Origin of the sequence: Ornithinibacillus sp. 4-3, from assembly GCF_040958695.1 — a bacterium.
Lineage (GTDB): Bacteria > Bacillota > Bacilli > Bacillales > Amphibacillaceae > CALAMD01.
Window position 1 is genome coordinate 1,499,455 of the sequence record NZ_CP162599.1, and the last position, 57,671, is coordinate 1,557,125.

The 57,671-nt window shown below is 34.6% G+C and carries 57 protein-coding genes (1 of these 57 running past the window's edge); all 57 read left to right on the forward strand.

Features of this window, described 5'->3' with window-relative positions; all coding sequences use genetic code 11:
- Positions 1 to 1,230, forward strand: the 3' portion of a protein-coding gene (gene fliF / locus AB4Y30_RS07250) for a flagellar basal-body MS-ring/collar protein FliF (RefSeq protein ID WP_368654813.1). Its footprint begins 393 nt before the window's first position; only the last 1,230 of its 1,623 coding nucleotides appear in the window; the start codon falls outside the window, past its left edge; it ends in the stop codon at positions 1,228 to 1,230.
- Positions 1,231 to 1,242: 12 nt separating this feature from the next.
- Positions 1,243 to 2,256, forward strand: coding sequence for a flagellar motor switch protein FliG (fliG, locus tag AB4Y30_RS07255; RefSeq protein WP_368654814.1), 1,014 nt, complete (start codon positions 1,243 to 1,245; stop codon positions 2,254 to 2,256).
- Entirely contained in the window at positions 2,228 to 2,992 is a 765-nt protein-coding gene (gene fliH, locus AB4Y30_RS07260; RefSeq protein WP_368655191.1) for a flagellar assembly protein FliH, read from the forward strand. Before fliG ends, fliH begins: the two co-directional genes overlap by 29 nt.
- Positions 2,992 to 4,302 carry a flagellar protein export ATPase FliI gene (fliI, locus tag AB4Y30_RS07265; RefSeq protein ID WP_368654815.1) on the forward strand — a complete coding sequence of 437 codons (1,311 nt, stop codon included), beginning with the start codon at positions 2,992 to 2,994 and terminating at the stop codon, positions 4,300 to 4,302. Before fliH ends, fliI begins: the two co-directional genes overlap by 1 nt.
- 2 nt (positions 4,303 to 4,304) lie before the next feature.
- Positions 4,305 to 4,742, forward strand: coding sequence for a flagellar export protein FliJ (gene fliJ / locus AB4Y30_RS07270; RefSeq protein WP_368654816.1), 438 nt, complete (start codon positions 4,305 to 4,307; stop codon positions 4,740 to 4,742).
- Between the two features lie 9 nt (positions 4,743 to 4,751).
- Positions 4,752 to 5,348 (forward strand): MotE family protein, encoded by a 597-nt coding sequence (locus AB4Y30_RS07275; RefSeq protein ID WP_368654817.1) that lies wholly within the window; start codon positions 4,752 to 4,754, stop codon positions 5,346 to 5,348.
- A gap of 42 nt (positions 5,349 to 5,390) precedes the next feature.
- Positions 5,391 to 6,866: a flagellar hook-length control protein FliK gene (locus AB4Y30_RS07280; protein ID WP_368654818.1), complete on the forward strand. Its 1,476-nt coding sequence runs from the start codon at positions 5,391 to 5,393 to the stop codon at positions 6,864 to 6,866.
- Between the two features lie 9 nt (positions 6,867 to 6,875).
- Positions 6,876 to 7,367, forward strand: coding sequence for a flagellar hook assembly protein FlgD (gene flgD / locus AB4Y30_RS07285; RefSeq protein ID WP_368654819.1), 492 nt, complete (start codon positions 6,876 to 6,878; stop codon positions 7,365 to 7,367).
- Positions 7,357 to 7,728 (forward strand): TIGR02530 family flagellar biosynthesis protein, encoded by a 372-nt coding sequence (locus AB4Y30_RS07290; protein ID WP_368654820.1) that lies wholly within the window; start codon positions 7,357 to 7,359, stop codon positions 7,726 to 7,728. Before flgD ends, AB4Y30_RS07290 begins: the two co-directional genes overlap by 11 nt.
- A gap of 89 nt (positions 7,729 to 7,817) precedes the next feature.
- Positions 7,818 to 8,720, forward strand: a complete 903-nt coding sequence (flgG, locus tag AB4Y30_RS07295) for a flagellar basal body rod protein FlgG (RefSeq protein WP_368654821.1) — start codon at positions 7,818 to 7,820, stop codon at positions 8,718 to 8,720.
- Positions 8,721 to 8,764: 44 nt separating this feature from the next.
- On the forward strand, positions 8,765 to 8,983 hold the full coding sequence (locus AB4Y30_RS07300) for a flagellar FlbD family protein (RefSeq protein WP_368655192.1): 219 nt from the start codon (positions 8,765 to 8,767) through the stop codon (positions 8,981 to 8,983).
- Positions 8,976 to 9,395, forward strand: coding sequence for a flagellar basal body-associated protein FliL (gene fliL, locus AB4Y30_RS07305; RefSeq protein ID WP_368654822.1), 420 nt, complete (start codon positions 8,976 to 8,978; stop codon positions 9,393 to 9,395). Before AB4Y30_RS07300 ends, fliL begins: the two co-directional genes overlap by 8 nt.
- A 260-nt stretch (positions 9,396 to 9,655) precedes the next feature.
- Entirely contained in the window at positions 9,656 to 10,639 is a 984-nt protein-coding gene (fliM, locus tag AB4Y30_RS07310) for a flagellar motor switch protein FliM (RefSeq protein ID WP_368654823.1), read from the forward strand.
- A gap of 1 nt (position 10,640) precedes the next feature.
- A complete protein-coding gene (gene fliY, locus AB4Y30_RS07315; protein WP_368654824.1) occupies positions 10,641 to 11,807 on the forward strand; it encodes a flagellar motor switch phosphatase FliY in 1,167 nt (388 codons plus the stop codon).
- An 11-nt stretch (positions 11,808 to 11,818) separates the two neighbouring features.
- Positions 11,819 to 12,181: a response regulator gene (locus tag AB4Y30_RS07320; RefSeq protein WP_368654825.1), complete on the forward strand. Its 363-nt coding sequence runs from the start codon at positions 11,819 to 11,821 to the stop codon at positions 12,179 to 12,181.
- A gap of 16 nt (positions 12,182 to 12,197) precedes the next feature.
- On the forward strand, positions 12,198 to 12,845 hold the full coding sequence (locus AB4Y30_RS07325; protein WP_368654826.1) for a flagellar biosynthetic protein FliO: 648 nt from the start codon (positions 12,198 to 12,200) through the stop codon (positions 12,843 to 12,845).
- Complete coding sequence (gene fliP / locus AB4Y30_RS07330; protein ID WP_368654827.1) at positions 12,838 to 13,506, forward strand: flagellar type III secretion system pore protein FliP; 669 nt, start codon at positions 12,838 to 12,840, stop codon at positions 13,504 to 13,506. The genes AB4Y30_RS07325 and fliP overlap by 8 nt, the downstream gene beginning before the upstream one ends.
- A gap of 64 nt (positions 13,507 to 13,570) precedes the next feature.
- Positions 13,571 to 13,840: a flagellar biosynthesis protein FliQ gene (fliQ, locus tag AB4Y30_RS07335; protein ID WP_368654828.1), complete on the forward strand. Its 270-nt coding sequence runs from the start codon at positions 13,571 to 13,573 to the stop codon at positions 13,838 to 13,840.
- Between the two features lie 4 nt (positions 13,841 to 13,844).
- A complete protein-coding gene (fliR, locus tag AB4Y30_RS07340) occupies positions 13,845 to 14,624 on the forward strand; it encodes a flagellar biosynthetic protein FliR (RefSeq protein WP_368654829.1) in 780 nt (259 codons plus the stop codon).
- Between the two features lies 1 nt (position 14,625).
- Positions 14,626 to 15,705: a flagellar biosynthesis protein FlhB gene (flhB, locus tag AB4Y30_RS07345; protein ID WP_368654830.1), complete on the forward strand. Its 1,080-nt coding sequence runs from the start codon at positions 14,626 to 14,628 to the stop codon at positions 15,703 to 15,705.
- Positions 15,706 to 15,724: 19 nt separating this feature from the next.
- Positions 15,725 to 17,758, forward strand: coding sequence for a flagellar biosynthesis protein FlhA (flhA, locus tag AB4Y30_RS07350; RefSeq protein WP_368654831.1), 2,034 nt, complete (start codon positions 15,725 to 15,727; stop codon positions 17,756 to 17,758).
- Complete coding sequence (gene flhF, locus AB4Y30_RS07355; protein WP_368654832.1) at positions 17,755 to 18,867, forward strand: flagellar biosynthesis protein FlhF; 1,113 nt, start codon at positions 17,755 to 17,757, stop codon at positions 18,865 to 18,867. Before flhA ends, flhF begins: the two co-directional genes overlap by 4 nt.
- Positions 18,848 to 19,723 carry a MinD/ParA family protein gene (locus AB4Y30_RS07360; RefSeq protein ID WP_368654833.1) on the forward strand — a complete coding sequence of 292 codons (876 nt, stop codon included), beginning with the start codon at positions 18,848 to 18,850 and terminating at the stop codon, positions 19,721 to 19,723. The genes flhF and AB4Y30_RS07360 overlap by 20 nt, the downstream gene beginning before the upstream one ends.
- 7 nt (positions 19,724 to 19,730) lie before the next feature.
- Entirely contained in the window at positions 19,731 to 20,783 is a 1,053-nt protein-coding gene (locus AB4Y30_RS07365; RefSeq protein WP_368654834.1) for a chemotaxis response regulator protein-glutamate methylesterase, read from the forward strand.
- Between the two features lies 1 nt (position 20,784).
- Positions 20,785 to 22,827: a chemotaxis protein CheA gene (locus AB4Y30_RS07370; protein WP_368654835.1), complete on the forward strand. Its 2,043-nt coding sequence runs from the start codon at positions 20,785 to 20,787 to the stop codon at positions 22,825 to 22,827.
- A 45-nt stretch (positions 22,828 to 22,872) separates the two neighbouring features.
- On the forward strand, positions 22,873 to 23,343 hold the full coding sequence (locus AB4Y30_RS07375; protein ID WP_368654836.1) for a chemotaxis protein CheW: 471 nt from the start codon (positions 22,873 to 22,875) through the stop codon (positions 23,341 to 23,343).
- A gap of 5 nt (positions 23,344 to 23,348) precedes the next feature.
- Entirely contained in the window at positions 23,349 to 23,981 is a 633-nt protein-coding gene (locus AB4Y30_RS07380; RefSeq protein ID WP_368654837.1) for a chemotaxis protein CheC, read from the forward strand.
- The gene (locus tag AB4Y30_RS07385) at positions 23,974 to 24,471 is read left to right on the forward strand and encodes a chemotaxis protein CheD (RefSeq protein ID WP_368654838.1); all 498 of its coding nucleotides are present in this window, start codon (positions 23,974 to 23,976) and stop codon (positions 24,469 to 24,471) included. Before AB4Y30_RS07380 ends, AB4Y30_RS07385 begins: the two co-directional genes overlap by 8 nt.
- Before the next feature lie 86 nt (positions 24,472 to 24,557).
- Positions 24,558 to 25,343, forward strand: coding sequence for a FliA/WhiG family RNA polymerase sigma factor (locus AB4Y30_RS07390; RefSeq protein WP_368654839.1), 786 nt, complete (start codon positions 24,558 to 24,560; stop codon positions 25,341 to 25,343).
- Between the two features lie 67 nt (positions 25,344 to 25,410).
- Positions 25,411 to 26,772, forward strand: a complete 1,362-nt coding sequence (locus AB4Y30_RS07395) for a DUF342 domain-containing protein (protein WP_368654840.1) — start codon at positions 25,411 to 25,413, stop codon at positions 26,770 to 26,772.
- Between the two features lie 5 nt (positions 26,773 to 26,777).
- Entirely contained in the window at positions 26,778 to 27,077 is a 300-nt protein-coding gene (locus tag AB4Y30_RS07400) for a hypothetical protein (RefSeq protein ID WP_368654841.1), read from the forward strand.
- Positions 27,078 to 27,089: 12 nt separating this feature from the next.
- Complete coding sequence (locus tag AB4Y30_RS07405; RefSeq protein WP_368654842.1) at positions 27,090 to 27,548, forward strand: hypothetical protein; 459 nt, start codon at positions 27,090 to 27,092, stop codon at positions 27,546 to 27,548.
- A gap of 708 nt (positions 27,549 to 28,256) precedes the next feature.
- Positions 28,257 to 29,030, forward strand: a complete 774-nt coding sequence (gene rpsB, locus AB4Y30_RS07410) for a 30S ribosomal protein S2 (protein ID WP_368654843.1) — start codon at positions 28,257 to 28,259, stop codon at positions 29,028 to 29,030.
- Between the two features lie 179 nt (positions 29,031 to 29,209).
- Positions 29,210 to 30,094: a translation elongation factor Ts gene (gene tsf / locus AB4Y30_RS07415; protein WP_368654844.1), complete on the forward strand. Its 885-nt coding sequence runs from the start codon at positions 29,210 to 29,212 to the stop codon at positions 30,092 to 30,094.
- Positions 30,095 to 30,208: 114 nt separating this feature from the next.
- Positions 30,209 to 30,931: a UMP kinase gene (gene pyrH / locus AB4Y30_RS07420; RefSeq protein ID WP_368654845.1), complete on the forward strand. Its 723-nt coding sequence runs from the start codon at positions 30,209 to 30,211 to the stop codon at positions 30,929 to 30,931.
- A 2-nt stretch (positions 30,932 to 30,933) separates the two neighbouring features.
- Positions 30,934 to 31,491: a ribosome recycling factor gene (frr, locus tag AB4Y30_RS07425; RefSeq protein WP_368654846.1), complete on the forward strand. Its 558-nt coding sequence runs from the start codon at positions 30,934 to 30,936 to the stop codon at positions 31,489 to 31,491.
- 544 nt (positions 31,492 to 32,035) lie between these two features.
- A complete protein-coding gene (locus tag AB4Y30_RS07430; RefSeq protein ID WP_368654847.1) occupies positions 32,036 to 32,794 on the forward strand; it encodes an isoprenyl transferase in 759 nt (252 codons plus the stop codon).
- Between the two features lie 12 nt (positions 32,795 to 32,806).
- The gene (locus tag AB4Y30_RS07435) at positions 32,807 to 33,601 is read left to right on the forward strand and encodes a phosphatidate cytidylyltransferase (RefSeq protein WP_368654848.1); all 795 of its coding nucleotides are present in this window, start codon (positions 32,807 to 32,809) and stop codon (positions 33,599 to 33,601) included.
- A gap of 129 nt (positions 33,602 to 33,730) precedes the next feature.
- A complete protein-coding gene (gene rseP, locus AB4Y30_RS07440) occupies positions 33,731 to 34,990 on the forward strand; it encodes an RIP metalloprotease RseP (protein WP_368654849.1) in 1,260 nt (419 codons plus the stop codon).
- Positions 34,991 to 35,085: 95 nt separating this feature from the next.
- Positions 35,086 to 39,369, forward strand: coding sequence for a PolC-type DNA polymerase III (locus tag AB4Y30_RS07445; RefSeq protein ID WP_368654850.1), 4,284 nt, complete (start codon positions 35,086 to 35,088; stop codon positions 39,367 to 39,369).
- Between the two features lie 259 nt (positions 39,370 to 39,628).
- Positions 39,629 to 40,099, forward strand: coding sequence for a ribosome maturation factor RimP (gene rimP, locus AB4Y30_RS07450; protein ID WP_368654851.1), 471 nt, complete (start codon positions 39,629 to 39,631; stop codon positions 40,097 to 40,099).
- A 14-nt stretch (positions 40,100 to 40,113) separates the two neighbouring features.
- Positions 40,114 to 41,211 carry a transcription termination factor NusA gene (gene nusA / locus AB4Y30_RS07455; RefSeq protein WP_368654852.1) on the forward strand — a complete coding sequence of 366 codons (1,098 nt, stop codon included), beginning with the start codon at positions 40,114 to 40,116 and terminating at the stop codon, positions 41,209 to 41,211.
- A 14-nt stretch (positions 41,212 to 41,225) separates the two neighbouring features.
- Positions 41,226 to 41,507, forward strand: a complete 282-nt coding sequence (rnpM, locus tag AB4Y30_RS07460) for an RNase P modulator RnpM (RefSeq protein WP_368654853.1) — start codon at positions 41,226 to 41,228, stop codon at positions 41,505 to 41,507.
- Positions 41,497 to 41,793, forward strand: coding sequence for a YlxQ family RNA-binding protein (locus AB4Y30_RS07465; RefSeq protein WP_368654854.1), 297 nt, complete (start codon positions 41,497 to 41,499; stop codon positions 41,791 to 41,793). Before rnpM ends, AB4Y30_RS07465 begins: the two co-directional genes overlap by 11 nt.
- Positions 41,794 to 41,813: 20 nt before the next feature.
- Positions 41,814 to 43,922, forward strand: a complete 2,109-nt coding sequence (gene infB / locus AB4Y30_RS07470) for a translation initiation factor IF-2 (RefSeq protein ID WP_368654855.1) — start codon at positions 41,814 to 41,816, stop codon at positions 43,920 to 43,922.
- Positions 43,922 to 44,200: a DUF503 domain-containing protein gene (locus AB4Y30_RS07475; RefSeq protein ID WP_368654856.1), complete on the forward strand. Its 279-nt coding sequence runs from the start codon at positions 43,922 to 43,924 to the stop codon at positions 44,198 to 44,200. The genes infB and AB4Y30_RS07475 overlap by 1 nt, the downstream gene beginning before the upstream one ends.
- A gap of 48 nt (positions 44,201 to 44,248) precedes the next feature.
- Entirely contained in the window at positions 44,249 to 44,593 is a 345-nt protein-coding gene (rbfA, locus tag AB4Y30_RS07480; protein ID WP_368654857.1) for a 30S ribosome-binding factor RbfA, read from the forward strand.
- A gap of 137 nt (positions 44,594 to 44,730) precedes the next feature.
- Entirely contained in the window at positions 44,731 to 45,627 is an 897-nt protein-coding gene (gene truB / locus AB4Y30_RS07485; protein WP_368654858.1) for a tRNA pseudouridine(55) synthase TruB, read from the forward strand.
- Between the two features lie 18 nt (positions 45,628 to 45,645).
- Positions 45,646 to 46,578, forward strand: a complete 933-nt coding sequence (gene ribF, locus AB4Y30_RS07490) for a riboflavin biosynthesis protein RibF (protein ID WP_368654859.1) — start codon at positions 45,646 to 45,648, stop codon at positions 46,576 to 46,578.
- A gap of 401 nt (positions 46,579 to 46,979) precedes the next feature.
- Positions 46,980 to 48,257, forward strand: a complete 1,278-nt coding sequence (gene hisD / locus AB4Y30_RS07495; protein ID WP_368654860.1) for a histidinol dehydrogenase — start codon at positions 46,980 to 46,982, stop codon at positions 48,255 to 48,257.
- Between the two features lie 151 nt (positions 48,258 to 48,408).
- Positions 48,409 to 49,968 carry an ABC transporter substrate-binding protein gene (locus tag AB4Y30_RS07500; RefSeq protein WP_368654861.1) on the forward strand — a complete coding sequence of 520 codons (1,560 nt, stop codon included), beginning with the start codon at positions 48,409 to 48,411 and terminating at the stop codon, positions 49,966 to 49,968.
- Between the two features lie 88 nt (positions 49,969 to 50,056).
- Complete coding sequence (locus tag AB4Y30_RS07505) at positions 50,057 to 51,565, forward strand: M81 family metallopeptidase (RefSeq protein ID WP_368654862.1); 1,509 nt, start codon at positions 50,057 to 50,059, stop codon at positions 51,563 to 51,565.
- 455 nt (positions 51,566 to 52,020) lie between these two features.
- Entirely contained in the window at positions 52,021 to 53,052 is a 1,032-nt protein-coding gene (locus AB4Y30_RS07510; RefSeq protein WP_368654863.1) for a LacI family DNA-binding transcriptional regulator, read from the forward strand.
- Positions 53,053 to 53,302: 250 nt separating this feature from the next.
- The gene (locus AB4Y30_RS07515; RefSeq protein ID WP_368654864.1) at positions 53,303 to 53,980 is read left to right on the forward strand and encodes an RraA family protein; all 678 of its coding nucleotides are present in this window, start codon (positions 53,303 to 53,305) and stop codon (positions 53,978 to 53,980) included.
- A 21-nt stretch (positions 53,981 to 54,001) separates the two neighbouring features.
- Entirely contained in the window at positions 54,002 to 54,877 is an 876-nt protein-coding gene (locus AB4Y30_RS07520) for an NAD(P)-binding domain-containing protein (RefSeq protein WP_368654865.1), read from the forward strand.
- A gap of 145 nt (positions 54,878 to 55,022) precedes the next feature.
- Positions 55,023 to 55,730 (forward strand): FadR/GntR family transcriptional regulator, encoded by a 708-nt coding sequence (locus tag AB4Y30_RS07525; RefSeq protein ID WP_368654866.1) that lies wholly within the window; start codon positions 55,023 to 55,025, stop codon positions 55,728 to 55,730.
- 256 nt (positions 55,731 to 55,986) lie between these two features.
- The gene (locus AB4Y30_RS07530) at positions 55,987 to 57,579 is read left to right on the forward strand and encodes an ABC transporter substrate-binding protein (protein ID WP_368654867.1); all 1,593 of its coding nucleotides are present in this window, start codon (positions 55,987 to 55,989) and stop codon (positions 57,577 to 57,579) included.
- Positions 57,580 to 57,671: the final 92 nt, after the last annotated feature.

The window sequence follows — 57,671 nt, forward strand, 5'->3', positions numbered from 1 at the left end:
AAACTGGATGCGATGCGTACAGAGCTGGCGAAATTAATAAAAAGTGTAGATGGAATATCTGATGCAAATGTGATGATTACATTACCGCAGGAATCTGTGTTTTTAAATGATGCAAATGAAACAGCGACAGCTTCTATTGTGATTCATACAGAACTTGGACACCAGTTTCAAGAAAATCAAATTGAATCATTATATCATTTAGTCTCCAAAGCGATACCTAATTTACCGAAAGAAAATATTATTATTAGAAACCAATATTTAGAGTATTTTGACCAAGCATCTTCTATGGCTTCTAGTGATCAGGGAATTTATACATATCAGCAAGGTGTGAAGCAAGATATAGAGAAAGATATCCAGCGCAGACTCCAACAAATGATCGGGACAATGGTTGGAATGGAAAAAGTAATTGTCTCTGTAACAGCCGATATTGACTTTACAAATGAAAATAGAGTAGAAGAACTTGTAACACCGGTAGACTTAGAGAATATGGAAGGATTACCAGTGAGTATAGAGACAATATCTGAAACCTATTCTGGAAATCAAGATATTGGTGGCGTTCCAGGAGCTGGTGATGAGGATATCACTGGTTACCAAGGGGTAGATGGAAACTCAGATGGGGATTATGAGCTTTTAAAGGAAACGATTAATAATGAATTTAATCGTATTCGTAAAGAAATTGTCGAAAGTCCTTATAAGGTACGTGATTTAGGAGTACAAGTGGCAATTGACAATGTATCAAGCATAGAGGGAGAGACTGTTCAATATTTAACACAGCAAGAACAAAATTCAGTTGAAACAGGTATTTCTTCTATTATTAATTCAATTATTACAACTTCTATTGATAAAGATTATGGAGATATAGATCCAACTGAAAAAGTTTCGATAGTATTCCAAGAGTTTTCAGGAGTAAATACAATAGGACAGGAAGGAATGACTACAGGAACCTCTATTTTCTCTTCGGGATCAACATGGTTATATATTGTTGGTGCGATTTTATTGATTGGAATAATTATAGTAGGAATTGTTCTTATGAAGAATCGTCGTAAACAAGAAGAAGAGGTTTTTGAATCAATAAGTAGTAATGTAGCTACAGCTTCACCTGAGATTCCTGATTTACAAACAGAAGGAAATACAGAAACAGATATACGCAAGCATCAACTAGAGAAATTAGCAAAAGACAAACCAGAAGAATTTGCTAAGCTGCTAAGAAGCTGGATGGCAGAAGATTAGGAGGAATTCAAAGTGGCTAGACATAAACAAGGATGGACAGGGATTCAAAAAGCAGCAGTACTCTTAATATCCTTGGGCCCAGATGTAGCATCTCAAGTGTTCAAGCATTTAACAAATGAAGAAATTGAGCGATTAAGCTTAGAAATATCATCTGTTAAAAAGGTTGAAAATGAATTAAAAGAAGATATTTTAGATCAGTTTCATCAGATTGCTCTTGCACAGGACTATATCTCACAAGGCGGGGTAGGCTATGCCAAAATGGTTCTTGAAAAAGCATTTGGTAAACAAGAAGCAGAGAATATTATTACCAAATTAACATCTTCTTTACAAGTTAGACCATTTGATTTTGCGAGAAAAGCAGATCCTCAACAGGTTTTGAATTTTATTCAAACAGAGCATCCGCAAACGATTGCACTTATTTTATCTTATTTAGATCCAGAACAAGCTGGACAAATTTTATCTTCGTTACAAGAAGATATGCAAGCAGAGATTGCTAAGAGAATTGCTACGATGGATTCGACATCTCCTGAAATAATTAGTCAAATTGAGCAAGTTTTAGAAAGAAATATTTCAACATCCATTACAGAGGACTATACGCAAACTGGTGGAATTGAATCTGTAGTAGAAGTATTAAATAGCGTGGATCGCAGTACAGAACGGGTTATCTTGGATACATTAGAAATTCAGGATCCTGATTTAGCAGATGAAATTAAAAAACGTATGTTTGTATTCGAAGATATTGTTATTCTTGACAGTCGGGCAATTCAACGCGTTATCCGTGAGGTGGATAATGAGGATCTACGCTTAGCGCTTAAAGTATCTAGTGAAGAAGTTCAGAAGGTTATTTTCAAAAACATGTCTACACGTATGGCAGATACATTCAAGGAAGAAATGGAATTTATGGGACCTGTCCGTCTGCGTGATGTAGAAGAAGCACAAACGAGAATAGTTTCTATTATTCGCAGGTTAGAGGATGTAGGAGAAATCGTAATTGCTCGTGGTGGAGGTGACGACATTATTGTCTAGTACACCACCTTACATAGATGAAAAGAAGAAAATTAAGATTAAACCAATCCATCAACTTCAAAAAGTGCAAAATAGTGAGACAGAAGTAAAATCTGGATCACTGAAGGATACTTATGAAGAACAATTAAAGCGATTAGAACAAATCAAGCAGGAACAAGCAGATTTGCTTGAGAAGACAAATTTAGATATTGAAAAACAACGGAGTAAATGGGAAGCAGAAAGAAGCTCACTAGTTGAACAGGCAAAGCAAGAAGGGTATTCACAAGGGTTTGATGCTGGAGAGAAAAAAGGTTTAGCTCAATATGAAGCATTGTTAGATCAAGCAAATCAAATTATTGCCCAAACAAAAGCAGACTATGACAAAATGCTAGATGCTAATGATGAGGTGCTTGTCAAGCTTGCTATGGTGAGTGCTGAAAAAATATTAAAAATAAAGCTAGAAGAAGATCCATCATTATTTTTATCCATTGTTAAAGCCGTTATTAAGGATTCAAAGGATCAAGTAGAAATATCTATTTTTCTTCATCCAGAAAACTATAAAGTGGTTATTGAAATGCGGGAAGAATTGTCTCAAACACTTGATGGTGATGTGAAGCTATCTATTTATATTGATCATCATTTGAACAAGCATGAATGTTTGATTAAACATCCCTTTGGACAAGTTAAAGCTGGAATTGATCCAGAGCTAAAAGAGTTACAGAAAATATTGTTAGAGGTAGTGACGGAGGATAAGTAATGAATATTACCCGTTTATGTGACGCTATCGAACAAGCCAATACATATAAGTATTTTGGGAAGGTATTAAGAGTAGTAGGGCTGATGATTGAATCTCGTGGCCCTGCTGCAAAAATAGGAGAGGTTTGTTATATCCATACGTCAGCTTCTCAATCGATTCTATCAGAAGTAGTTGGTTTTAATGATGAAAGAATTATTTTAATGCCTTATGCTGAGGTGACCGAAATCGCACCAGGTTGTCTAGTAGAAGCAACAGGTAAAGCCTTAACTATTAAAATAGGAAAAGGTTTAATTGGTCAAGTAGTTGATTCCTTAGGGCTTTGTCTAGACAAATCTAGGTTGCCAAATAGTTTAGAGGATTATTTAACGGAACGACAACCACCAAATCCAATGCAACGAGCACCGATTTCAGAACCGATTGAAATAGGTGTAAAAGCAATTGATTCTTTATTAACGGTAGGTCAAGGTCAAAGGATTGGTATTTTTGCAGGTAGCGGAGTTGGAAAAAGTACGCTGTTAGGAATGATTGCTCGTAATAGTAATGCTGATTTAAATGTGATTGCTCTTATTGGAGAACGTGGCCGGGAAGTGCGTAACTTTATTGAAAAGGATTTAGGTCCAGAAGGGTTGAAACGATCAATTATAGTCGCAGCTACATCTGATCAACCTGCTTTAATGCGAATAAAAGGAGCATATACGGCAACCGCAATCAGTGAATATTTTAGAGACTTAGGATATAACGTAAATTTAATGATGGATTCTGTTACAAGGGTAGCGATGGCACAGCGAGAAATTGGTTTGGCAACTGGAGAACCACCAACAACCAAAGGATATACTCCGTCCGTTTTTTCCATTTTACCGAAATTGCTTGAGCGAACTGGGATGAGTGATAAAGGCTCAGTCACCGCATTTTATACTGTATTAGTAGATGGGGATGATATGAATGAGCCAATTGCTGACACTGTCCGTGGTATTTTAGATGGCCACTTTGTATTAGATAGAAAATTAGCAGAGCAAGGTCAATATCCAGCTATTAATATTCTAAAATCTATTAGTCGTTTAATGAGTCAGATTATTGATTCGGAACATAAAAATATGGCACAAGAATTCAGAAGATTAATGGCAAATTATGAAGAGAATAGTGAATTAATTCAAATTGGTGCCTATAAAAGAGGAACAGATCAAGCGATAGATCGAGCTATTCATTATTATCCAAAAATCCAAGAATTTCTAAGGCAGCAAACGATGGAAGATGTACCATTCATTAAAACTGTTGAAATGATGAATGAATTGCTCAATGGAGGGGTCTAGTTTTGGGACATTTAACATTGTCTAAAGTACTACAGGTTAGAGAAAACGAAAAAAAGGATGCAGTGCTTGTATATAATCAAGCGATTGAAAAATTTGAGAATGTCGCAACAAAGCTATATCAGATATTGCGAAAAAAGGAAATGGCAGAACAAACAGTAGAAACATATAAAGAAACTATTACACCAATTGATTCAATCATAGAACAAATGACTTATATTGAATCACTAAATCAGCAAATTATATCCTTGCAAACAGCAGTTAATGAAGCTAGAGAAGAAATGGAATTAAAGCAATTATTATTAACGGAATCACATAAAGAGGTTAAAAAGTTCGAAAAATTAATTGAAAATAGGTTGTTGGCAGAGAAAAATGCACAGATGAAGCTGGATATGGCAGCAATGGATGAAATTTCGATTCAACAATTTATTAGTAAAAACTAGGTGAATGTAATGAAAAAAGATGGAATAAAAAAGACAAATCCATTCTTAGCGTTTTTATTAGTTGTTGTTGTTCCCGTTATTGTAACAACGATATTGGTTATTATTATTTTATCAGTTGCTGGTGTTAATGTCATTGATTGGACGAAGGACAAGGCAAGTAATATTCCTGGTATATCAAAACTTGTTACAACAGAGGAACAAAAGCAAGATAAAGTAGCATTAGAAAGAGCTAATAGTCGGATTGAAGAACAAAATGGAAAGATTACTGAATTAGAAGCTGAGATTAGTAGTCTAGAAGATACAATTGAGCAATTAAATGATGAGTTACTCCGAAATGAAAATGAAAGAGAATCCATGGAGAACATAAATGAAACTTCAACAAATACAGAACAAGAAGATGAAGCTACCGATTATATAAAAGAAATGTCTGCATCCTTTAAAAAAATGAAGAAAAAACAAGCAGCTTTAATATTTGCGGAATTAGAGGAAGAAATAGCATTGGCTATCATGTATGAATTACCGAATGATGTACGTGGTGGAATTATTGAGTCGATGGAACCAAATAAAGCAGCTGATTTAACCGCTAAATTCATTAATAGGGAATAAAAATTTGGACGTTATTTCATATTTGAAAGGGGGTGAATAGAAATGAATGCGATACGTTTATTTTTTCCTGAGACATCATTTAATATGAAGGAAGCTATGAAAGGAATCAAAAGAGATGCTTCTGATTTAACATCCTTTCAACACATGTTATTTTCTCAAACGGAAGAAAATGCTGCATTGATGGAAGAACTTCTTATTCTAAATAAAGAAGCGAGTTATGCTGATTTACCATTTGAAGAAATGATATTAGATGGGGAACATGTAGAAACAGAAGAGCAAGAAGTAGAAATTGATGATTTAATAGTAGCTCCTATGCCAATAGCAGAACAAACTGTTATTCCAGCAACTTCTGTTTTATCGATGATGAAGACAGATAAGGAGATAATGGAACAAGAAATGCCTACTCAACGTGTTGAAGCTGCTATGGTGGATGAAGAGATAGAAGAACAAGCAGAGAATATAGTAAGACACGTAAATAATGACGTATCATTGCTTAAAGAGTCAGCTAATAATACATCAGCTTTACCTAGCTTCGGAGATAACCAGCAAAAAGAATTAGCAAGGATGACTGAGCAATTAATGGCTAAGGTTAATGCCTCTTTTGATAGAAGATCAGTTCATTATTACGCTACATCTAAAACTTTTACAGCGATAGACGAGATCCAGATCCAACAACAAATGTCTGATATCGTTTCACAGTTTCAACATTTAGTAGAAAGTGTAGAAGAGCCTGAAAAATTCATCCATATCGCTCCAAAAGTAATAGAGCTATTAAAAAAATGGACAAATTTAGAATCAGTACATAAAACCGATTTTACTTTGGTTGAACAAGAGCCAAAGCTAAATGGAATATGGCAAGAATTAGTTCAGCGATACAGTGTTCGTAATGGAATGTATGCTAATGCTCAATATGCCTTGGATGCAGAGGTTACTGCAAGAGATGTTAGTAAATGGATGCAGGCTCTCTATGTAAATGAACAGCAAGTAATGAATGAACCAGTCATACCAGTAGCAAATGCTCCAACACAGACAATGCCAATGTCTAAAGTAGAGCAATATATTATTCACTTAAACCATCAAAACACGGAAGAAACAGTGGAACAGCAATTGATTAATCGTTTTAATCAGGTAATGAAAGCAAGTCGATTCTTAACATTTAAAAATGGTGTTAGTCAACTAACTTTTTCCATTCGTCCAGAGCATTTAGGGGAGATGACCGTTCGACTTATGAAAGTTGATGGGGACATGGTAGTAAAAATCATAGTCAATTCACAAGCAACAAGGCAGATGTTAGAAACGAATATCCACCAGTTGAAAAACACATTTGCACCACATCAGGTTGTTATTGAAGAAGTAGATTCAAGAGAACAAGTTGTTCAAAAAGAACAACCAGATCATGAACAAGCTTTTAAAGAAGAACAGGAAAAATCAAATGCTTCAGAGCATCAGCAACAAAATAATCAAGAGGATGAAGACGCAATAGATTTTCAAGAGGTACTTATGAATGTGAAAGTGTAGGTGAGAGAATTGGCTACAATAGATCCATCCTTATATTTACGAAATCAAACAACAGGACGAACACCAAGTCCAGAGCTTGGAAAAGATGAATTCATGAAGATATTGATGGCACAGCTACAAAATCAAGATCCATTAAATCCAATGGAAGATCGCGATTTCATTGCACAAATGGCTACCTTTTCTTCATTAGAGCAAATGATGAATATGGCAAGCTCTATTGATCATTTAGTGCAAAATCAATTGATATCACCTGTTATCCAATATAGTCATATGATTGGGAAAGAAGTAACCTATCAGTCATTTGATGAAGAAACGGGGCAGAAAAAAGATATTGTGACAAGCAAGGTAATTGCTGTAAGCCAAAAGGATGGTTGGGCGATTTTAGAATTAGAAAATGGTGAAAAGGTATATGCTGATGCAATCATGCAAGTAAAAGATCCATCCGCAGAAAAAGTAGAAACACCAAAGGAAGATGATGGAGAGAGTAACAATGAAGAATAATATCCATATTCGACCTTTACAGCAGCCTTTACCGATATCAACAAAGAAGTCGGTACCTAAACAGCCAACAACTTCATTTAAAGACATCTTAGTGGATGCTCAACAATTAAAAGTTAGTAAGCATGCAAAGCAACGATTGGCTGAACGGAATATTGAAATTAATGATCAGCAATGGCAAAAGGTTCATGAAAAAGTGAATGAAGCTCAGAAAAAAGGTATTACGGATTCACTTGTATTAATCAAAAATGCTGCATTACTTGTAAGTGTAAAAAATCAAACAGTAGTTACTGCGATGAGTATGAAAGAAGCATCATCAAAAATATTTACAAATATTAACGGTGCTATTGTTGTGGAAGACTAGGCTGGACCGATGATGGAGGCCTATCAGAGTTGTTGACGGACTGATACAGCTCAAAAATTAATGAATGATAAAAAAGGGGATAAAAAATTATGTTACGTTCAATGTATTCAGGAATTTCAGGATTAAGAGGCTTTCAAACAAAATTAGATGTAATCGGAAATAATATTGCTAACGTAAATACATCAGGATATAAAAAAGGTCGTGCTGTATTCCAAGATATGATGTCACAAACAATGAAAGGCTCTCAGCCTGGTGTAGGTGGTCGTGGTGGAATTAACCCAATGCAAGTTGGTTTAGGATCTCAAATCGCATCTATTGATAATATTCATACACAGGGATTCCGCCAGTCTACTGGTAATCCGTTAGATTTTGCAATACAAGGTGATGGAATGTTCATTTTGAAACAAGTTCCAGAAGGTGGACAGCCAGAACAAGATTCTTTTTATACAAGGGCTGGAAACTTCTATTTAGATGATAACAATGCCATTGTAAATGCTGACGGATATTATTTAATGGGATTCCAATCTGTTGCGAATGCCTCCGGTGAAACAGAACTTGATTACTCTCTACCTGTAAATAAAATCATCATTCCTGATGATGCACAAAGCTTTAGTGTTGCTCAGGATGGTTCTGTTAATTATATTGATGCAAATGGGCAAGCTCAAGTGGCTGGACAAGTAGCACTTGCAAGATTTTCAAATCCAGCAGGGCTAGAAAAATTAGGAAATAGTCTATACCGTGAAACACCAAACGCAGGTTTGTTTAGAAATGCAGGTACAGATGTTGTTGCAAATGCACAAGGGTATTACGTACCTGGAGATTCGGCAAATGGAATTGGTAATGTGATTGAAAGTGCTTTAGAAATGTCCAATGTTGACCTTGCTGAAGAATTTACAGAGATGATTGTTGCACAGCGTGGTTTCCAGGCAAACACAAGAATAATCACAACTTCTGATGAAATTTTACAAGAGCTTGTTAACTTAAAGAGATAATAAGGAGGTAGAGGGTGGCATTTAGTTGCCACTCTCGCCAAACAATGATAAATCTAACACGTTTAAATGGAGATTCATTTTTATTGAATCCAACAATGATTGAACAAGTACAATCTCATCCGGACACAACGATTACACTTTGTAATGGAAAGAAAATCTTAGTAAAGAATTCGGAAAAGGAAGTAGAGCAACTTATCATTCAGTTTTACCATAAGATTGGCGTAATTGGCACATTGTACGAGGTAGGTGGGACAAATGAGTAAAATGGTAAAAATGATGATCACATCATTAGTTATCATTTTGGCATTAGGAGCTGCCACGATTCTCTTTATTTTGAACCTTAATAATAAAGATGATAAAAGCAGTGCGGAGACACTTGATGAAATGGTGAAGTATGCTTATGAGTCTCCAGAAATTACAACAGATTTATTGGATGGTAGCTTTGTAAGAATTCAGTTTCAAATTATAACAGATGGAAAAGCTGCTCAAGAAGAAATCTCTAAACGTGATTTTCAACTGAAAAACATTTTAATTAAAGAATTAGCTAAATTAGATGAGGAAGATTTCAAAACAGCTTTAGGTGAACTCGAAGAAAAAATAAAAGATAGATTAAATGAATTGATGACTGAAGGAAAAATTATCGATGTGTATACCATTAATAAGATTCTTCAGTGATTATTAAAAATGGTTTGTTTAAGGGGATGTTTAAAAAGCCCAACAAAAATGACATGGCGAATTTCTGCGTTGACGTCACTTTTACGATACTCACGTATTTAAAAGCATACAGGAACTTCTGTTAAAACCACCCACGTCCTGTGGGCAACACAGAAGTCACCACATCCTGTAGAAGTCCGTTACTCAAAGCTACGTCGCCTTGCACTGCTTGGTCCTTTTTATCGCCCTTTTTGAACACGCATTAGTAAGGGGGGATTTTATTGGTAGATGAGATACTTTCGCAAAATGAAATTGATGCCTTATTATCGGCACTAACATCAGGGGAGATGGATGCTGAAGAATTAAAAAAAGATGAAAAAGAAAAAGTTCGAGTATATGATTTCAAACGTGCTTTACGTTTTTCAAAGGATCAAATTCGTGGGATAACAAGAATTCATGAAAATTATTCACGATTACTAACTACATTTTTTTCAGCCCATTTAAGAACATATGTCAATATTTCGGTTGCTTCTGTTGACCAAGTACCATATGAAGAATTTATTCGTTCCATTCCTAATATGACCGTTTTAAATGTATATAGTGTAGAGCCGCTAGAAGGTAGAATATTAATGGAGGTCAATCCAAACATTGCCTATAGCTTACTTGATCGGCTTCTTGGTGGGAAAGGAAATAGTGTGACGAAGGTAGATAATCTTACAGAGATTGAAACAATGCTGATGTCTCAACTTTTTGAAAAAGCAGTAACAAATTTACAAGAAGCTTGGGCAAGCTTAGAGGAAATTCATCCACTATTAGAAGATTTCGAGGTGAATCCCCAATTCTTACAATTGGTTTCTCCAAATGAAACAGTAGTAGTAGTTTCGTTGAATACAGAAATAGGGGAAGAAAGTGGAATGATTAATATTTGTATTCCACATATTGTACTTGAACCGATTATACCGAAGCTATCTGTTCATTATTGGATGCAAACAGAATCTAAAAAGAGAGATCCTGAAGCTTATAAAAATATCAGTCGTAATGTAGAAAAAGCAAAAATAGAAGCAAAAGCTATTTTAGGAGATACAACAATTACAATTAACGAGTTCCTACACTTGAACAAAAATGATATTATTTCATTAAACCAGTCGCTTGATCAACCTTTAACACTGGCTGTGAATGAACAGCCAAAGTTTTATGTTCAACCAGGGGAATACAAAAACAAAGTTTCTGTTCAAATCTTAGAAGAAATAAAAGGGGGGAATTAAATTGTCAGAAGGTATGTTAACACAAGAAGAAATTAATGCATTATTAAACATGAATAATGATTCTGATAATAATTCTTCTTCAAATGATGGAACAACAAAAGAGAATTTACATGATTACTTATCAGACATTGAAATTGACACACTTGGAGAAATTGGAAATATTTCATTTGGCAGTGCTGCAACTACATTATCTACATTGCTCAATCAGAAAGTAGATATTACAACACCAGAGGTTTCTATTATTAAAAAAGCAGAATTACTTAAAGCATTTCCATTTAAACATGTTGGTGTACAAGTAAACTATGTAGATGGATTTACAGGTTCCAATCTTTTTGTTATTAAATCAGAAGATGCTGCTATTATCTCAGATATTATGCTTGGAGGAGACGGCTTAAGTCCGAAGTCAGATTTAAATGAAATTCATTTAAGTGCTGTACAAGAAGCAATGAATCAAATGATGGGTGCAGCGGCAACTAGTATGTCAACTATATTTAATAAGTTTGTAAATATCTCACCCCCAACCATTGAATTGAATCAGGAGAATGAAATTGAAGATATGGTTCAGTCAGCGGCAAAAGATGAGGATATATTTGTAAAAGTTTCATTTCAACTTATTGTTGGTGATTTAATTGACTCTAATATGATGCAATTAATCCCATTCCCATTTGCACATGATTTAGTAGATGAATTATTAAATGGACCTAAGGAAGAGGCAATTGAAAATACAGCTGAAGTAGAAGCCGTCGAAGAAGTTGCTCCTCCAATAGAACAGGTTGAAAAAGTGGCACCAACAAAAACAGAAGAACAAGCAGATCCTCAGATGATAGGTAATCCAATTGATCAAAGTTCAACAATTCAATCAGCTTCTTTTTCTCAATTTGAAGCAGTGAACTTGAATCAGAATGAACAAAGAAACTTGGATATGCTATTGGATATTCCATTACGAGTAACAGTAGAACTGGGACGAACAAAAAGAACAATCAAAAATATTTTGGAGTTAACTACAGGTTCGATTGTTGAATTAGATAAATTAGCTGGGGAACCAGTAGATATTTTAGTTAATGAGAAATTAATTGCTAAAGGTGAAGTAGTAGTAATTGACGAAAATTTTGGCGTTCGAGTAACAGATGTTATTAGTCCAAATGAACGTTTAATGAAATTAAAGTAGGAGGAAGAATAATGGGACAGAAAATATTAATTGTAGATGATGCAGCATTTATGAGAATGATGATTAAAGATATTTTAACTAAAAATGGTTTTGAGGTTGTTGGAGAAGCGCAAGATGGAGCAGAAGCAGTTGAAAAGTATAAAGAGTTAGAACCAGATCTAGTGACAATGGATATTACAATGCCAGAAATGGATGGTATTACTGCATTAAAGGAAATCAAACAAGTAAATCCAAATGCTAAAGTAATTATGTGTTCGGCTATGGGGCAACAAGCAATGGTGATTGATGCTATTCAAGCTGGGGCAAAGGACTTTATTGTAAAACCATTCCAAGCAGATCGAGTAATTGAAGCTATTCAAAAAGCATTGAGTTAAGGAACGAGTGACTAAGGTGATAAAAAGATTAATAGTTTTTTTTGGTACACTTATGTTTTTTATAGCTTGTTTTAACATACATATTACCTTTGCAAAAGAGCCAAATGCAAAGGATTGTTTAGAGGGTACTGTTGATTGTAATGAGGAAGAACAGCGAGATGGAAATATTACTGATGAAGAAAGTTTAAATAATACACTTCAGCAAGGTTCTTTAGGATTTGACTTATTTAAAATGGTGTTTTTCTTAATTATCGTTTTAGCATTGATCTATTTTTTATTAAAATTTTTAGGCAAGCGTACGAAAATGTATCAGCAAGCGTCGGCATTAGAAAGTTTAGGCGGGATTTCTGTTGGACAAAATAAATCGCTTCAAATTATCCGTGTTGGTACGAAAATCTATTTAATTGGTGTTGGAAATAACGTAGATTTACTGCAAGAAATTGACGATGATGATTTAAAAGAACAGTTATTAAATCAAGCAGCAGAGCGAGCACAGGGCTTTTCCTCTATCCAGTCATTACTCGGGAAGCTCAGTGGAAATAAGAAAGCAGTAGAATCAGAGGATAAGGAATTCAAGCAATCTTTTGAGAATGAATTGGAAAAAATCAAGCGAAATAGACAAGAATTGATTCGTTCACACCAGAGGGATGAGCGCAATGAATGATGCTATTCAGATTTTCTCAAATGCTGATCCTTCGTCCATTTCTACATCTGTAAGACTATTATTATTAATTACTGTATTATCGATTGCTCCTGGGATTCTTATTTTAATGACTAGCTTTACAAGAATTGTTGTTGTTTTATCTTTTGTTCGTACATCACTTGCAACACAGCAAATGCCACCAAATCAGGTGCTTATTGGTTTAGCTCTATTTTTAACTTTTTTTATTATGGCACCTACGTTTAGTCAAGTATATACCGAAGCACTAAATCCGTTATTGAATGAAGAGATTACATTAGATGAAGCATATGAAAATGCTAGTACGCCAATAAAAGAATTTATGGCAAAACATACAAGAGAAAAAGATCTAGCGTTATTTTTAAATTATTCACAGACAGAAGAAAGACCAGAAACCGTGCAAGATGTTCCATTAACAGCACTGGTACCTGCTTTTGTAATTAGTGAATTAAAAACCGCATTTCAAATGGGTTTTATGATTTTTATTCCGTTTTTAATTATTGATATGGCTGTAGCTAGTGTTTTGATGTCGATGGGAATGATGATGTTGCCTCCAGTGATGATTTCATTACCTTTTAAAATTTTATTATTTGTATTGGTAGATGGATGGTATTTAATCACACATTCACTGTTGGATGGTTTCTAGCAATGAATAAACTAAGAGATCATCATGATATTTTAGATAATTTTTCAGTAGGTGGTGGCAACGCATGAGTCAAGATTTTGTATTATCCTTAGCAGAAAATAGTATATTTACAATCTTACTAACCGTTGGCCCACTGCTAATTCTCGCGCTAGTTGTTGGTTTACTTGTGAGTATTTTTCAGGCGACAACACAAATTCAAGAGCAAACACTAGCCTTCATTCCTAAAATAGTAGCTGTGTTACTAGGTGTTGTATTCTTTGGTCCTTGGATGTTAGGTAAAGTGATTGAATTTACTTCAAGCTTATTTCAAAATTTAAACCAGTTTGTAGGGTAAGCTCATGCTAGAATTTATTAATTTAGATATTGTACCGATTTTCTTATTAATTTTTGTTCGAATGACCGCTTTCTTTGTTATCTTACCGTTTTTTTCTTATCGGACAATTCCTGTGCGAGTTAAAATTGCATTCAGTTTCTTTCTAGCAATTATCATCTTTTCTTCCATGGATACAAGCACTATGATGGTAGGGGATTTTTATTTATTATTGTTAATTAAAGAAATTGTGGTTGGTTTATTGATTGGTTTTATAGCTTATTTAATTGTTACAGCTGTGCAAGTAGCGGGTGGTTTTGTCGATTTCCAAATGGGTTTTGCGATTGCTAATGTAATAGACCCACAAACTGGTGTACAAAGTCCACTGACAGGACAATTTTTTTATATTATTGCTTTGTTATTCTTGCTATCAGTTAATGGTCATCATTTGTTAATCGATGGAATTTTTGCTAGTTATCAAATGATTCCAATTGATCAGATGGTTTTCTTCGGTAGTGAAAATATTGCGATTTTTGTAATACAAGCTTTTAGCAAAATGTTTTTAATTGCTTTTCAAATGGCAATTCCAATTGTTGGATGCTTATTTTTAGTAGATGTTGCTCTAGGTATCATTGCTCGAACAGTTCCACAGCTGAATGTTTTTGTGGTTGGACTGCCACTTAAAATATTTGTTAGCTTTGTAATTATACTGCTCTTTTTACCTTTATTTATGGCATTGGTGAAAATGTTATTTGAGACGATGTTTTACACCATGAGAGGATTAATGCAATTATTCGGAGGTGCTTAAATTGCGTCTAGAACTAGATTTACAGTTTTTCGCAGGTGAAAAAACCGAAAAAGCTACTCCGAAGAAAAGAAAAGATGAACGACGTAAAGGTAAGGTTGCTAAAAGTGCAGATGTGAATACGGCGATATTGTTATTATTTTCTTTTATTATGCTTGCTGTTTTTGGAAGCTTTATGAAGGAGGAAATGACCTCAGTCTATCACAAAAGCTTTACAGAATATATTCATTGGGATGTTACAGAACAAACAATACAAACAATTATCTTTGAAGGAGTGACAGAATTAGCGAAGATTGTAGCTCCTATTATGGTGATTGCTATTATTGCGGCATTAGCAGCTAATCTAATGCAAATTGGCTTTTTATTTACAACAGAGCCATTGAAGTTTGATTTAAAGAAAATTGATCCAATTCAAGGGGCTAAACGTATTTTCTCAGTCCGTGCGCTCGTTGAATTGTTAAAATCCTTATTAAAAATTGTGTTTATCGGAGCTGTGACCTTTTTCGTTATTTGGCTCTTTAAAGATGAGATTATGATGCTTCCATTCAAGCATCTAGATGGTGGACTTGCCTTTTTTGGGAAAGTAACAATAACGATGGGGATTGCAGCAACAGTTATTCTATTGTTTCTTGCTGTTTTCGATTATGCTTATCAACGCTTTGATTATGAAAAGAATATGCGGATGTCTAAACAGGACATTAAAGATGAACATAAAAATATCGAAGGAGATCCGTTGATTAAATCAAAAATTCGTGAACGTCAAAGACAGATGGCGATGCGAAGAATGATGGCTGAAGTACCAAATGCAGATGTTATTATAACGAATCCAACACATTATTCTATTGCAATTAAATATGATGAAGAAAAAGCAAATGCACCTTATGTACTTGCTAAAGGTGTAGATAATATTGCTTTGAAAATAAGGGAAATTGCCAAAGCAAATAATATTATGATGGTGGAAAATAAGGTACTAGCAAGATCGCTTTATGATGTAGTAGAAATAAATGAGATTATTCCAGAAGAATTTTATCAAGCTGTAGCTGAAATTCTGGCTTATGTGTATCAGTTAGAGAATCGAGTTTAATAGAAAGGGGGAAATATCCATGAAACTTCGTGATTTATCTGTTTTATTAGGAGTTATCATGATTATTGCAATGCTTGTTGTACCTTTACCTGGTTGGTTACTTAGCATTCTTATATTGATAAATATTACTTTAGCATTAATTGTCATCCTTGTATCGATGAATGTACAAGAAGCATTACAGTTCTCCATTTTTCCTTCTTTATTATTACTTTTAACTTTATTTCGATTAGGGCTGAACGTATCAACAACAAGATCTATTTTATCTAAAGGAGAAGCTGGTGGAGTAGTTGATACATTTGGATCCTTTGTAATTGGTAATAATGCATTAGTTGGTTTTGTTGTATTTGTCATTCTAGTAATTATTCAATTTATTGTTATTACAAAGGGTGCTGAACGAGTGTCAGAAGTTGGTGCACGTTTCACACTTGATGCAATGCCAGGAAAGCAGATGAGTATTGATGCAGATCTAAATGCAGGTTTAATTTCAGAACAAGAAGCTAGACAGCGACGTGAAAAGATTGAACAAGAAGCTGACTTCTATGGAGCCATGGATGGTGCGAGTAAGTTTGTTAAAGGAGACGCCATTGCTGGAATTATTATCGTTTTAATTAATATTTTATTCGGTGTCGTTATTGGAATGGTTCAAATGGGACTATCTCTTTCTGAATCAGTTGAGGCCTTTACAAGACTTACTGTAGGGGATGGGTTAGTTAGTCAAATCCCAGCATTATTAATAGCAACTGCAACAGGTATTATTGTTACTCGAGTAGCTACAACAGGTAATTTAGGAAGCGATGTATCTGGACAATTATTGCAATATCCAAAGCTACTCATCATCGCTGCAGGTGCGATCTTCTTATTAGGATTAACACCTATTAATTTCTTCTTAACTACATTTATATCTGGCTTTCTAGCTTTAGGAGCTTATCTATTAATGCAACAAGCGAAGGAACCGGATATACCGGACATCGAAGAAGAAGTGGAATCAGAGAGCTCGGCAATGAAGTCACAAGAAAATGTGATTGAATTACTTAATATGGATCCAATTGAATTTGAATTTGGTTATGCACTAATCCCATTAGTTGATGCGAGTCAAGGAGGGGATCTACTAGATCGAATTATTATGATTCGTAAACAATTGGCAATTGAATTGGGTGTAGTAATCCCTGTTGTTCGAATCAGGGATAATATCCAATTAAATCCAAATGAATATAGAATTAAAATAAAAGGTAATGAGGTTGCTACTGGTGAGTTGATGTTAGATCATTATTTAGCGATGACACCTGGTATTACAGAGGATGATCTAGAAGGTATTGATACAACAGATCCTGCATTTGGCTTACCAGCTAAATGGATTAGTGAGGAAGTAAAGGATTTAGCAGAGCTATCGGGATTCACCATTGTTGATCCACCATCTGTTGTTTCTACACATATGACGGAAATTTTTAAGCGTCATGCATATGCACTATTAGGACGCCAAGAAACAAAAGAATTAGTAGATCATTTAAAAGAGAGTCTACCAATTTTAGTAGAAGAAGTGACTCCAGAGCCATTAGCTATTGGCGATATTCAAAAGGTATTAGCGAAATTATTAAAAGAGCGTGTTTCGATACGTAATCTCCCTGTTATATTTGAGACATTAGCAGATTACTCGAAATTAACAGATGATACAGACTTACTAGCGGAATATGTTCGACAGTCATTAGCAGCACAAATTACACATCAATATGTCAATGGTTCAGATATGTTAAAAGTCATCACGGTTTCAGGACAAGTAGAGAAAATCATTTCGGAAAATATTCAACAAACAGCACATGGGAATTATTTATCTCTAGAGCCAGAAGTACAGCAATCTATTATAAAAACTATTCATGAAGAAGTTGAGAAATTAGCATTGCAAGAAGAGATGACTATCGTTATTTGTTCACCAGCAGTTCGAATGTATTTAAAGCAATTAATTGAACATTATTTACCTGATGTTACGGTTTTATCTTACAATGAATTGGAGCCAAATGTGCAAATTCAAAGTGTCGGAGTGGTGAATGTAGCGTGAAAATAAAAAAATATATTGCTAATACAATGGCTGAAGGTATGAAAAAAGTGCGAGCAGAATTAGGAGTAGACGCAGTAATTTTAAATTCTAAAGAGATTACACAAAAAGGAATGCTCGGAATTTTTAAGAAAAGAAAAATAGAAATCATTGCTGCTCTTGATCCTCAACCTATGATAAACAGGCCTGTTAAGCCTTTATCTTTTCCTAGGGAAGTGGAATTAAGGCAGGATAATAACAAGTATGAATCAGCAGCAGTATTACAGGAAATTAAAACACTTAAACGTATGTTTGAAGCAAATGCTCGAGTGAATTCAACATTCACAGGCGATTATGAAGTGGTCTATAGATTTTTATTAGAACAAGAATTAACTGAAAGCGTGGCAAAAGACTTAATTGGACATGTGATAAAAGTACAGCAGGAGGTAGGAACAGAGCCGAGTGTTGAAACAATTATTAATGAGCTTCAAAAAGAGCTTATGAATCGCATACATGCGATTCACATGGAGCAAACAGTCAAAGAACAGCAAATAATTCATTTTGTAGGTCCTACTGGAGTAGGGAAAACAACTACTTTAGCAAAGGTTGCAGCACAAAAGATGCTGATAGAAAAAAAGAAAGTAGCTTTCATTACTTCTGATACATATCGAATTGCGGCAATTGAGCAATTAAAAACATATGCACGTATTTTAGATATACCGCTAGAAGTAGCTTATCAGGTAGAAGATTACAAGAATGCTATTGAAAAATTTTCGGATTACGATGTTATTTTAGTTGATACTGCTGGAAGAAATTATCGTGATAAACAATATGTAAAGGAATTATTTCAGCCCCAAGGTAAACCATGTAAAACATTTATTGTTTTAGCTTTAACAGCTAAACCTAAAGATATCATTGATATCTATCAACAATTTGAGCACTTACCAAATAAAGAGATTATTTTTACAAAGATTGATGAAACAAGACAATACGGTAGCATGGTGAATTTGATGTTAGAGAAACAAGTGAATATTGCTTATTTAACGAATGGACAAGATGTTCCAGAAGACATTTTTATTCCGACACCAGAACGTATTAGTAATTTAATAGTAGGTGGTCTCATTGATTCATGATCAAGCGGCGAGTCTACGGAAACAAATAAACGGAAATTCGAAAATAAAAAAAGCAAAAACAATTGCCATTATTAGCGGTAAAGGCGGAGTAGGAAAATCGAATTTTGCTGTAAATTTTTCATTAGAGCTATTAAATCATAAACATAAAGTGTTAATCATCGATCTCGATGTTGGAATGGGAAATATTGATATTCTACTTGGCTTACAGTCGAAAAAAAATATTATTGACTTTTTAAATAATCAGAGTTCGATTTTTGATATGATAGAATCAGGGCCAAATGGCTTAGCATATATAGCTGGTGGGACAAGTTTATCAAGCCTTTTTTCTATAGACCAGCAGAAAATGAATCATTTTTTAACAGAATACGACAAGCTACAAGAGCATTTTGACTATATTATTTTTGATATGGGGGCTGGTGTTTCTGAAGCGAGTATGTTCTTCATATTGGCCTCCGACGAAAGCATTTTAATTACAACTAGTGAGCCAACCTCTATCACTGATGCATATGCGATGACAAAACAGTTGATTAGTCATGGAAATAGACACCCCATCCATGTTGTCTTAAATCGTTGTGAATCAGATAAACAAGGGAAACAGACCGCGAATCATTTTCAAAATATTGTTTTGCAATTCTTAGAAACAAAAGTAAAAATAATGGGGGTTTTACCAGATGATAAAACGGTCATACAAGCCGTTATGCATCAAAAACCATACTTATTACTCAGTAAAAAAGCACCTGTTTCCGTGGCGATGTCAAAAATTGTTAGTAATTATTTAACAAATAGTAATGAAATTAATCAGCTAAACTCATCATCCTTTGTTCATCGATTAAAAAAGTTTTTTAAAGTGAGGTGAAGATATCATGAAGGTAATTCAAGTACTTGTAGTAGATGACTCAGCATTTATGAGAAAAATAATCACAGAAATGCTTGAAAGTGATTCTCGTCTTCAAGTTGTTGGCACTGCCCGAGATGGAGAAGAGTGTTTACAAAAAATAAAAAAATTAAGGCCAGATGTTATTACATTGGATATAGAAATGCCAGTGATGGATGGTATTACGGCATTGAAGAAAATTATGGACGATAATCCTTTGCCAGTTGTCATGTTATCAACCTTAACACAAAGCGGCACGATTAAAACATTTCAGGCTATTGCAATGGGAGCCGTTGATTTTATTTCCAAACCGTCTGGTGCGATTTCCTTAGATTTAGGTTCTATTAAGGAAGAAATTATTTCCAAAGTTGTTGTTGCTGCAGCTGCTAATATTAATAAGCCTATAGCCCCTGTACAAGGAAATACGACAAAAACAGTATCGCAACCTTTTAATAATAAAATTGTTGCAATTGGAACTTCAACAGGGGGACCAAGGGCTTTAGAACAACTCCTAATGGGGATACCTAGTGACTTTCCAGCACCTATATTTATTGTGCAGCATATGCCTGCTAAATTTACAAAATCTCTTGCAGAGCGGTTAAATTTTAGTGCGAATATAACGGTGAAAGAAGCGGTACATGGAGAAATTATTGAAAGTGGGATTGCTTATATAGCACCTGGAGATTTTCATATGAAAATACGAGAGGTAGGAACATCTTATGCTATTGAATTAACTAGTGAGATGTTAATACAAAGATATCAACCATCCGTGGATGTGCTATTACAATCAATTGCAGCCTTACAAAAGACAAATAAAACGATTGCTATTTTAACAGGTATGGGAAAAGACGGATCACAAGGAATTAAAGAGATAAAATCTGTAGATAAAGCCTCTTATATTATTGCAGAATCAGCAGAATCATCTGTAGTACATGGTATGCCTAAAGCTGCGATTGAAACGGGATACGTTGATAAAGTACTACATATCAATCAAATAGGTGAAGAAATCACTCACGCTGTTAATAAATCAAGGAGGGATTGAAGTGGATACATCCCAATATTTAGATGTCTTTATTGATGAAAGCATGGAGCATTTAGACGTTCTTTATAATCAATTACTTGAGTTAGAAAACAATCCAGAAGATAAAACTATTATCGGTGAAATTTTCAGAGCAGCTCATACGATAAAGGGCATGTCTGCGACAATGGGTTTTCAAGATTTAGCAAATTTGACCCATAATTTAGAGAATGTGTTCGATGCAATTCGCTATGACAAGATAGAAGTGCAAGCAGGAATCATCGATGTTCTATTTGAAACGGTTGATCATTTAAATGCAATGGTGAAGGATATTATCAATGGTGGAGATGGCACTCGTGATGTAACTGAAGTAAATGTGAAACTAGAAAACATTGAAAAGGGAAACTTTTTTTCTAATACGGCTTCTGATGTAGTTCCCGAAGAGAAACATGCTAACAATGGAAGTAATCTACATTCATTTACCTCTTTAGATGAGTTTGAGTTAGCTATAATGGAAGAATCTTTGGAAAGAGGATATAAAAACTATGAAGCGACAATCTATCTGAATGAGGATTGTTTATTAAAAGGCGCGAGAGTATTCATGGTTTTTGAAGTATTGGAGCAGTTAGGTGAGGTAATAAAATCAGAGCCTCCTGTTAACGAATTAGAAGAGGAGAATTTTGATTTATCTTTTACCATATTGTTAGTGTCCAAAAGCTCCGCAGATGAAATTGTACATAAAATAAACAAAGTTTCAGAGATTGCTAATGTTGAAATTGAAGAGTTTTCATTAGAAAATTATAAGATAAATCGAAATGAAGAACAGGAAATAGGAGAAGTAAAAGAAGAGAAAAAAGAAGAAAAAGGTTCAACTTCTACCGATAGTGTAACTACGACTGCAAAGAAAAAACAATCTAATGTACGCAATACAATCCGAGTAAATATTGAACGCTTAGATATGTTAATGAATCTATTTGAGGAGCTCGTTATTGATCGAGGCCGTTTAGAACAAATTTCTGAAGAATTAAATCATAATGATTTACGGGAAACGGTTGAAAGGATGTCCAGAATTTCTGGTGATTTGCAGGATGTTATTCTGACGATGCGAATGGTGCCAATTAATCAAGTGTTTAATCGATTCCCAGGAATGATTAGACAAATCTCCAGAGATTTAAATAAAAATATTGCTATCGATATCATTGGTGCAGAAACAGAATTAGATCGAACTGTAATTGATGAAATTGGTGATCCACTTGTGCATTTAATTAGAAATGCAGCAGATCATGGAATTGAGCTTCCAGAAGATCGAGTGAAAAAAGGAAAGACGGAGCATGGAACAATCACATTAAAAGCATATCATAGTGGAAACCATGTATTTATTGAAATTATTGATGATGGTGCTGGTATCCCACGTAATAAAGTGCTGAATAAAGCAATTGAAAATGGAATTATTACAGAGGCTGAAGCTGAAACATATACAGATCAGCAGGCTTATGAACTAATTTTAGCTAGTGGTTTCTCCACAACACAGCAAGTTTCTGATTTATCTGGTCGTGGGGTAGGATTAGATGTTGTAAAAACAACCATTGAAAGATTGGGAGGATCCATTTCTATTGAAGCAGAACCAGATAAAGGATCAACATTCTCGATACAGCTGCCTTTAACACTTTCTATCATTTCTGCTTTACTTATTGAATTACAAGAAGAAAAATATGCGATCCCATTATCTTCTGTGATTGAGACTGTTATTGTACATAAGGATGAAATTTTCCATGCTCATCACAAAATGGTAATTGATTTTCGTGGAAAAGTGGTACCACTAGTTTTCTTGAATGAATTCTTTAATGTACCAAAAATGAAGGAGCAGGATGATTATCTTTCTATCGTTGTTGTAAAACGTGGAGATAAGTGGGCTGGTTTAGTAGTAGATACCTTTATTGGTCAGCATGAAGTCGTATTAAAGTCATTAGGCAATTATTTGACAAATACAAAAGCAATTTCTGGAGCGACTATCCTTGGAGATGGACAGGTAGCTTTAATTATAGATAGTAATGCATTGATAAAGTAAGGGCGAAAAGAGTGTTTGTAAACTCAAAACAAAGGAGGATGAACAATGACAAATGAAATTAACGGTTCGAAAAAGGTTATTGTTTTCCAATTAAAGGATGAAGAATACGCAGTTTCTGTAGACCAAGTTGGTTCTATAGAAAGATTACAATCAATTACAAGAGTGCCTCAAACCGCTGATTTTGTAAAAGGTGTTATCAATTTAAGAGGAGTGGTTACTCCAGTGATTGACTTAAGAGCACGTTTTGGAATTGAAGAATCAGAGTATACCAATGCAACACGTATCATCATTGTGTATTTAGAAGATATGGAAGTTGGACTAATTGTTGATGTAGCAAATGATGTTATTGATATTCCGGAGGATTCGATTGGAGCTGCACCAGAGGTTGTTGGAGCCGTAGATGTGGATTATATTGCGGGCGTCGCAAAGCTAGAAAAGCGTTTATTAATTTTATTGGACATACAAAAAGTATTATCAACCGAAGAAGTTGATGAACTTAAGAAAGTCGAAGGATAAGTAACATGGATTTTAAAGACCTTTCACAAATCCATCTGGAAGTATTGCGAGAAATCGGCAATATTGGAACTGGAAATGCAGTAACTTCGATGTCTCAAATGGTTAATAAGCGAATTGATATGAAGATGCCATCTGCTAACGTTGTTACATTTGATGAAATGATGGAAGTAATAGGTGGTCCAGATGAAGTGGTTGTTGCAATGCTATTTCAAATACAGGGAGAGGCAAAGGGAACTGTGTTCTTTATTCTCTCTGTGGAAGAGGCGGAGCATTTAGTAAGCGAAGTTTCTAATGGTGCGACCTTAAACTTATTTAATGGGGAAGAACCAGATGAATTTACACTTTCTATTTTAACAGAAATCGGCAATATTATGACCGGATCGTATTTATCAGCTCTGTCTGATTTCTTGAAGGTTCAAATGTTGCCATCTATTCCACATTTAGGTGTTGATTTAGCCGGTTCCATCTTAACAGCAGGTTTAGTAGAACTATCAAATGTCTCAGACTATGCAATTATAATTAATACAGAAATAAATGATGGTGATTCGAAAGGCATTCGTGGACACTTCCTGTTAATTCCAGAACATGAAACATTGGTTAAAATATTTGAAGCCTTAGGAGTTAATGGTTATGAGTAGTGTTTCTACGATTGTAAAAGTTGGGATTTCTGATTTGAATATTGTTAAGTCACCTAATACAATTCGAACTTCTGGACTTGGATCTTGTGTAGGAGCAGTAATTTATGACTTACAACAACAAATTGCGGGATTAGCACATGTGATGTTACCAGATTCCACGCAAACAAAACAAACCCCAATTAATTTACATAAGTATGCGGATACCGCGATTCCGGAATTAGTAGAGCTACTACTAAAAAACGGTGCAAGAAAATTTGCATTAAAAGCTAAAATAGCTGGCGGTGCTCAAATGTTTTCATTTGGATCAAATTCAGAAGTTATGAGAGTTGGACCGAGGAATGCAGAAGCTGTACAAAAGGCTATCAAAGCATATCAAATTCCAATTGTAGCTTCTGATATTGGAGGAAATAGTGGAAGAACGATTGAATTTTCCCCAGATACTGGAAAACTGAAAATTAAAACAGTAAATCATGGAGAACAATTTATTTAAGTGATTATGATAATAACAATACTTTATAATCATATTATTTTTAGAAAAAACTTTCTCTTACATAAAAGTAAGATGAGAGGGGAGCGATGATCATAGCTGCTTTAAACTCTTCTCTTGAAACAGATGAACAATTGTGGAATGAATGGTTTGAAACAAAAGATGATGAAATTGCTAATGCACTAATTCAAAAATATGTGTATTTAGTTAATTTTCATGTGGATAGAATTGCTTTTAATCTTCCTAATAATGTAAGTCGTGATGATTTATTTAGTATGGGCCTCCTTGGATTATATGACGCACTTAATCGTTTTGAACCAGAGCGAGAGCTTAAGTTTGATACCTATGCTTCCTTTCGAATCCGGGGTTCTATTATGGACGGGCTACGCAAGGAAGATTGGTTACCGAGATCTCTTCGTGAAAAAACAAAAAGAATTGAATTAGTGTCTCAGCAATTGGAACAGACTTTACAAAGAGCACCACATGCAGAAGAAATAGCAGAGGCTGCTGGGATCGATAAGGTAGAAGTAGAAGAAGTTGTAAGAGATTCATTATATGCTAATGTTCTTTCGATTGAAAAGAACGTACAGGATGAGAATAATGAACAGAGTGACTCGCTAATTTCGCGAATTCAGGACGATTCCTTACAAGCCTTGGATGAAGGATTAATACATAAAGAATTAGTTGTAGAGTTAGTGAAGCATATTAAACTACTTAATCAAAATGAACAGCTGGTTATCAGCTTGTTTTATCATGAGGAATTATCCATGACGGAAATTGGGGAAGTATTAGATTTAACCACATCAAGAATTTCTCAAATTCATAAACAAGCTATTTTTAAATTAAGAAAAACATTAAAAAAAGTACAAGCATAGAGATATTGTATAAGCTTATTTAGCATGGTTCTTTTTATTTGATCCATAAATGAAAGGGGGTAAAGAGTTGAGTTCATTAGATGAATTTTTTCAGGTTACACTATCCAATGATAAAATGACTGCTCAGATTGATTGTAGTACCTCCTACGAAGAATTACAGTTCCAGGTGGAAGATATCCTTCTATTTTTAAATGAGAAAAATATCACACATGGTATTGATCACGAGAAAATAGAATTGCTATTAAAAAACTTACCTATGAAAGAGTTTCCTATAACAGTCGCAAATGGATCGGCTCCGATTTATGGAGAGGATGGACAATTCTTTATGGAGTCTGAGAAGAGCTCTACAACAAGTAAAAGTCAAGCTCGACATTTTAGAGAGTTTATGCATATACCTTCAGTTCAGCAAGGAGAAAGAATCGCGCAAATAACATTGCCAACCAAAGGAAAACCAGGGAAAAATGTGTTAGGACAAGCTGTTCGAGCACTTCCAGGCAAACGTGTTAACATAAAGCCAGGATTAAATGTTGTCTTTAATAAAGAAGATTTATCCTTCTATGCTGCGACGGAAGGATTAGTAAGTATTCGAAATAAAAGAATTGATATTAATCCTATTTATGAAGTAAATGAAACATTATCAATGAAAACAGGAAATATTGATTTTGTGGGCTCGGTTATTATACGCGGTGATGTTCCTACTGGTTATACAGTAAAAGCTGGTGGGGATGTAAAAGTTTTTGGAATTGTCGAAGCAGGAAATGTCATTGCTAAAGGTTCTGTTTATGTTTCAGAAGGTTTCTCAGGACTTAAAAAAGGGAAAATTATAGCTGGTGAGAATCTTGAGATTGGTTATATCAATCAAGGTATCGTAGAAGCAGGAAATTCAATTTTAGTAGATAGCTCCATCATTCATAGTGAATGTAAAGCAGGTAATAAGTTATCTAGTAGAAATGGTAGCATTATTGGTGGAACACATTTTGCAGGAAAGAAAGTAGAAGCAAAGGATATTGGTAATCGATTAAATACAGTGACAGAAATTCGTTTAGGAAAAAGTAATACTGACTTAGCTGAAGAAGAAAAGTTGATTAAAAGAAAAGTAGAGCTTGAATCCATGCTAGAAAAAATAAAATTAGTAGGCGAAAAGCTTAAAAGCTCCCAGCATCTAGATGATAGTAAAAGAAAGATAACTTTATTAAGGCAACGAAATTCCCAAAAACAAATTCAGGAACAACTCGACGAAATTAATCAGAAAATCGAAACAGCAAATAAGCTCTTTGAAAATGGTGAAATTGAGCTAATTGCGCTAAACTGCCTATATTCAAATACAATTATTCAAATTGGTAAATATAAACGGAAAATTGAAAATGAACGAAGAAATATCCGAGTGATCTTAGAACAGAATGAAATTGTTTTATATGATAAGGGGTGACTAATATGGGATTAAAATCCATTGAAATGCAAGTTGCATTGCCTCGAACTGTAGAAGCACAGAAAATGCAGGAACAGTTAACCAGACAAAATGAACAGTTTCAAGCAGCATTGAACAGTAATCAAGTTCAAGAGCAAGAAAGAAAGCGAAAGCAAACTCAAGAAATAGAGCAATTAAAACTCAAAAAAGAGAAGGAAGAAAAAAACCATTCTGCAAGAAAGAAAAATAAGCAGACGAAAGAAATGGATGAGCAAAGCTCTATTGAACATGAGTATTTAGGCAAAATTATTGATGTTAATGGATAGAAGGGGAAATATATGGTTATCATTATTACAATTATCATCATATTCCATCTTGTGCTTTTTGGATTCATGTTTTATCTCTACTACCAGCTGCAATCATTAAAAAAGGCGAATAATGAGGATATTACACAATTGATGGACACATATTTAGATGAAATAAAATACGAGAATGAACGCTTGCAATTACAATTAAAAGCATCGCCTCATAATCAGGAAAAGCAAGCCAAAAATTCTTCTATACAATTCCCTCCACCACCAACTCAACAAGTGACCCATCATGAGCAGGAGGAGACTGTGGAGAAATGGCCAGAGCATATTAAGCGAGAAGATAAAGCAGAAACTCCTTCGATAGAATCACAAGTACTACAATTACACCAGCAAGGCTTGTCAACAGAAGATATCGCTAAACAATTAGGCTGTGGAAAGACAGAAGTAGCATTAATTATAAACTTTCATACAGAACGAAAAGCGTAGAGCGCCCTTACAGGCTAAAAACGCGACGTCCTGTCGCAACGCCTGCACTAGCACATCCTATGCGTCAAAAAACGTAGAGATTGGAGTGGCACAACCGAGATAAAGGAAACACGGTGAGGTTACGAGCCGATGTTGACTTATTGTAGGGTGTGACGCGAAATCTCTTAGTTTTTGGCGCTCGGAGCTAGACAGGGCTAACTTTGAATAAGCATTACTTTATGCAATTTTTATACTTTTCTATCTCATAAAAAAGATAAAACTTGCTTGTATCGACAACATATGTTATATTAATTTCTGGTATAAATATTGCTTATAGAGCCCGTTCAAAAAGCCCACTAAAAATGACACATCGAATTTCTGCATTAGCTTGCTTTTCCGTTGCTCATGTATTGTAACTATAGCAGAACTTCTGTTAAAACCGTCCACGTCCTGTGGACAACACAGAAGTCACCACATCCTGTAGAAGTCCGCTACTCTAAGCTACGCTGCCTTGAACTTTCGACGCACAGGATGTGCTAGTATCGGTGTTGCAACAGGTCGTTGCGAACTTAACCGATGATGGTCCTTATTACTGACCTTTTTGAACATGTACTTAAATATAAGTGATAAAATACACACGCTTAGGGATTTAGATGATGGTGCCAAATATATGGTCTTATCTAGATAGGAACTGAGCGGAGGATAAAAAACCATTAGGAGGAAAGAAACATGTCAGTTATTTCTATGAAGCAATTATTAGAAGCTGGTGTACATTTCGGACATCAGACTCGCCGTTGGAATCCAAAGATGAAAAAATATATCTTCACGGAGCGTAATGGCATTTACATCATTGATTTACAAAAAACAGTTAAAAAAGTGAACGCAGCTTACAAGTATGTTCGTGAGATTGCAGAGAATGGTGGAACTGTTCTTTTCGTAGGTACGAAAAAGCAAGCTCAAGAATCTGTTAAAGAAGAAGCAACTCGTTCAGGTATGTACTTTGTTAACCAACGTTGGTTAGGTGGTACATTAACAAACTTCAAAACAATCCGTCAGAGAATCAATCGCTTAAAAAGCATTGAGCGTATGGAAGAAGATGGAACGTTTGAAGTACTTCCTAAAAAAGAAGTAGTAAATCTTCTTAAAGAAAAAGAACGCTTAGTTAAATTCCTTGGTGGAATTAAAGATATGACTAAATTACCTGATGCATTATTCGTAATTGATCCTCGTAAGGAAAAAATTGCAATTGCAGAAGCTCGTAAATTACATATCCCAATTATTGGAATTGTAGATACGAACTGTGATCCAGACGAAATTGATTATGTAATTCCTGCAAATGATGATGCAATCCGTGCTGTTAGACTTTTAACAGCTAAAATGGCAGATGCTATTTTAGAAGGTAAGCAAGGTGAAGAGTTAGAAGTTGAAGCACAAGAGGAACAAGAAGTAGTAGCTGAAGAAACTTCTGAAGAAGTAGAAGCAACTGAAGTAGAAGCTAAGTAATAAACAAACAGAAAGGTGATAAGGGGATATGCCTTTTATCACCTTTTTTTCAAATAAGAATGGATAATTTCATTCTTACTGTATAAGTATAACGAGCCGCAAATTATTTTTAAATAATGTGGATAGTAATGAAAAGATAAACTGTTAAAATAACTTAATTATTTATAGGAGGATTTAGAATGGCGATTACTGCTAAATTAGTTAAAGAATTACGTGAAATTACTGGTGCTGGAATGATGGATTGTAAGAAAGCACTTCAAGAAACAAATGGTAATATAGATGAAGCTGTTGATTATTTACGTAAATCAGGTACAGCTCAAGCTGCTAAGAAAGCTGGCAGAATTGCTGCAGAAGGATCTACACATATTGCCGTTTCAGGTAATGACGCTGTAATTATCGAAGTTAACTGTGAAACAGACTTTGTAACGAAAAATGAATTATTCCAAAAATTACTTGTTGATTTAGGAAAGCATGTTTTAGAGCAAAAGCCTGCAACAGTTGAAGAAGCATTAAGCCAAAAGTTATTTGGTGAAGGTGAAACAATTGAAGACCACTTAAATACTACAATTGCTACAATTGGCGAAAAGATTTCATTCCGTCGTTTTACAGTTGTAAGTAAAACAGATGCAGATGCATTTGGTGCTTATTTACACATGGGTGGACGTATTGGTGCTTTAACATTATTAGAAGGTACTACGGATGAAGAGGTTGCTAAAGATGTTGCTATGCACGTAGCTGCAGTTAACCCTAAATATGTTTCTCGTACAGAAGTAGCAGAAGATGAAGTGAATCGTGAACGCGAAATTTTGAAAGAGCAAGCTTTAGGAGAAGGTAAGCCTGCAAATATCGTTGAAAAAATGGTAGAAGGTCGTCTTGGCAAATTCTTTGAAGAAATTTGCTTACTTGATCAGAGCTTTGTTAAAGACCCAGATGTTAAAGTTAAAAAGTTTGTGGAAGAAAAAGGTGCTACAGTTAAATCTTTCGTAAGATATGAAGTGGGCGAAGGCTTAGAGAAGCGAGAAGAAAACTTTGCTGAAGAAGTTATGAGCCAAATCAAACAATAATGAAGAAAATTGAAGTAGGGAACAAAGCACTGTTCCCTACTTCTCCATGTATACATTTGAGGAACCCACTTGATGGGGAATATATCTAGATTTTATTTATCTGTGGAGGTTATTATGACAACAGCTCGTTACCGTAGAATTGTGTTAAAATTAAGTGGAGAAGCATTAAGTGGAGAACAAGGCTTTGGAATTGAACCAAAAATTATTCAATCTGTTGCAAAACAAGTGAAAGAAGTTGCCGACATGGGCGTGGAAGTAGTAGTAGTAGTTGGTGGCGGAAATATTTGGCGTGGTAAAGTTGGAAGTGAAATGGGCATGGATCGTGCAACAGCTGATTATATGGGGATGTTAGCAACGGTAATGAACTCACTAGCACTTCAGGATAGCTTAGAACAGCTAGGTATACCTACTCGCGTACAAACTTCAATTGAAATGAGACAGGTTGCAGAACCATATATTCGTAGAAAAGCAATTCGTCATTTAGAGAAGAAACGTGTTGTGATTTTTGCTGCAGGTACAGGAAATCCTTATTTTTCTACAGATACTACAGCAGCATTACGAGCAGCGGAAATTGAAGCAGAAGTTATTTTAATGGGTAAAAATAATGTGGATGGTGTATATAGTGCTGATCCTAAACTTGATAAGAATGCCATTAAATATGACAATCTATCATTTATGGATATGTTAAATGAAGGTTTAGAAGTTATGGATTCGACAGCATCTACTTTATGTATGGATAATGATATTCCACTTATTGTATTTTCAATTATGGATGAAAATAATATTAAACGCGTTGTGCTTGGAGAATCAATTGGGACAACTATAAGGGGGAAATAATAATGACAAGTGATATATTAAATCAAGCTCGTGAAAAAATGACACAAACTGTACAAGCATTTACGAAGAGTTTGGCGACAGTACGTGCAGGTCGTGCAAACCCCAATTTGCTTGATAGTGTTTTTGTTGATTATTATGGTGCGACAACTCCGCTTAACCAGCTGGCTAACATATCAGCTCCAGAACCAAGAATGATTACAATCACTCCATATGATAAAACTGCAATTGGTGATATGGAAAAAGCAATCCAAAAAGCAGACCTTGGTTTAACACCATCTAATGACGGAAATATTATTCGTATTACTATTCCTGCATTAACAGAAGAAAGAAGAAAAGAACTTGTTAAAGTAGTTGGCAAGTTTACAGAAGAGTATCGAGTTCGTATACGTAATATTCGCCGCGATACAAATGAACAGTTTAAAAAAGCTGAAAAAGATGGCGAAATTACAGAAGATGAATTACGTAATAACCAAGATAATGTACAAAAAGAAACAGATAATTATATTGCAGAATTAGAGCGATTAGCTAAAGAAAAAGAAGCAGAAATTATGGAAGTTTAACTGAGTATCACAAAAACTTCTTCCGCTATAAGTAATGAGATGAACTTAAGGGATATAATTATAAATTTGCCTTGATGAATTCGATTTTTAAGTGTCGTTTATAGTATGTATAAACCCTCTTTTAGAAGAGGGTTTTATTTTTTTTAGATAGTGATATAATTATGAATCATCATAGTATATACTTAGAAGAGTACGTCTATTTGTATGGAATTAAGAAATGATTACAAATCAACAAAGTATAGATGATGAATGAGCGGCTTGCTTAAGGAATGTGTTCTGCTTTTCCTATAGTCTGAACCCACAGCTTCCTCGGTTGTTATATTTCTTCTGCTAGTGTAGCTCAATGATAAATATTAATAATAAAATATACATAATAAGCTGGTAGTAGAAGATAGTCGAATCTTAAAATAAAATCAGATATGGAAATAATGTTGCTTGAACAGTGATTGACTGCGACAGATATCTTTATGGCAAGAATTTATTTTTTGAAAGAGAAAATGTTTTCTACACCAAATAGACTTAATTTATTAGTCGGAGGCAAATGATGTCAATGAAACTTCCTTTTTTTAAAAGTAAACAACCAGAACAAAATGATTTGGAATTAATTAATGTACCGAATCATGTTGCCATTATCATGGATGGCAATGGTCGTTGGGCCAAAAAGAGAGGTCTCCCACGAATTGCCGGCCATAAGGAAGGTATGAGTGTTGTCCGAAAGATAACAAGGGTTGCCTCAAATTTAAATATAAAAATATTAACCTTATATGCTTTTTCAACAGAAAATTGGAAAAGACCGAAATCAGAAGTTGATTTTTTAATGAAATTACCAATTGATTTCTTGGATATTTATTTACCAGAAATGATAGAAAATAATGTCCGAATAGAAACAATCGGTGATTTTGATACTTTACCAAAATCGACTAAAGAAGCAATTCAACATGCAAAGGATAGAACAAAGGATAATGATGGATTGCTCTTAAATTTTGCTTTAAATTATGGTAGTAGAACAGAAATATTACGTGCTATTAAGCATATTGTAAGTGATGTAAGTGAAAAAGATTTACCCGTAGATGAATTGGATGAGCAATTCTTTGCAAAATATCTATATACGGAAGGATTATGTGACCCTGACTTACTAATTCGCACAAGTGGAGAACAAAGATTAAGTAACTTCTTACTCTGGCAATTAGCATATACAGAATTTTGGTTTACAGATGTATATTGGCCAGAGTTTACTGAAGGCATCTTTAAAGAAGCTTTACTTGATTATCAAAACAGAAAGAGAAGATACGGGGGTATTTAGGGTGATACATACATGAAACAACGAATTATAACAGCTATATTTGCAATGATTATTTTTGTACCTTTTGTACTTTATGGTAAATGGCCATTCACGTTATTTATCTATTTTTTAGCAACTGTTGGTTTGATGGAACTTATTCGTATGAATAAAGGTATAAAAGAAAATGGAATTTTTCCGATTATTTTATCTGTTTTATTTATGTGGTTTCTTTTATTACCTGAAGACACATCAATCCATGTAGAACAATGGTTGACAAAAATAGATGCAGTTATCTTATTTGTCATGTTATTATTAGCATATACAGTACTTTCGAAAAACAAATTTACATTTGAACATGCAGGTTTTATTTTAATAACAACACTTTATATTAGTATGGGCTTTTATTTTCTAAATGTAACAAGAGGAGAAGGTCTTAACTTTGTTTTATTTGTTCTATTCTTAATCTGGTCAACAGATACAGGTGCTTATTTTACTGGAAGAGCATTTGGGAAACATAAGCTATGGCCAGTTATTAGTCCAAACAAGACGATAGAAGGAGCTATTGGTGGAATTGTTTCTGCATTGGCTGTAGGAATTGTCTTTCATCTGGTCTATCCATTTACCATTTCACTTGGTGTATTATGTCTTGTGATTGTTACTATCTCTATTGTTGCACAAATTGGTGATTTAGTTGCTTCAGCATATAAGAGACATTTCCAAGTAAAAGATTCTGGTAAATTACTTCCTGGTCATGGTGGGATTCTAGATCGGTTGGATAGTTTGTTATTTGTAGTTCCATTCTTGTATTTAATTCATTTTATTTCATAATATATAAGGAATAAGATGAACGTTTGAAAAATAAAGTGAAGTGTTGTAGCTTTTCTTTCTTCTACAAATATTTAGATGGGCTATTAACGTAAAGAAAAGATAAATATCAAGAAAAGAAAGGTGCTCTTAATGAATACGATAATTGCCTTTATTTTTATGTTTGGATTATTGGTGTTTGTTCATGAATTTGGCCATTTAATTTTAGCAAAGCGCACAGGAATGCTAGCTAGAGAATTTGCGATTGGATTTGGACCGAAAATATTTTCATTTACTAAGAACGAAACACTTTATACGATTCGTCTTCTACCATTAGGTGGTTATGTAAGAGTAGCAGGTGAAGATCCAGAGATTATTGAATTAAAACCAGGTCACCATGTTGGTTTAGAATTCGATGAGAATGGAAAAGTAGCAAAAATTATTGTAAATAATAAATCAAAACATCCTAATGCTCGAATTATCGAAATAGAAAAAGTCGATTTGAATCATGAATTAATGATTGAAGGATATGAGATTGATGAGCCTTCAGAATTATTACGTTTTGAAGTAAAACGTGACGCATTTTTTGTAATGGATGAAACAGAAACACAAATTGCTCCATATGATCGTCAGTTTGCTTCGAAATCAGTTGGACAAAGAGCAGCTCAGCTCTTTGCTGGACCATTCATGAACTTTTTATTAGCGATTGTGATTTTTATTATTTTAGGTGTCGCTTATGGGGTACCTTCAGAACAAGCTATTATTGGTGAAGTGGTAGATGATAGCCCTGCAGCAGAAGCAGGCTTCCAATCAGGGGATAAAGTTATCCAAATAGATGACCAAGCAATTACGACATGGGAAGAATTTACGACCATTGTAAGAGAAAGTCCAGAAGAAGAATTGCAAATGACTGTAGAACGAGATGGCCAGCAAGAGAATTTGCTTGTTATACCACAAGCAGAAACAGCAGAGAATATTACTTTTGGTCAAGTAGGTGTTCAATTAGCATTTGAAAAATCATTATGGAAGTCTTTAACAAATGGTGTTTCACAAACATATGAAACGACAAAGCTTATTTTAACTAATTTATTTATGTTAGTGACTGGTCAGCTGTCTATCGAAATGTTATCTGGTCCAGTAGGAATCTATGATGTGACAGATCAGGTTGTTCAAACAGGATTGCATAATTTCTTGATGTGGACAGCAATGTTAAGTATTAACTTAGGAATTATCAATTTAATTCCACTTCCTGCACTTGATGGTGGTAGATTACTTTTCATTGGAATTGAAGCAGTTAGAGGAAAACCTATTGATCCGCAAAAAGAAGGAATGGTTCACTTCTTTGGATTTGCTTTATTGATGCTTTTAATGATTATTGTGACATGGAACGATATCCAAAGACTATTTTTATAAGAAATAACTAAGACAATGAAGCTTCTGATGGATTTCCATGTAGAAGCTTCACTCTTTCTATGAAGAAAAATAAATGCACAGAGGGAGGACTTGAGATGGACATTTCAGGAAAAGAGAAAATGCTCCTGCTCTTACAACAAATTCAGTTACCTGATGAGATGGTTAATGCTCATTTTCTAGAAAGTTCGATAAAAAAGGTGGAAATTTTTAAGCAGACCAAGACATGGCATTTTCATATTCATGTTGGTCAACTATTACCAATAAATGTGCTAGAAGTATTCCGTAATCAATTAGCACAGTCCTTTCAACATATTGCTTCTACAGAAGTTACAATTTCTGCTGAGGATAATCAATGTTCGGAAGATTTGCTCCTTGATTATTGGAAATTCTTTATTCAGCAAACACAGTTATTACCAGCACATAAAGAATTACTCAACGGACAACTCCCACAAATCACAAATCAAAAAATAACTATTTCTGCTAGAAATGGTGCAGAAGGAAGTTCATTAAAACGAAACCTACAAGAGAGCTTCCATGTTTTCTGTACGAAGAATGGAATTCCTACATATACAGTGGACGTGGAAATTAAAGCAAATGAAGCAGATGTACAGGAGTTCCGTAAACAGCAGGCAGAAGAGGATAGAAAACTTGCGTTCGAAATGGTACAAAATCAACAAAATAGAGAAGAACAGAAGAATAAGATGGAAGCTGAGAAACCATTAGCAATTGGTTATCCAATTAAAGATGATCCGATAAGGATGGAAGAAATATTAGAGGAAGAGCAACGAATTACTGTGCAAGGTTATATATTTGCAGTAGAAGAACGGAAGCTTCGTTCAGGACGTACATTATTAATTGTAAAAGCTACTGACTACACAGATTCATTAGAAATTAAAATGTTCTCACGAAATGATGATGATGTTAAAATCTTTTCACAAGTGAAAAAGGGTATTTGGGTAAGGGCAAGAGGAAAGATTCAAACAGATATGTATTCTAATGAGTTAGCAATGATGGCTTCAGATATGGAAGAAGTAAGAGTACCAACTCGTCAGGATTTAGCAGAGGAAAAACGCGTGGAGCTACATGCACATACAACAATGAGTCAGTTGGATGCAGTTGTTTCACCTGGTAGACTTATTGAACAAGCTGCAAAATGGGGACATAAGGCAATTGCGATTACAGATCATTCGGGTGTACAAGGATTCCCAGAAGCGTTTTCTGCTAGCAAAAAAAATAATATTAAAGTACTTTATGGATTAGAAGCCAACTTGGTTGATGATGGGGTTCCAATCGCTTACAATGAAGCACATTTGGAACTAGATGAAGGTACCTATGTGGTGTTCGACGTAGAAACAACGGGTCTCTCTGCAGTATATGACACCATTATTGAGTTAGCAGCTGTTAAAATTTATAAAGGAGAGATCATTGATCGTTTTGAATCCTTTGCTAATCCACATCGAGCCTTATCAGATGTTATCATTGATATTACTGGTATTACAGATGATATGTTAGTGGATGCGCCTGAAGTAGATAAAGTTTTAACTGACTTTAGAAACTGGATGGGAGATGCGGTTTTAGTTGCACATAATGCTACTTTCGATATTGGATTTTTAAATGAAGGCTTTCGTAAATTAGATTATGAGAAGATTAGCAATCCGATAATTGATACGCTTGAGTTATCTCGCTTCTTACTACCTGATCTAGGAAACCATCGTTTAAATACATTATGTAAATATTATGATATCGAATTAACTCAGCATCACCGAGCAATCTATGATGCTGAGGCTACAGGTTATTTGACTTGGAAATTGATTAGAGAGCTAATAAAACTTGATATTACACATCATGATCAGTTAAATCAGCATATGGGCGAAGGAAATGCTTATCAGCGCTCTAGACCATATCATTGTATACTACTTGCTCAAACGCAAGAAGGAATGAAAAACTTATATAAAATTGTGTCTCAGTCACATATCGATTATTTCTACCGAGTCCCAAGAGTACCAAGATCTTTACTAAACAAACTTCGTGAAGGAATTCTAGTAGGTTCTGGATGTGATCAAGGAGAAGTATTTGAAACAATGATGCAGAAGTCTGTTGACGAGGCAGAAAATGTAGCTTCATTTTATGATTATATTGAAGTACATCCACCTGCCAATTATTCACATCTTATTGAGCGAGGACTTGTACAAAATGAAGCACAGCTCTTTGATATCATTAAGAAATTAATTGATCTAGGAAAACGTCTAGATAAAAAAGTAGTTGCTACAGGGAATGTCCATTATATCGACAAGCATGAAAAATTATATCGACAAATATTGATTGCTTCACAGAAGGGTAATCCTTTAAATCGAGTTACGCTACCAGATACATCATTTCGTACAACAGATGAAATGTTATTAGCCTTTCAATTTCTAGGTCATGACATGGCGCATAAGATCGTAGTGGAGAATTCTAATGCGATAGCAAATATGATTGAGGATGTCGTACCTATTCAAGATAAGTTATATACACCAGAAATTGAAGGTGCGGAGAATGAAGTTCGTGAATTAACGTATTCTATGGCACATCATATATACGGAGAACAATTACCAGAAATTGTCTCGGAGCGAATAGAAAAAGAATTAAGTAGTATATTAGGTCATGGCTTCGGTGTTATCTACTTAATTTCTCATAAACTAGTGAAAAAATCATTAATGGATGGATACTTAGTAGGGTCACGTGGATCGGTTGGATCTTCACTTGTAGCTACAATGATGGAAATTACCGAAGTAAATCCATTACCAGCACATTATGTATGCCCAGAATGTCACTATAATGAATTCATTACAGATGGTTCTTATGCTAGTGGCTTTGATTTACCAGATAAAAAATGTCCGCATTGTAACCATGAGCTAGCAAAGGATGGACAAGATATCCCATTTGAAACATTCTTAGGGTTTAAAGGAGATAAAGTTCCAGATATTGATCTTAACTTCTCTGGAGAGTACCAGACTCATGCACATAACTACACGAAAGAGTTATTTGGTGAAGATTATGTATATCGTGCGGGTACGATTGGTACGATTGCTGAGAAAACAGCCTTTGGTTATGTAAAAGGATATGCATCAGACCATCAGCTTCATATGAAAAATGCAGAAATTGAAAGACTTGTTCAAGGGTGTACCGGTGTAAAAAGAACAACTGGACAGCATCCAGGGGGGATTATTGTTGTCCCTGATAATATGGAAATCTATGACTTTACACCAATTCAGTTTCCAGCAGATGATCGAAAAAGTGAATGGCGTACCACTCATTTCGACTTTCACTCGATTGATAGTAATTTATTAAAACTGGATATACTTGGACACGATGATCCAACCGTAATTCGTATGCTACAAGATTTAAGTGGATTAGATCCACAGAAGTTAGCTATAGATGATGAAAAAGTAATGAGTATATTTTCAAGTACAGAAGCATTAGGAGTGACCTCAGAGCAGATTGATTGTAAAACAGGTACACTCGGAGTTCCAGAGTTTGGTACATCTTTTGTACGACAAATGCTAGAAGAAACAAAACCAAAAACCTTCGCTGAATTGGTAATCATCTCTGGATTATCACATGGTACAGATGTTTGGCTAGGTAATGCACAAAACTTGATTAATGACGGAATTTGTCAATTACCAGAGGTTATCGGTTGTCGTGATGATATTATGGTTTATTTAATGCATCAAGGCCTAGAAGCATCTTTAGCTTTCACCATTATGGAATCTGTCCGTAAAGGAAAAGGATTACAGGATGAATGGATCGTAGAAATGAAGAAACAGCAGGTACCAGATTGGTATATCGATTCCTGTCAGAAAATCAAATACATGTTTCCAAAAGCACATGCTACTGCATATGTTTTAATGGCAGTGCGTATAGCTTATTTTAAAGTACACCATCCAATTCTCTTTTATGCAGCGTATTTTTCTATTCGTGCAGACGACTTTGAATTAGATGTGATGGTAAAAGGTTCAAATGCCATCCGCAAACGAATGGAAGAAATTAAGGCAAAAGGTAATGATGCAACAACAAAAGAGAAGAACTTATTAACAGTATTAAACGTATCACTAGAAATGTGGGAACGAGGAATTAAATTCGAAAAGGTAGACTTATATAAATCAAGTGCAACAGATTTTATTATTGAAGGAGATTCACTTATTCCACCATTTAGTGCAGTAGAAGGACTGGGGGTCAATGCGGCACACAATATCGTGAAAGTCCGTGAAGATGGCGAATTTTTATCAAAAGAAGATTTACGTGAACGAAGCAGAATCTCCAATACAGTGCTTGAATATTTAGACCAACACGGATGTTTAGAAGGAATGGCTGAGAAGAATCAATTATCATTATTTTAGATAGATAATTGGTTCTGGCCACTGTCAGTAGTTGGATTTCCTTGCAACAAAGAAATCTCTATGTTAAACTGTTTTTAGGTAGTATGTTTGAAATGGTTTAAAGGACTGGAATATCTCTGTTTAATACTTCAATTAGTTTAACTATCCCTTGCCAAGTAATTCGGCAGGGGTTTTATATTGATTGGATGAAAAAATGTAATGAATGATAGAGTTCCTGTCTATACTAGCTATAATGACAACTGAATAAAGGAGGGCCATTGTGAGCAGTAAAATTATTGAATCAACAAGAGAACTGATTTTGCCAATTATCGAAAATGAAGACTTCGAACTGGTTGATATTGAGTATGTAAAAGAAGGTAAGGACTGGTTTCTGCGAGTGTTTATTGATAAAGACGGTGGAATTAGCATAGATGAATGTGGTTTTGTTTCTGCGGCATTAAGTGAAAAACTAGATGAAGTAGATTTTATAGAAGGTAATTATTATTTAGATGTTTCTTCCCCAGGGGTAGAACGTCCTTTGAAAAATAAAACTGATTTTGAAAAAAATGTCGGTAAAAACGTTTATGTTTCTTTGTACGCACCAATTGATAACCAAAAGGAATATGAAGGGGTTTTAAAGCATTTTGATGAAGATGTTGCAACCATTGAATATAAAGATAAAACAAGAAAAAGTACAGTTGAAATTCCGTATGACAAAATTGCAAAGGCCAGACTTGCCGTAGTTTTATAAAAGGGGGAATAGAAGTGAGCAATCAATTGTTCGAAGCGATTGATTTTTTAGAAAAGGAAAAAGGTATTGATAAGGAAGTGCTTTTAGACGCTTTAGAAGCGGCACTTATTTCTGCCTATAAGAAGAATTTTAAGTCAGCATCAAATGTGAAAGTTGAAATAAATGAAGAAGCAGGCAAGCTTCAAGTGTTCATCTGCAAAACAGTAGTGGAAGAAGTAGAGAACATACAAGAGGAGATTTCTTTAGAAGAAGCTAGAGAAATTGATCCAAATTACCAGGTTGATGATGTAATTGATGTAGAGATTACTCCGAAAGACTTTGGAAGAATTGCAGCACAAGCAGCAAAACAAGTTGTTACACAGCGTGTTAGAGAAGCAGAGCGCGGTGTGATTTTTAGTGAATATGTAGACCGTGAAGAAGAGGTCATGACAGGTATTATTCAGCGTAAAGATAAGCGATTTATCTACGTAAACTTAGGTAAAATCGAAGCAAAATTAGCAGAAGCTGAACAAATGGCGGCAGATGAATATGAAATTCATGATCGTATTAAAGTGTTTGTTACGAAAGTGGAAAACACAAGTAAAGGACCACAAATTTATATTTCACGCTCTCATCCAGGTTTACTTAAACGTTTATTTGAGATGGAAGTACCAGAAATTTATGATGGTACAGTAGAAATTAAGTCAATTGCTCGTGAAGCAGGAGATCGCTCTAAGATTTCCGTTTATGCAGAAAACCCAGAAATTGATCCAGTAGGCTCTTGTGTAGGGCAAGGTGGCCAAAGAGTTCAAGCAATTGTTAATGAACTTAAAGGAGAGAAAATTGATGTTATTGAATGGTCAGAAGATCCGGTAACATATGTCTCTAATGCATTAAGCCCTTCAAAAGTAATTTCCGTTATGATTAATGAAGAAGAAAAGTCGACTACAGTAATTGTTCCAGATTATCAACTGTCTTTAGCAATTGGAAAGCGTGGACAGAACGCACGCCTAGCAGCTAAGTTAACAGGATGGAAAATTGATATTAAGAGTGAATCTGTTGCGAAAGAAGAAGGATTACTAGTAGAAAAAGAAGAAGATTTATTAGATGACGACGATCTTTTGTTTGATTAATGGAGGAATGCCAAATGGTGAGAAAGAGAAAAGTACCTCTTAGAAAATGTATTGTTTCTAATGAAATGAAGACAAAAGAAGAAATGATTCGTATTGTTCGAAGTAAAGAAGGGGAAATCTCTGTTGATTTGTCTGGTAAAAAAAACGGGCGTGGAGCTTATTTGTCAAGAGATTTAGCAGTTATCGATAAAGCAGAGAAAACGGGGATTTTAAATAAGCAATTTGCAACAAATGTGGATGCTAGTATTTTCGAAGAGCTTAGAGAAATCATACAGGGTAACGAAAATGAAAAATAATTATTTAAATATCATTGGTCTAGCATTTCGAGCTGGAAAATGTTCAATCGGCGAAGAAACAATTGTAAAAGACATTCAAAAGCAAAAAGCAAAATTAGTATTAATTGCAAATGACACAGGAGCACAGACGAGAAAGAAATTGACGGATAAATGTACTTCTTATCATGTTCCTTATGAAATTGTTGATGATCGTAATACATTATCACATGCTATTGGAAAAACACACAGAGTAGCTATTGCCATTTTAGATGAAGGATTCGCAAATAAAATAAAGTTGTTACTCTAATTAATTACGGGGGTGAACGTATGAGTAAAATGCGCGTTTATGAATATGCAAAACAAAATAATATTACAAGCAAAGAAGTTATTGAACATTTAAGAGAATTAAATATAGAAATCACTAATCATATGTCTACTGTTTCAGATGAAGCAATTGAGAAATTAGACAGTAAGTTTAAGCCTAGTGAAAAGAAGGAAGAGAAACCTAAGCAATCAACAAATAAGAAAGAAAATCAACAAAACAAGCCACAGCATAAGCAACAGAATAAAAACCAAAATAAAAATAAACAGCAAAATAAACAACAAAATAAAAATCAAAATAAACCACAGAAAAATGAGCAACCTAAAGAAAAGCAGGTAGAACAGAAAGAAGCAGATACTACAACAAAGCAGATTTCTTATGTGAAAAAATTAACAGTGGCTGAATTAGCTGAGAAGCTAGGAAAAGAAACAACAGAAATTATCAAAAAGCTAATGTTCCTAGGTGTAATGGCAACGAAAAATCAGGACCTTGATGATGATACAATTGAATTAATTGCATCTGAATATGATTATGAAGTTGTTAAAGAAGAGGAACCTCTTGATGATTTAAATTTCGATAAGTATATTACTGCTGATAAAGACGCAGATTTAATTGAACGTCCAGCAGTTGTTACCATTATGGGACATGTTGACCATGGTAAAACTACTTTATTAGATTCGATTCGTCATACGAAGGTTACAGAAGGCGAAGCAGGTGGAATTACACAGCATATTGGTGCTTACCAAATTGAGCGTCAAGGGAAGAAAATTACTTTCTTAGATACACCAGGACACGAAGCATTTACAAGCATGCGTTCTCGCGGTGCAGAAGTTACAGATATTGCAGTATTAGTAGTAGCTGCAGATGATGGAGTAATGCCACAAACTGTAGAAGCAATTAACCATGCAAAAGCAGCAGAAGTACCGATTATTATTGCAGTAAATAAAATTGATAAAGAAGCAGCAAATCCAGATCGAGTAATGCAGGAGTTAACAGAACATGGATTAGTTCCTGAAGATTGGGGCGGAGATACTATTTTCGTACCACTATCTGCGATTAAAAGAGAAGGTATCGATGATTTACTTGAAATGATTTTACTTGTTGCAGAAGTAGAAGAATATAAAGCAAACCCTAAGAAAAATGCATTTGGTACAGTAATTGATGCACAGCTTGATAAAGGCAGAGGAGCAGTTGCAAGCTTACTTGTACAAAATGGAACATTACGCGTAGGAGATGCAATTGTTGTAGGAAATACGTATGGACGTGTTCGTGCAATGGTTGATGATACAGGTAATCGTGTAACTGAGGTTGGTCCATCTACTCCAGTTGAAATTACTGGTTTAAGCACAGTGCCTCAAGCAGGAGACCAATTCCTTGTATTTACCAATGAAAAGCAAGCTCGACAAATTGGGGAATCTCGTCAGCAACAATTCATTCAAGATAGTAGACATGAGCAAAGTGCTGTTAGCTTAGATGACCTGTTTGAGCATATTAAACAAGGCGAAATGAAGGAAATTAATATCATTATTAAAGCAGATGTACAAGGTTCTGCAGAGGCATTATCCGCTTCTTTACAAAAAATCGAAGTAGAAAATGTGAAGATTAAGATCATTCACTCTGGAGCTGGGGCAATTAATGAATCTGATGTTATTTTAGCATCTGCATCTAATGCCATTGTAATTGGTTTTAATGTTCGTCCTGATATTAACGCTCAAAAAGCGGCAGAATCTGAAGGTGTAGATATTCGTCTCCACCGCGTTATTTATAATGCAATTGAAGAAGTGGAAGCAGCGATGAAAGGTATGCTTGATCCAGAATACGAAGAAAAAGTTATTGGGCAAGCAGAAGTACGTGAGCTATTTAAAGTATCTAGAATCGGAACAATTGCTGGTAGTTATGTAACAGACGGTAAAATTGGCCGTAACTCTAGCGTACGTTTAATTCGTAATGGTATTGTTTTATTTGAAGGAGAAATTGATGCATTAAAACGCTTCAAAGATGATGTAAGAGAAGTTGTACAAGGATACGAATGTGGTATCACTATTAAAGATTATAATGATATTAAAACTGGTGATATTATTGAAGCATTCGTAATGGAAGAAATTAAGCGTTAATGATTCTTTATCTAGAGGTTGAGTGCACAATTTATGCATCTTTTTCTCTTAAGGATAAACGTTCTGTAATCAAGCGAATGATTGCTAAATTAAGAAAAGATTTTAATGTTTCTGTGGCAGAGCTAGAATTTCAGGAGCTGTGGCAACGAGCAAAATTAGGAATTGTAACTATTTCTAATGAAAGATTACATGCAGAACAGACATTAGCAGCAGTTATTCGAACAATTGACTCATTTCCAGAAATCGAACGAACTATTACGAAACAAGAAATCATTTAATTTGGTAAATCGTATCTGATAAATGATGTAAAGTATGAGGTGAAAAGTATGAGTAATATTCGAGCTAATCGTGTAGCAGAACAAATAAAAAAAGAATTAGGCGATATCCTTAATAATAAAATTAAAGATCCTCGTGTTGGTTTTGTCACGGTTACAGATGTAGAAGTAACTGGTGATTTACAACAATCAAAAGTTTTTATTTCTGTTCTTGGAGACGAGAAGAAAAAGGAAGATACATTACTTGGGTTAGCAAAAGCAAGTGGTTTTATTCGCTCTGAGATCGGCAGTCGAATACGCTTAAGAAAAACTCCGGAAATATCCTTTGAATTTGATAATGCGTATGAATACGGATCACATATTGAATCTTTACTTCGTGATTTGAACAATAAATAAAGCCTAAGTATGTGGAGCATGTAGGAAAACCAAAGCTGGAAAGTGCTAATGATTTTAATAAAAATAATACTTTCCTCCCTTGGTTTTTCAAGCATGTTTATTTGTTTAGTCAGTACTTGGCAGAAGAGGGATTATCTATGCATGGAATTTTGCCATTATGGAAACCAAAAGGCATGACTTCACATGACTGTGTGATGAAAATACGTAGAATTTTTGGTACAAAAAAAGTTGGACATACAGGTACATTAGATCCTGAAGTAGAGGGTGTATTGACTATTTGTATTGGCAATGCAACGAAGCTTGTACCTTTTTTAACGGTATCTAAAAAAACATATATAGCGGAATGCTGCTTAGGTGTTGCGACAGAGACAGAAGATGCACATGGAGCTATTATTGAAGAAAAAGAATTTGTGGAAAAGGACTTCAATGAGCAAATCAATCAAACATTACAGAAGTTTCAAGGTGTTATCACACAAGTTCCGCCGATGTATTCTGCAGTAAAGGTAAATGGGAAAAAATTATATGAATATGCCCGTGCAAATCAAGAAGTAGAAAGACCTATAAGACAAATCACTATTTTTCATCTAGAGAGAATACCTGTTACCAATCAAGCAGAAAATAAATTCTCCTTTAAGGTCGTTTGTTCCCAAGGCACTTATATTCGCACATTATGTGTAGATATTGGTCGAGAACTTGGCTATCCAGCACATATGTCACATTTAATCCGTACAGAAGCAGGAAGCTTTACACAAGCTGATACATATACTTTTGAAGAACTAGAACAAGCAAAACAAACAGGAACAGAAAGAGAATTACTAGTTCCTATGCTAGAAGGTATTAAAGACATGGTGCAAATCGAGGTAGATAATGATATAAGAAAACGTGTATTAAATGGTCAAAAGCTACCTATTTTTCATCAGCAAATTCCGACTGGTCCATTTGCAATTATATCTAATAATCAATTATTAGCAATATATCAAATTCATCCTGAAAATAATGAAGAAATCAAACCTATTCGAGTTTTTAACAAGTAAGGAATGTAGGTGAATCGAATGAAAACTATTCAACTGACATATCCAATGTCAATACAAGAGGAAATACCTGCTACCGTTGCTGCTATCGGTTTTTTCGATGGTATTCATATTGGACATCAACAGGTTATAAAATCAGCTGTCTTAGAAGCAAAACAACGGAATATGGAAAGTGCTGTCATTACATTTCATCCTCATCCATCAGCAGTGTTGAAAAAAGAAGCAGGACAAATACAATATATTACTCCATTGGCTGAGAAAAAAGCTATTCTAGAGAATTTATATGTGGATCGATTGTATATCATTACCTTTAATCAAGAATTATCACGCCTATTACCAGCGCAATTTATCGATTATTTTATAGTTGGATTAAACATTAAGCATTTAGTTGCAGGCTTTGATTATACATATGGATTTAAAGGCAAAGGAAATATGGCTACCATTGATGAATACGCTCAGGGGAGATTTACACATACAATCATTGAAAAATTAGATCTAATCGATGAAAAAGTAAGCTCGACCCGAATTAGAGAGTGTTTATCGGAAGGTGATATTGTCACTGCAAACCTATTACTTAGCCGACCATTAAGAATGTCTGGTATCGTAGAAAAGGGAGATCAGCGGGGGAGAACAATAGGATACCCTACTGCAAATATTAAGATAGATGATCAAGCATTATTGCCAAAATTAGGAGTCTATGCAGTTCATGTTTACCATCAGGATAAAAAATATTATGGTATGGCAAATATAGGGGTTAGACCCACTTTTAAAGAGGGGTATGTTCAGCCTTCAGTAGAAGTAAACATACTTGATTTTAATCAAGAAATATATAATAAAGAAGTACAAATCGAGCTCCTTCAATTTATCCGTCCTGAGAAAAAATTTGAAGGTATAGATATGTTAATTGCTCAAATTGCAGAAGATGAGAAGAAGATTAGAAGCTTTTTTGCATAGCAATTTCTAATCATTAACAGGTGAATGAATCAAGAATCTTTTAAAAATTACAAGAGGATTTATTAAGTAAATCAGTAGAAACAGGGGTAGTAATATCACCCTTTCTACTGATTTTTTGTTTGCTCTAAAAGCGTAAAAATTGCTGTTTTATTGATGTAATTCTGTATTCAGCTTTCTAGCTTTTTCTCAGTACATTAAATAGTTAATGTGAATTCGACACTATTTTTTATGGATTTCTTTTATAAAAACGAGATATTATCTATTTAAAAACTATTGACAAACTATTCCAAGATAATCTAAACTTTACGTAAAGGAATACGTATTCCTATTTCATATAATATATAGGAGTACGTATTTTTTATTAGTAAAGGAATACGTATTCCTTAGGGAGGAGTATCATTATGATTAAATATTTAAAGCAAGGAAAGACAGAAGAAGAAGTAGCATTAAATAATCTAAAAGTTTCAGCGATTGTAAGTGATGCCATTAAGCAAATAGAAGAAAATGGCGATATTGCAGTCCAAGAATTGTCGAAGAAATATGACGATTGGGTTCCAGAAAGTTTTAAACTATCTGCTGAAAAAATTCAGGAAATTATTACAAAGGTACCAAAACAGACTATTGATGACATTAAATTTGCACAATCTAATATTCGAAAATTTGCTGAAGAGCAGAGAAAGGGAATATCAGATATTGAAGTTGAAACATTACCAGGTGTTGTATTAGGACATAAAAACATTCCTGTTGAAAGTGTAGGATGTTATATTCCTGGAGGAAGATATCCTATGGTTGCTTCCGCTCAGATGAGTATATTAACTGCTAAAGTTGCTGGTGTAGAGAGAGTCATTGCGTGTACGCCTCCAATTCAAGGTAAGATTCCTGAAGCTACTGTAACAGCTATGTATTTAGCAGGAGCAGATGAAATATATATTTTAGGTGGAATTCAGGCAATGGCGGCAATGGCAATTGGAACTGAAACTATTCAAGCGGTAGATATGATTGTAGGTCCTGGAAATGCATATGTTGCAGAAACGAAAAGGCAGTTATTCGGAAAAGTAGGTATTGATCTATTTGCAGGTCCAACAGAAACTTTAATTATTGCAGATGATACATCTGATGCAGAGCTAATTGCAACAGATGTTTTGGGACAAATTGAGCATGGGCCTACTTCACCAGGCGCAATAATAACCACTTCTCAAAAATTAGCTGAGGAAACTTTAGAAGAAATTGAAAGGCAACTAAAGCTTCTTCCTACTAAAGATATTGCCAGGGTTGCCTGGGAAGATTATGGAACATTAATAGTGGTAGACACTATTGAAGAGGCATTAGCAGCTGGGGATCAACTAGCCTATGAACATGTCCAGGTATTAACCGAGGATCCAGATTATTTTTTAAATAACATGAAAAACTACGGTGCACTTTTCCTCGGTCCCGAAACAAATGTAGCGTATGGAGATAAAGTGATAGGAACAAATCATACGTTGCCTACACAGGGGGCCGCTCGGTATACAGGTGGCTTATGGGTGGGTAAATTTCTCAAGACTTGTACGTACCAAAGGATTTCTGAAAAAGCGAGTGCTTATATTGGAGAATATGCAGCTAGGCTCTGTCAATTAGAGAATTTTGCAGGGCATGCAGAACAAGCTTTAATTAGAGTGCGTAGATATGGAAATAAATAAGTATTGCGTGATATAGAAATTCTTATTTTTAAGTATTCAATTAGTACTTATGAAAACTAATTATTAACGGTTTTAAAATACATCATAAAAACAGCTGACGATATTGTTTTACATTCAATGGAACAAAATCTTGGGGAGGTTTATTTTTATAATGAGGAAAATATGGATTTTCACATGTTTTTTGACGTTAATAGTCTTAGTCGGATGTAATAATAGTTCAGATTCAACTGCTCCAAATTCAAGTGAAGGGGTAGTAGAAGGCGGTGGTGAACTTATTTATGCAATAAATACGCAACCACCAACAATTGATCCAGTTATGTCTACAGCTGCAGCCACTAGAGATGTAGCTAGAAATATTTTTGAAACACTTGTAACATTGGATTCGAAATATGAAGCTGTACCCATGTTAGCTGAATCATGGGAGGCTAGTGATGATAATAAGACATATACATTTAAGCTAAGAGAAGGGGTTATATTTCATAATGGCAATGAAATGATTGCTGAAGATGTTGTGGCATCTATGAATCGCTGGAAAGGTATGTCTTCAACTGGACAATCACTTTTAGAGAATGCGGAATTTATTGAAGTAGATGATTATACAGTTGAGTTACAGCTAGAAGAACCAAGTATTTTTGCTGTATCCATACTAGCAGGAACAACACAGTTTGCTGGAATTATGCCAAAGGAAATAATAGAAGCAGCTTCTGCAGAAGGAGTTCAAGAATATGTTGGTACTGGACCATTTGAATTTGCTGAATGGAAACAAGATCAATATATTCATTTAACTAAATACGATGGTTATCAATCACTTGATAGTCCAACTGATGGTTTAGGTGGAAAAAAGGAAGCTTTAGTTGATGATTTATATTTTCAAATCATAACAGATCCTTCTACAAGGCTTTCAGGTATCCAAACGGAACAATATGATATTGGATTTGGGTATGAACCTGATATGTATGAGACATTAGATAGTAACCCAAATCTTACTGTACATTCTCCTTTAGCAGAATATATTGCATTAGTATTTGATAAAACTGATGGAGTTTTTACTGATGTAAAAATGAGACAAGCCGTTAATGCAGCAATAGATCTCGAAGAGGTGGCAAAAGCAGCACTTGTGAATAATTATGGTATGGGATCCAGTTACATGTTTTTAGAAAATTCCAGTTGGTATACTGATGCTGGAGAATCGTCGTATTATGAATATGATCCTGAAAAAGCTGAACGTTTATTAGAGGAAGCAGGTTATAACGGTGAAGAAATTACCTTTCTAACTACACGTGAATATTCGTATATGTTTAATGGTGCAAATGTAATCTTAGAGCAACTTAAAGCAGTTGGTATGAATGTGAATTTGCAGGTTTATGATTGGGCAACAGTTGTTAGCATGCGTAATGATCCAGAACAATGGGATCTTTTCATCACTGGACTTCCTCCAACTATCACACCAATAGAACAATTATTTTTAAGTGAAACTTGGGTGGACGGACCAGAAGATGAAGAATCTCAAGCTCAATTACAAGCTATCGTTCAAGCGGATTCACAAGAAGAAGCAGTGAAGAAATGGGTAACACTTCAAGAATATTATTGGAATATCCTTCCGATTATTAAAATTGCGGATAGTCCTGATATCTTGGCCTCTACCGATAAAGTACAAGGTTTAGAGTATCTCAATGGACCTATACTTTGGAATACATCAGTAGGCAAGTAATAATTCAACATAGTTATAATATCGACAGTACTAATAAGAATAACTGTAAAACTTAGGCTAAAAATAAGATAGTGAGAAGGTGTATGTAATGAGAATAGCTATTTTAGAGCTAAAACAAGAAAGTAATAGTTTTTGTTATGTAAACTGTCAATTAAGTGATTTTAAAAGAGTCTATTATTATTGTGGAGAAGAGATTATTAAACATCGTGGTAGCGCAGGAACTGAAATTAACGGCTTTCTCGACATTTTAAATAAGGAAGATGTAGAAGTGGTTCCTATTATTGCTACACATGCTTATTCTTCTGGTCCCGTAACGCAAGATGCTATAGATAACTTTGCAGAAGAAATTTCCAAACGTTTGAAACAAGCAGGACCACTTGATGGGGTTTTAGCTGCCATGCATGGTGCGATGGTTAGTGAAGAAGACGAGGATCCTGAAGGTTCTATTTTGAAAATGATTCGGAAGATTGTTGGAGATATCCCAGTGATTGCAACAATGGATCTCCATGCGAATATAACCCAGCAAAAGATCAAGTCTGCTACTGGAATCATTGGTTATCGCCATTATCCGCATATCGATACACGTGAGACTGGCCAGAGAGCAGCATCGTTATTATTAAAAACGGTACGTGAAGAAGCAAATCCTATTATGGCTATGGCAAAGGTACCAATGATTGTTCCATGCAATACGGATTCTAAGACTGGGCCGCTTCGAAAAATTGTAGATGAAGAACATTGCTTGGAAAAGGAAGAAGATATTTTATCTGTCTCGGCATTTCCTGTACAACCATGGTTAGATATATCTGGAATAGGTTTTTCAACAATCGTCATTACAAATAATAATACAAAAAAAGCTAAATCTGAAGCTATTAAACTTGCAAAAATGGGTTGGGATTTGCGACATGAGTTTTATGTAAAACCATATGAAGTTGATGAAGCTATTCGTTTAGGATTAGAATCAGTGGAGAAAACAGTTTTATTAGTTGATACTGCGGACGCTATAGGAGCTGGTTCTACAGGTGATAGTACTGCTGTACTTGAAAGAATGCTAGCATGCGATGTCCAGGAAAAGTGTATTTTAGGTATTGTTGATCCACAAGTAGCATTAGATGCTGCAACAATGGGTGTTAAAGAAAAAGTTCGAGTAAAAGTAGGGAATCAGATTGACCCAAGACGGGGAAAACCAGTAGAAATTGAAGGTATTGTGAAACATATTTCTGATGGAGAATTTTTATATAAAGGATTATATGGAGGTTCATATGGAAATATGGGTTTGTCCGTTGTTTTAGAAATTGGGAATATTTCATTGTTAGTTTCCACATATCCAACATATGAGTGGGATGATGCGCAATACCGTTCGATGGGGTTAAATGTTGAGGAAGCGAAGTTAGTAGTGATTAAACAACCTGTTAACTTTAGAACTACTTACAAGCATCTAACAGATAAAGTATTTATACTTGATACCCCTGGACCTGCTAGCCCCAATTTTAAGAACTACTCATATACGAAAGTTACCCGTCCATTACACCCGCTTGATGAAATGGAAAGTATGGATCTACAAATAATAGTGAGGGATTCTCGTCATTTAACTATTTGAAATACTTAACAACATATATAATGTTTTAATCAATAGCGTAAAAGGATCTGAAAATCGATATACATGGCTAATGTTCCTCAAACGGATTTCGAAACTTATATTAAATACGGAAGCCAACTACGTTTACTAGTATGAAGACTCTCTTTCATGATGTATTTCCTATGGACATACATTCATGAATGAGAGTCTTTTTTTACTTTAAAAGTTAAATACAAAAATTAAACTGAATAAGACAGCAAACACATCCATCATATTTCGCTGTTGTGAATTCGATTAACCTATATATACGTGTATTCATTTTAATTTTATACTATAGTTAAGATAAAATGTGATTTCATAGCTAGTATGTTCACACTGGATTACAACTTATTTTAATATAGAAAATTTCTAAAGGGTGCAAGGATATTAAAAATTAGACATATCTAAATCTATATTAAAGAAAGGTGGTTAATTTGTTGAAAGATCGACATATTAAAAGTAAAAGAAAAAAAGTCAATGCTGCAGAAGTTGCAAGGTTAGCTGGGGTATCGCAGTCAACTGTTTCAAGAGTTTTTACACCTAATTCTAGTAAACCAGTTTCAGAAAGTTTACAAAGAAGAGTATTAGATTCTGCAAAACAACTTGGATATCGTCCGAATGCGCTTGCTAGAGGACTAATTACAAATAAAACTAATATGATAGGACTTGTGATGGGAGATATTGAGAATCCTTTTTTTTCAGGAATTCTAGAAAAATTGACTGGAAGCTTAAAAAATAAAGGATTTAATATTTTGTTTGTTCATACTAAAGAAGGATTACTTCAGGAGGAAGAAATATCACAATTTCTAGAATATAATGTGGATGGAGTAATCGTGACAGATGCGCTTTTATCGTCAAATGTTGTTGGACAATTATCAAACAATCAAATTCCTGTCGTATTGTTATACCGAGATATAGAGGGCTCGCCTTGCCATTTTGTTGGCTGTGACAATTATTCTGCTGGACGTGAGATAGGTAAATATTTATTTAATCAAGGACATCGAAAACTTGCTTACATGACTGGTCATGAAGATTCTTCAACAAGTCGAGATCGTCAAGAAGGTTTTTGTGCGTTTCTTCATGAAAAAGGAGTAGCACCAGTTATTGAAGCTGGAGGATACTCATATAAAGCTGGATACCAAGCTGCATTACGGCTTTTATCAAATAATAGAGATCTAGATGCCCTTTTTTGTGCGGACGATATTATGGCTGTAGGTGTAATTGATGCTGTAGAAACGTTAGGGATATCTATTCCTAAAGAATTATCTATAGTTGGTTTTGACGATATTCCTATGGCTTCTTGGAATCCATATGCTTTAACAACATGGAAAGTTCCAGTAGACGAATTGATCGAATTAGCTATTTCTATTTTATTAAAAGAAATCAATGGAGAAAATGAAGAAATTATGCGCGTTTTGCTTCCAGGAACATTTGTGGAAAGAAAGTCAGCATTACCCAAGAGTCAGTAATTAAATCATTTTGTATGAGTTTAAAAGAACTTGGATGCTTAGCGACCAAGTTCTTTTAGATTCTTGAATGGGTAATTGTCGTAACCTTTTTATTTGTTGATTGCTAAAAATTTAGTTTAGTCATTGCGTTTCTAATTTTGATATAGTAGAATTTTAAAGGGTGATTGGTTAGCCCAGTTGTCCGATTGTTTGTAATCGCTTTCGTTCAGAGTGATACATATAATAGATAGGTGAGAGGAGTGGGGAATTTATGGATTCAAATAAGACATTGCCAGCACTATTATCAAATGAGGTGATAGAAAAAGCGAAGCAACTTAATTCTACAACAATTGCTGATGCTCTTAGAAATAATGGCGTAATGGATTATAAAATTAAATCCGTTACAAATAATGCAAAAGTAGTTGGTACTGCTTTAACAGTTAGTTTGCATTCAGGAGATAATTTATTTTTACATGAAGCCATTCATAAGGCAAAACAGGGATATGTTTTAGTAGTTGATGGTGGAGGTCATGTGGAAAATGCATATTTAGGTGAATTAATGGCATTCTCTGCAAGAGCAATGGGAGTAGAAGGAATCATTATTGATGGTCTAGTAAGAGATAAAGAGATATTAAAAACATTAGATCTTCCAATTTATGCAAAAGGATTTATTCCAAGTGGACCATTAAAAAATGGACCAGGGGAAATCAATAAGCCAATCTCATGTGGCGGGGTTTCGGTAGAGCCAGGTGATTTAATAGTAGGCGACGAGGACGGGGTTGTCGTTGTACGGAAAGAAGAAATTGACCGAGTGCTTACTGCTGCTGAAAATAAATTAACATATGAGCAGGAACGCTTAAAGCAAATCCAAGCTTTTGAAAATAGTAATGATTCAAGCATATCTATTAAGCCTAGCTGGTTAGATGAGAAAATCAAAAGTAATTCATAAGACAGAAAGTGGGAAGATAAGATGCAAATAGGCTTTATTGGTTATGGAGAGGCTGCTTATGAGATGTCATATGGTCTCCACCAAGAAGGATTAAAAAAAATTGTTGCATATGACCCAATGTGGGATGATGCACAGATGAAATCATTAATTGAAGAAAGAGCTAATCGAGCTTCTGTCAAGCTCTTGCCGACAATTCAGGAAGTGGTTCAACATGCTAATATATTAATCGTAGCGGTTCCAGCGGATAAAGCTTATGGTGTTAGCCAAACGATTGCTCCTTATCTAAACAAAGGAACGCTTTATATTGATGTATCAGCATCTACACCTGATATAAAAAAAATGATAGCTCAAGAGATTGAACAAGTAGAAAGTAATTTTGTAGATGTAGCCATGATGGGGTCTTTGCCTGTACATAAACATAAAGTTCCAATCCTTGCTAGTGGAAAAGGAACGGATGAATTTATTCGTTTAATGTCTACGTATAACATGAATATTGAAAAGGCAAGTGAAGTTGCTGGGGACGCATCTGCTACAAAATTAATTCGCAGTATTTATATGAAGGGGGTTTCTGTATTATTAATCGAAATGCTGGAAGCCGCTCATCATTTTAATGTAGAAGATATCGTTACAGAATCTATTTTTGAAACAATGAGTAATAAAGATTTTAAAGAAATTATGAATCGATTAGTTACAGGGACTTCCATCCACTCTAAGCGACGTGCTGTAGAATTACAAGGAACATTAGATATATTAGATGCTGCAAATATAAATTCAGCAATGACGAAAGCTGCGAAAGAAAAACTTGATTTGATCACATCACATGACCTTAGAGATAAGTTTAATGGTGAAAATCCTAAATCATGGCAAAAAGTTATTGAAGCATTAAAAAATGTTTAAATAACTAAAAGTCTTATAGAAATAATAGAGTTTACCGCTTTCTTTTGTTTTATAGTATAATTTTCTTTATCTAGTTGAGAATTAGATAAAAAAGATTGTTCAAAAAATCTACAAATGAAAAGATAAAACTTTAGAGGTGGGAAATTTGGTTAATTCAGGATTTACAGAGATAAAAAAAGAAAGAATGTATGAAAAAATAGTACGTCAGGTTGTAGAGTTAATTAAAGAAGGAGAGCTAAAGCCTGGTGATCGCCTGCCAGCTGAACGTCAGTTAGCTATTACTTTAGGCTGTAGTCGTACATCTTTAAGAGAAGCCTGTCGTGTTTTAGAGTCAGAAGGATTAATTATCTCTAAACCAGGTGGAGGAAGATTTATTCAACATATTGATCAACACTTAGCACCTAACTATGAGTTTGATACCGTAAATTTAATTAAAAAAACAGCTATTCTTCACTTTTTAGAAGTGCGGGAAGTATTGGAACCGAAAATTGTCGAATTAGCCTGCGAAAGAGCGACAAAAGAAGATCTTGAAAAAATGGAAGCTATTTTACAGCAAATGGAAGAAAGCTTGAAATATCCCAACATGCTTATTAATGAAGATCATAATTTTCATTTAACTTTAGCAGAAGCGACACAAAACTTCGTGTTCGTCTCATTAATGAAATCTAATTTAAACATGATTAATCAAACTAGAAAACAAATATTAGGTTCACATAAACGTTATGAAGAGGCATTACGTGAACATCAGCTTATCTTTGAAATGATTAAAGAAGGCAATTCATCTGGTGCTGTTCACGCGATTACAGATCATCTTCAAACATTAAGAGCAGAACTTTTAAAAGAAACTTCATAGTTGAGGTAGATACAATAGTGGGGAAAATTTTTTACTTAACTGAAGGTAGAATAGAAATACTTCAGTAAAAAGCCAAAAAATCTAATACTGTTTGAAGTATTAGTCTGCCCATAAAAATGGACTGCCCAGCAGTCCTTTATTTTGAAATGTTAATAACAAAGCTACTCTCAATATAAATAGAAGATAGTGTATAGAATGATAAATTTTCGTAGTTTATTAAATATAAAGATTAGGTATAAAAAGGGAGGAAATATAAATGATTTCATCAAGGCCGATAAAACTAATGCTATGTTTATTTTTATTAAGCATTGTACTAATTGCTTGTTCATCTGGAGAATCAGATAATAAAACGGATACAGATAGTGCTGAGGGGAACAATGGAATTGGAGAAGATATAAAATTTGCAATACCAGCAGCTCCACCGCACCTAGATTCCCATGCATCTCCTGCACAACAAATTGCCGATGTAGGTAGACATATATTTGAAACTTTAGTTACCATCGATTCAGAATTCAATGTTCAGCCAATGCTTGCTGAATCATGGGAACAGAGTGATGATGGGACAACACTAACTTTTCATTTAAGAGAGGGGATTCTTTTCCATAATGGGGAAGAAGTAAAAGCAGAAGATGTTATTGCTTCACTAGAAAGATGGGTTAGATTATCTAGCCTTGGTAAGGCAGATTTTGAAGGAGCAACAATGGAAGCGCCAGATGATTATACAGTTGTTATTACACAACCAGCACCTGTATCAACGGCTTTAACAACATTAGCTTATGGTGGAGGAAATTTTGCATCTATCATGCCGAAAGAAATAGTTGAAAATGCATCAGATGCTAGCGTAGAGGAATATATTGGAACAGGTCCTTTTAAATTTGAGGAATGGAGACAAGATCAATATATTTATCTAACAAAATTTGATGATTACAAACCACTTGATACTCCAGCGGACGGATTATCAGGGAAAAAAGAAGCATTAGTTCAAGGTATTCAATTTATCTTTGTCCCAGATGCATCAACTCGCCTTGCAGGTATTAGAACTGGAGAATATGATGCGGTTAAAGAAGTTCAGCTTGATATGGCACCACAGCTTGCTGATGATCCAGATATTTCTACTTTTATTGATCCATTTGGACAATTAAATATTTTTTATAATAAGGATAGTGGGTTATTTACAGATGTCCGCGCTCGTGAAGCTGTTGCAACAGGAATTGATAAAGAGGCTATGCTTTTAGCAGCTGTTACAAATGAGGATTATTACACACTAGACCATGGATTAATGATGAATTACCAATCAGCACTTTGGTCAAGTGATGCAGGAAAAGATGATTATTTTGCTGATCGAGATATTGATGCAGCAAAACAATTATTAAATGAAACAGACTATGATGGCGAAGAAATTAAAATTATTTCTTCTAGGGAAAATATTGTCTTATACAATGCAGCTGTTGTGTTAAAGGAAAATCTAGATGAACTGGGCCTTAATACTTCTTTAGAAATTTATGACTGGCCAACTTATTTAGATAAGCGTGATGATCCAGCTGCTTTTGATTTACTCGTTGGTGCAAGCACTCCTAAACTTGATCCAACATCAATGGCTTACCTAAGAAGTGATTTTGTAGGCTGGACTGTAAGTGAAGAACTTGATGAGATTATTGAAAATTTTAAGAGTGCCCCTTCGATAGATGATGCAAAAATTATTTATAATGACTTACAAGCATGGTTTTATGAGTATATACCTGTTACTAAAGTAGGCGATTATGCTAATGTAAATGCTACTAGAAATAATCTTTCAGGGTATGATTATTTAGATGGCCCAATGTTTTGGAATGTAACAAACAGTAAATAAAGTAATGTAAATGATTTATATTTCAACCTCATATAAGTACATGTGAAAAAGCTTATTATGTAATTTTACTTGCAAATTTTCTTGAAAAGATG

Coding starts and splice junctions, on each gene's coding strand:
- frr (WP_368654846.1), top strand. CDS start 30,934: ATGACAAGTGATATATTAAATCAAGCTCGTGAAAAAATGACACAAACT.
- AB4Y30_RS07530 (WP_368654867.1), top strand. CDS start 55,987: ATGATTTCATCAAGGCCGATAAAACTAATGCTATGTTTATTTTTATTA.
- rbfA (WP_368654857.1), top strand. CDS start 44,249: ATGAGTAATATTCGAGCTAATCGTGTAGCAGAACAAATAAAAAAAGAA.
- AB4Y30_RS07365 (WP_368654834.1), top strand. CDS start 19,731: ATGAAGGTAATTCAAGTACTTGTAGTAGATGACTCAGCATTTATGAGA.
- ribF (WP_368654859.1), top strand. CDS start 45,646: ATGAAAACTATTCAACTGACATATCCAATGTCAATACAAGAGGAAATA.
- rnpM (WP_368654853.1), top strand. CDS start 41,226: ATGGTGAGAAAGAGAAAAGTACCTCTTAGAAAATGTATTGTTTCTAAT.
- AB4Y30_RS07445 (WP_368654850.1), top strand. CDS start 35,086: ATGGACATTTCAGGAAAAGAGAAAATGCTCCTGCTCTTACAACAAATT.
- AB4Y30_RS07505 (WP_368654862.1), top strand. CDS start 50,057: ATGAGAATAGCTATTTTAGAGCTAAAACAAGAAAGTAATAGTTTTTGT.
- AB4Y30_RS07520 (WP_368654865.1), top strand. CDS start 54,002: ATGCAAATAGGCTTTATTGGTTATGGAGAGGCTGCTTATGAGATGTCA.
- rpsB (WP_368654843.1), top strand. CDS start 28,257: ATGTCAGTTATTTCTATGAAGCAATTATTAGAAGCTGGTGTACATTTC.
- tsf (WP_368654844.1), top strand. CDS start 29,210: ATGGCGATTACTGCTAAATTAGTTAAAGAATTACGTGAAATTACTGGT.
- hisD (WP_368654860.1), top strand. CDS start 46,980: ATGATTAAATATTTAAAGCAAGGAAAGACAGAAGAAGAAGTAGCATTA.
- rseP (WP_368654849.1), top strand. CDS start 33,731: ATGAATACGATAATTGCCTTTATTTTTATGTTTGGATTATTGGTGTTT.
- AB4Y30_RS07320 (WP_368654825.1), top strand. CDS start 11,819: ATGGGACAGAAAATATTAATTGTAGATGATGCAGCATTTATGAGAATG.
- fliP (WP_368654827.1), top strand. CDS start 12,838: ATGAATGATGCTATTCAGATTTTCTCAAATGCTGATCCTTCGTCCATT.
- flhA (WP_368654831.1), top strand. CDS start 15,725: ATGAAACTTCGTGATTTATCTGTTTTATTAGGAGTTATCATGATTATT.
- AB4Y30_RS07300 (WP_368655192.1), top strand. CDS start 8,765: ATGATAAATCTAACACGTTTAAATGGAGATTCATTTTTATTGAATCCA.
- AB4Y30_RS07475 (WP_368654856.1), top strand. CDS start 43,922: ATGATTCTTTATCTAGAGGTTGAGTGCACAATTTATGCATCTTTTTCT.
- AB4Y30_RS07465 (WP_368654854.1), top strand. CDS start 41,497: ATGAAAAATAATTATTTAAATATCATTGGTCTAGCATTTCGAGCTGGA.
- AB4Y30_RS07385 (WP_368654838.1), top strand. CDS start 23,974: ATGAGTAGTGTTTCTACGATTGTAAAAGTTGGGATTTCTGATTTGAAT.
- flgG (WP_368654821.1), top strand. CDS start 7,818: ATGTTACGTTCAATGTATTCAGGAATTTCAGGATTAAGAGGCTTTCAA.
- truB (WP_368654858.1), top strand. CDS start 44,731: ATGCATGGAATTTTGCCATTATGGAAACCAAAAGGCATGACTTCACAT.
- AB4Y30_RS07435 (WP_368654848.1), top strand. CDS start 32,807: ATGAAACAACGAATTATAACAGCTATATTTGCAATGATTATTTTTGTA.
- fliL (WP_368654822.1), top strand. CDS start 8,976: ATGAGTAAAATGGTAAAAATGATGATCACATCATTAGTTATCATTTTG.
- AB4Y30_RS07515 (WP_368654864.1), top strand. CDS start 53,303: ATGGATTCAAATAAGACATTGCCAGCACTATTATCAAATGAGGTGATA.
- AB4Y30_RS07275 (WP_368654817.1), top strand. CDS start 4,752: ATGAAAAAAGATGGAATAAAAAAGACAAATCCATTCTTAGCGTTTTTA.
- fliI (WP_368654815.1), top strand. CDS start 2,992: ATGAATATTACCCGTTTATGTGACGCTATCGAACAAGCCAATACATAT.
- AB4Y30_RS07405 (WP_368654842.1), top strand. CDS start 27,090: ATGGTTATCATTATTACAATTATCATCATATTCCATCTTGTGCTTTTT.
- AB4Y30_RS07290 (WP_368654820.1), top strand. CDS start 7,357: ATGAAGAATAATATCCATATTCGACCTTTACAGCAGCCTTTACCGATA.
- infB (WP_368654855.1), top strand. CDS start 41,814: ATGAGTAAAATGCGCGTTTATGAATATGCAAAACAAAATAATATTACA.
- fliQ (WP_368654828.1), top strand. CDS start 13,571: ATGAGTCAAGATTTTGTATTATCCTTAGCAGAAAATAGTATATTTACA.
- AB4Y30_RS07430 (WP_368654847.1), top strand. CDS start 32,036: ATGTCAATGAAACTTCCTTTTTTTAAAAGTAAACAACCAGAACAAAAT.
- pyrH (WP_368654845.1), top strand. CDS start 30,209: ATGACAACAGCTCGTTACCGTAGAATTGTGTTAAAATTAAGTGGAGAA.
- AB4Y30_RS07500 (WP_368654861.1), top strand. CDS start 48,409: ATGAGGAAAATATGGATTTTCACATGTTTTTTGACGTTAATAGTCTTA.
- AB4Y30_RS07390 (WP_368654839.1), top strand. CDS start 24,558: ATGATCATAGCTGCTTTAAACTCTTCTCTTGAAACAGATGAACAATTG.
- AB4Y30_RS07280 (WP_368654818.1), top strand. CDS start 5,391: ATGAATGCGATACGTTTATTTTTTCCTGAGACATCATTTAATATGAAG.
- AB4Y30_RS07400 (WP_368654841.1), top strand. CDS start 26,778: ATGGGATTAAAATCCATTGAAATGCAAGTTGCATTGCCTCGAACTGTA.
- AB4Y30_RS07380 (WP_368654837.1), top strand. CDS start 23,349: ATGGATTTTAAAGACCTTTCACAAATCCATCTGGAAGTATTGCGAGAA.
- fliR (WP_368654829.1), top strand. CDS start 13,845: ATGCTAGAATTTATTAATTTAGATATTGTACCGATTTTCTTATTAATT.
- AB4Y30_RS07375 (WP_368654836.1), top strand. CDS start 22,873: ATGACAAATGAAATTAACGGTTCGAAAAAGGTTATTGTTTTCCAATTA.